The sequence below is a fragment of the Mycobacterium sp. WUMAC-067 genome, assembly GCF_020217485.1.
Lineage (GTDB): Bacteria > Actinomycetota > Actinomycetes > Mycobacteriales > Mycobacteriaceae > Mycobacterium.
In genome coordinates this window covers 115,343-167,802 of record NZ_JAEKMI010000009.1, presented here as the reverse complement: position 1 = coordinate 167,802, position 52,460 = coordinate 115,343, and the positions used below count along the sequence as shown (strand labels likewise).

The 52,460-nt window shown below is 67.4% G+C and carries 39 protein-coding genes and 1 pseudogene (1 of these 40 cut by a window edge); 20 read left to right on the top strand and 20 right to left on the bottom strand.

Translation table 11 applies throughout. The annotated features are described in order from the left end of the window. The first annotated feature begins 1,275 nt into the window (after positions 1 to 1,275). The 5 genes from JF781_RS09105 to JF781_RS09085 are packed head-to-tail and all read left to right on the top strand — an operon-like array spanning position 1,276 to position 6,512. Positions 1,276 to 2,286 (top strand): alpha/beta hydrolase, encoded by a 1,011-nt coding sequence (locus JF781_RS09105; RefSeq protein ID WP_225327163.1) that lies wholly within the window; start codon positions 1,276 to 1,278, stop codon positions 2,284 to 2,286. Between the two features lie 2 nt (positions 2,287 to 2,288). Further along, a complete protein-coding gene (locus JF781_RS09100) occupies positions 2,289 to 3,134 on the top strand; it encodes an SDR family NAD(P)-dependent oxidoreductase (RefSeq protein ID WP_225327162.1) in 846 nt (281 codons plus the stop codon). 26 nt (positions 3,135 to 3,160) lie between these two features. After that, complete coding sequence (locus JF781_RS09095; protein ID WP_225327161.1) at positions 3,161 to 4,081, top strand: ferritin-like domain-containing protein; 921 nt, start codon at positions 3,161 to 3,163, stop codon at positions 4,079 to 4,081. After that, entirely contained in the window at positions 4,078 to 5,580 is a 1,503-nt protein-coding gene (locus JF781_RS09090; protein ID WP_225327160.1) for an NAD(P)/FAD-dependent oxidoreductase, read from the top strand. Before JF781_RS09095 ends, JF781_RS09090 begins: the two co-directional genes overlap by 4 nt. Before the next feature lie 14 nt (positions 5,581 to 5,594). Further along, complete coding sequence (locus JF781_RS09085) at positions 5,595 to 6,512, top strand: MerR family transcriptional regulator (RefSeq protein ID WP_225327159.1); 918 nt, start codon at positions 5,595 to 5,597, stop codon at positions 6,510 to 6,512. A 461-nt stretch (positions 6,513 to 6,973) separates the two neighbouring features. Here JF781_RS09085 and JF781_RS09080 read toward each other — a convergent pair whose 3' ends face one another. Next, positions 6,974 to 8,326 carry a salicylate synthase gene (locus tag JF781_RS09080; protein WP_225327158.1) on the bottom strand — a complete coding sequence of 451 codons (1,353 nt, stop codon included), beginning with the start codon at positions 8,324 to 8,326 and terminating at the stop codon, positions 6,974 to 6,976. A 355-nt stretch (positions 8,327 to 8,681) separates the two neighbouring features. On the opposite strand from JF781_RS09080, the gene JF781_RS09075 reads away from it, so the two are divergent. Together JF781_RS09075 and JF781_RS09070 are read left to right on the top strand one after the other, a co-directional pair. Next, on the top strand, positions 8,682 to 8,894 hold the full coding sequence (locus JF781_RS09075) for a hypothetical protein (protein WP_225327176.1): 213 nt from the start codon (positions 8,682 to 8,684) through the stop codon (positions 8,892 to 8,894). 278 nt (positions 8,895 to 9,172) lie between these two features. Then, the gene (locus JF781_RS09070) at positions 9,173 to 10,384 is read left to right on the top strand and encodes a sodium-dependent bicarbonate transport family permease (protein WP_225327157.1); all 1,212 of its coding nucleotides are present in this window, start codon (positions 9,173 to 9,175) and stop codon (positions 10,382 to 10,384) included. 17 nt (positions 10,385 to 10,401) lie between these two features. Here JF781_RS09070 and hemW read toward each other — a convergent pair whose 3' ends face one another. Continuing rightward, a complete protein-coding gene (gene hemW, locus JF781_RS09065) occupies positions 10,402 to 11,574 on the bottom strand; it encodes a radical SAM family heme chaperone HemW (protein ID WP_225327156.1) in 1,173 nt (390 codons plus the stop codon). A gap of 241 nt (positions 11,575 to 11,815) precedes the next feature. Between hemW and JF781_RS28710 the strand changes: the two genes are divergently transcribed. The 3 genes from JF781_RS28710 to JF781_RS09055 all read left to right on the top strand — a co-directional run bounded on the left by JF781_RS28710 (position 11,816) and on the right by JF781_RS09055 (position 14,428). Continuing rightward, complete coding sequence (locus JF781_RS28710; protein ID WP_350494745.1) at positions 11,816 to 11,908, top strand: Ms4527A family Cys-rich leader peptide; 93 nt, start codon at positions 11,816 to 11,818, stop codon at positions 11,906 to 11,908. Positions 11,909 to 12,020: 112 nt separating this feature from the next. Beyond that, positions 12,021 to 13,688, top strand: coding sequence for a nitrite/sulfite reductase (locus JF781_RS09060; RefSeq protein WP_225327155.1), 1,668 nt, complete (start codon positions 12,021 to 12,023; stop codon positions 13,686 to 13,688). Further along, entirely contained in the window at positions 13,685 to 14,428 is a 744-nt protein-coding gene (locus tag JF781_RS09055; RefSeq protein WP_225327154.1) for a phosphoadenylyl-sulfate reductase, read from the top strand. The genes JF781_RS09060 and JF781_RS09055 overlap by 4 nt, the downstream gene beginning before the upstream one ends. A gap of 4 nt (positions 14,429 to 14,432) precedes the next feature. Here JF781_RS09055 and JF781_RS09050 read toward each other — a convergent pair whose 3' ends face one another. From JF781_RS09050 to JF781_RS09030, 5 genes are all read right to left on the bottom strand, one after another. Next, complete coding sequence (locus JF781_RS09050; protein WP_225327153.1) at positions 14,433 to 15,521, bottom strand: sulfate/molybdate ABC transporter ATP-binding protein; 1,089 nt, start codon at positions 15,519 to 15,521, stop codon at positions 14,433 to 14,435. Between the two features lie 13 nt (positions 15,522 to 15,534). Further along, entirely contained in the window at positions 15,535 to 16,353 is an 819-nt protein-coding gene (gene cysW / locus JF781_RS09045; RefSeq protein ID WP_225327152.1) for a sulfate ABC transporter permease subunit CysW, read from the bottom strand. Further along, a complete protein-coding gene (gene cysT / locus JF781_RS09040) occupies positions 16,350 to 17,222 on the bottom strand; it encodes a sulfate ABC transporter permease subunit CysT (RefSeq protein WP_225327151.1) in 873 nt (290 codons plus the stop codon). Before cysT ends, cysW begins: the two co-directional genes overlap by 4 nt. Continuing rightward, on the bottom strand, positions 17,219 to 18,250 hold the full coding sequence (locus tag JF781_RS09035; RefSeq protein ID WP_225327150.1) for a sulfate ABC transporter substrate-binding protein: 1,032 nt from the start codon (positions 18,248 to 18,250) through the stop codon (positions 17,219 to 17,221). Before JF781_RS09035 ends, cysT begins: the two co-directional genes overlap by 4 nt. A gap of 336 nt (positions 18,251 to 18,586) precedes the next feature. Then, entirely contained in the window at positions 18,587 to 18,781 is a 195-nt protein-coding gene (locus JF781_RS09030) for a hypothetical protein (RefSeq protein WP_067171583.1), read from the bottom strand. 127 nt (positions 18,782 to 18,908) lie between these two features. Here JF781_RS09030 and JF781_RS09025 point away from each other — a divergent pair, with 127 nt between their 5' ends. Then, on the top strand, positions 18,909 to 20,948 hold the full coding sequence (locus tag JF781_RS09025; protein WP_374109682.1) for a glycoside hydrolase family 15 protein: 2,040 nt from the start codon (positions 18,909 to 18,911) through the stop codon (positions 20,946 to 20,948). A 9-nt stretch (positions 20,949 to 20,957) separates the two neighbouring features. On the opposite strand, the gene JF781_RS09020 is transcribed toward JF781_RS09025, so the two are convergent. From JF781_RS09020 to lepA, 3 genes and pseudogenes are all read right to left on the bottom strand, one after another. Then, positions 20,958 to 21,701: a sensor domain-containing protein gene (locus tag JF781_RS09020; protein ID WP_225327149.1), complete on the bottom strand. Its 744-nt coding sequence runs from the start codon at positions 21,699 to 21,701 to the stop codon at positions 20,958 to 20,960. Between the two features lie 28 nt (positions 21,702 to 21,729). Continuing rightward, complete coding sequence (locus tag JF781_RS09015) at positions 21,730 to 22,488, bottom strand: sensor domain-containing protein (protein ID WP_225327148.1); 759 nt, start codon at positions 22,486 to 22,488, stop codon at positions 21,730 to 21,732. 2 nt (positions 22,489 to 22,490) lie between these two features. Next, positions 22,491 to 24,498 (bottom strand): annotated as a pseudogene (gene lepA / locus JF781_RS09010) (translation elongation factor 4). Here lepA and JF781_RS09005 point away from each other — a divergent pair. Beyond that, positions 24,480 to 25,082, top strand: coding sequence for a type II toxin-antitoxin system PemK/MazF family toxin (locus JF781_RS09005; protein ID WP_225327146.1), 603 nt, complete (start codon positions 24,480 to 24,482; stop codon positions 25,080 to 25,082). The pseudogene lepA and the gene JF781_RS09005 overlap by 19 nt on opposite strands. Positions 25,083 to 25,177: 95 nt before the next feature. On the opposite strand, the gene JF781_RS09000 is transcribed toward JF781_RS09005, so the two are convergent. Beyond that, entirely contained in the window at positions 25,178 to 25,606 is a 429-nt protein-coding gene (locus JF781_RS09000; RefSeq protein ID WP_008255284.1) for a CBS domain-containing protein, read from the bottom strand. 168 nt (positions 25,607 to 25,774) lie between these two features. Here JF781_RS09000 and JF781_RS08995 point away from each other — a divergent pair, with 168 nt between their 5' ends. Further along, the gene (locus tag JF781_RS08995) at positions 25,775 to 26,617 is read left to right on the top strand and encodes a ribonuclease Z (RefSeq protein WP_225327145.1); all 843 of its coding nucleotides are present in this window, start codon (positions 25,775 to 25,777) and stop codon (positions 26,615 to 26,617) included. A gap of 12 nt (positions 26,618 to 26,629) precedes the next feature. On the opposite strand, the gene JF781_RS08990 is transcribed toward JF781_RS08995, so the two are convergent. Continuing rightward, a complete protein-coding gene (locus JF781_RS08990) occupies positions 26,630 to 27,337 on the bottom strand; it encodes a hypothetical protein (protein WP_225327144.1) in 708 nt (235 codons plus the stop codon). Positions 27,338 to 27,416: 79 nt separating this feature from the next. Further along, the gene (locus JF781_RS08985) at positions 27,417 to 27,785 is read right to left on the bottom strand and encodes a DoxX family protein (RefSeq protein WP_225327143.1); all 369 of its coding nucleotides are present in this window, start codon (positions 27,783 to 27,785) and stop codon (positions 27,417 to 27,419) included. Positions 27,786 to 27,890: 105 nt separating this feature from the next. Here JF781_RS08985 and JF781_RS08980 point away from each other — a divergent pair, with 105 nt between their 5' ends. Continuing rightward, positions 27,891 to 28,250 (top strand): helix-turn-helix domain-containing protein, encoded by a 360-nt coding sequence (locus JF781_RS08980; RefSeq protein WP_225327142.1) that lies wholly within the window; start codon positions 27,891 to 27,893, stop codon positions 28,248 to 28,250. A gap of 16 nt (positions 28,251 to 28,266) precedes the next feature. Here the strand turns inward: JF781_RS08980 and JF781_RS08975 are convergent, their stop codons facing one another. Genes JF781_RS08975 through JF781_RS08965 form a run of 3 tightly spaced genes read right to left on the bottom strand, consistent with a single transcriptional unit; the run spans position 28,267 to position 31,729 of the window. Next, entirely contained in the window at positions 28,267 to 29,106 is an 840-nt protein-coding gene (locus tag JF781_RS08975; RefSeq protein WP_225327141.1) for a transglutaminase family protein, read from the bottom strand. Further along, positions 29,106 to 30,083, bottom strand: a complete 978-nt coding sequence (locus JF781_RS08970; protein WP_225327175.1) for an alpha-E domain-containing protein — start codon at positions 30,081 to 30,083, stop codon at positions 29,106 to 29,108. Before JF781_RS08970 ends, JF781_RS08975 begins: the two co-directional genes overlap by 1 nt. Further along, positions 30,083 to 31,729, bottom strand: a complete 1,647-nt coding sequence (locus JF781_RS08965) for a circularly permuted type 2 ATP-grasp protein (protein WP_225327140.1) — start codon at positions 31,727 to 31,729, stop codon at positions 30,083 to 30,085. Before JF781_RS08965 ends, JF781_RS08970 begins: the two co-directional genes overlap by 1 nt. Positions 31,730 to 31,874: 145 nt before the next feature. On the opposite strand from JF781_RS08965, the gene rpsT reads away from it, so the two are divergent. Continuing rightward, on the top strand, positions 31,875 to 32,135 hold the full coding sequence (gene rpsT, locus JF781_RS08960; protein WP_067171559.1) for a 30S ribosomal protein S20: 261 nt from the start codon (positions 31,875 to 31,877) through the stop codon (positions 32,133 to 32,135). Positions 32,136 to 32,139: 4 nt separating this feature from the next. Here the strand turns inward: rpsT and holA are convergent, their stop codons facing one another. Genes holA through JF781_RS08945 form a run of 3 tightly spaced genes read right to left on the bottom strand, consistent with a single transcriptional unit; the run spans position 32,140 to position 35,528 of the window. Then, positions 32,140 to 33,093, bottom strand: a complete 954-nt coding sequence (gene holA, locus JF781_RS08955; RefSeq protein WP_225327174.1) for a DNA polymerase III subunit delta — start codon at positions 33,091 to 33,093, stop codon at positions 32,140 to 32,142. Between the two features lie 30 nt (positions 33,094 to 33,123). Next, entirely contained in the window at positions 33,124 to 34,626 is a 1,503-nt protein-coding gene (locus JF781_RS08950; RefSeq protein WP_225327173.1) for a ComEC/Rec2 family competence protein, read from the bottom strand. A gap of 50 nt (positions 34,627 to 34,676) precedes the next feature. Then, positions 34,677 to 35,528, bottom strand: coding sequence for a ComEA family DNA-binding protein (locus tag JF781_RS08945; RefSeq protein WP_225327139.1), 852 nt, complete (start codon positions 35,526 to 35,528; stop codon positions 34,677 to 34,679). A gap of 201 nt (positions 35,529 to 35,729) precedes the next feature. Here JF781_RS08945 and JF781_RS08940 point away from each other — a divergent pair, with 201 nt between their 5' ends. The 3 genes from JF781_RS08940 to JF781_RS08930 are packed head-to-tail and all read left to right on the top strand — an operon-like array spanning position 35,730 to position 38,426. Next, on the top strand, positions 35,730 to 36,890 hold the full coding sequence (locus JF781_RS08940) for an acyl-CoA dehydrogenase family protein (RefSeq protein WP_225327138.1): 1,161 nt from the start codon (positions 35,730 to 35,732) through the stop codon (positions 36,888 to 36,890). Between the two features lie 7 nt (positions 36,891 to 36,897). Further along, on the top strand, positions 36,898 to 38,001 hold the full coding sequence (locus JF781_RS08935) for an acyl-CoA dehydrogenase family protein (protein ID WP_225327137.1): 1,104 nt from the start codon (positions 36,898 to 36,900) through the stop codon (positions 37,999 to 38,001). Between the two features lie 2 nt (positions 38,002 to 38,003). After that, the gene (locus JF781_RS08930; protein WP_225327136.1) at positions 38,004 to 38,426 is read left to right on the top strand and encodes a PPOX class F420-dependent oxidoreductase; all 423 of its coding nucleotides are present in this window, start codon (positions 38,004 to 38,006) and stop codon (positions 38,424 to 38,426) included. Positions 38,427 to 38,517: 91 nt separating this feature from the next. On the opposite strand, the gene JF781_RS08925 is transcribed toward JF781_RS08930, so the two are convergent. Beyond that, positions 38,518 to 49,542 carry a type I polyketide synthase gene (locus JF781_RS08925; RefSeq protein WP_225327135.1) on the bottom strand — a complete coding sequence of 3,675 codons (11,025 nt, stop codon included), beginning with the start codon at positions 49,540 to 49,542 and terminating at the stop codon, positions 38,518 to 38,520. Between the two features lie 317 nt (positions 49,543 to 49,859). Between JF781_RS08925 and JF781_RS08920 the strand changes: the two genes are divergently transcribed. Together JF781_RS08920 and JF781_RS08915 are read left to right on the top strand one after the other, a co-directional pair. Then, positions 49,860 to 51,281 carry a condensation domain-containing protein gene (locus JF781_RS08920; RefSeq protein WP_225327172.1) on the top strand — a complete coding sequence of 474 codons (1,422 nt, stop codon included), beginning with the start codon at positions 49,860 to 49,862 and terminating at the stop codon, positions 51,279 to 51,281. 97 nt (positions 51,282 to 51,378) lie between these two features. Beyond that, positions 51,379 to 52,460, top strand: partial view of an RND family transporter gene (locus JF781_RS08915; protein WP_225327134.1) — the beginning only. 1,927 nt of this gene lie beyond the right edge of the window; 1,082 of the gene's 3,009 nt are visible here — the first part of the coding sequence; its start codon is at positions 51,379 to 51,381; its stop codon lies off the right edge, out of view.

Below are 52,460 nucleotides of genomic sequence, written 5' to 3'. Positions count from 1 at the left end.
CCATCAACCCGCCGGTAGCAATCAGTGCCGTCGCGGCTACCTGAGCCCGGGCGCCCAGAGGCTTTCCCGCTGCGTGGATGTGCATTGGTCGGCGAAGGCAAACCGGACGGGCGCTGGTCGGGCCCCACCACCTTGCAGTACCCGTCGGCACGAGATTGGAACGGGGGCCGTTGGGAGCCAACAAGGTTGGCCGTGGCCGGTTTTGTGGCGCTTCCGCGCTTTCGACGAGGCCGCCAGCCGAGAGTGGATTAGCCGTCCACCGCCCCGGCACGGCCCTGAGTTCGGCACGACGGTCTAAGTGGCGCGCGGCCGGAAGTATTGACCACGATACCCTACGGGGGTAGTGTCGACTACATCGAAAGATGTTGGTCTGACGCCACTGTATCCGTCGGCTACACGTGTGGTGCTTCTGCTCAACTCGACGGCCTTGAGGCACACCGAGTTGAGCATGCGGCGACAAATCACCGGTCGGCCAGGTTGACTCAAGTGATTATCCAGGTGCTGGTTTGCGCTGCTATCGCTATCGGCTCCGTCGGGGAAGCCGCACTGGCCAGTGCCGACCCGAGTCCGTTCGGCACCCTCAGCTGTAGCTGCCAAGACATAGCTCCAGCGGGCAGCCCAGCCCTAGGGGAAGAGACAGATCGGGGGATCCGGGAAGGTTTGTCTGCCTGGCTGCCAGGACATCGCGTCGAGCCAATGGAATAAGCGCCGCCTACGGTCGGCTTTCATGCTGCATTCTTTTCGTTGGTAACTGCTGTGATCCTCGATCAATCTCCTTGTCAACGAGCGGAGCTGTAGGTCAATACCCCTGATGCAGACCGCATCTCGCACGTGTAGCAGCGCAAAACGACGCGCGGTCGTATCAACCACGCTTTGCGCGCGGCCGCCAGGCGCCGATAAGACCACCTCCGTCAGCCACTAGTGACGGTGCTCCCGCCGTGATCAGAGGCGATGGCCCACCGACTTTTGTCGCGAAAGCCAATTGCACAGCGTCGTCATCAGCTACTAATGCCGGCAGCGCCAAAGAGTTAGTAGTCGAATAATGCTCTCGTGCAGGCGCTTCGCTTAGTCGCCGAACCATCGGACGACTCGTCGGGCCGAGCGCCAGCTACACGGGTCTTCGTCTCAGGTTCGTGTCATATATGACATCCATATGACATCTCAACTGAGAATGTGACACCGAAGCTGAGAACCTACACGGGCGATCAAGGATGCGGCGCACCCACCCCAAACCTGCCATTGACCAATGTCACCATTTGGTGTTGACTGCGTTGTATGACGGACGGCGTTCCGGCTCGCGGCTCGTTGCGATCCCGCGGCGCGGCGGCGGTAAGCGCGTACACCCTTCGGCCGATCACCAGCGTGATCCCGCCCGAGCGGGCATGGGGTCTGTGGCTCTCGCGCCAGATCATCGCCAGGATCATGGGAACCTTCGGCCCCTCGCTGGCGGGCACTCGTGTCGAACCGGTCGACACCAGGCTGCCCGACGGGCGCCGCATCAAGGGCGAATGGGTCTACGGGCCGCGCACGCCCACCAGCGAAACCGAGCGCTCATCGACAACCGCGGGAGCCATCTACTACGTGCACGGCAGCGGGTACGCCGTGTGTTCGCCAAAGACGCACCGGCGGTTGACATCCTGGCTTTCGTCCTTGACCGGACTTCCCGTGTTCTGCGTGGACTACCGACTGGCACCGCGTCACCGCTTCCCCACCGCGGCCGACGACGTCCGCGCGGGCTGGGACTGGCTGGTGAACACCTGCGGCGTGCCACCGAAACAGATTGTGATCGCCGGAGATTCGGCGGGCGGCCACCTGTCCGTCGACCTGCTGCTGCAACCCGACGTCTCCGCCAACCATCCTGCGGCACAAGTGTTGTTCTCTCCCCTGTATGACCTCACGTTCGAACTGGCGCTCGCCCGGGAACGGATACGCCCCGACCCCGCCACCAGCGCCGCGAACGCGGTGCGGTTGGTCGGCCTTTACCACAGCGGCGTCGAACTCACGCATCAGCGGCTGACACTCGACGTTGCGGGCGGCCCCGCGCTTCCGCCCACGCTGATCCAGGCCGGCGGCGCCGAGATGCTGCAAGAGGATGCGCGCCAACTCGCCGACGACATCCAAACGGCCGGGGGCCGATGCGAACTGCAGATTTGGCCCCACCAGGTGCACGTCTTCCAAGCGTTGCCACGCATGACCCCGGAGGCCGCCAAAGCCATGGCCTACGTAGCGCGATTCATCGCCCACGCCCTGCAGGATGCCCGCACCCCGGCCGAGGAGGCCCACTGACGATGTTGGACAGAATCCTCAACCGGTCGAAAATCAGCCACGCCGCCTCGGCGGTGGTGACGGGCGCCGGAAGCGGCATCGGCGCAGCCTTCGCCGTCGAACTCGGCCGTCGCGGTGGCGCGGTCGTGTGCAGTGACATCGACCAGACCGCGGCCCAACGCACGGCCGACACGATCGCCGAGCACGGCGGAAAAGCGATAGCAATCCGTTGCGACGTATCGCGATTCGACGAGGTGCAGGCGCTGGCCGAACAATCGCAGGACTGGTTCGCAGCGGCACCCACGTTGGTGATCAACAATGCCGGCGTCGGTGCCGGCGGCGCCGCGATCGGCGATGCGCCGCTGGATGATTGGTCATGGACGTTGGGGATCAACCTCTGGGGCCCCATTCACGGCTGCCATGTGTTCACCCCGATCCTGCGCGACGCCGAGTCCCGTGCGCCCCGGGGCATCATCAATGTCGCCTCCGCGGCGGCATTCGGCGCCGCCCCGGGTATGGCCGCCTATAACGTCAGCAAGGCCGGCGTCCTCTCGTTGTCCGAGACGCTGGCCGCCGAACTGGCCGGAACACCAGTGCGAGTCACCGTGCTGTGCCCGACCTTCGTCAAGACCAACATTCTCGAGTCCGGCCGCATCAGCGAACAATCCAGCGAACTCGCCGCGAAATTGATGCGCTGGACCGGATTGTCCGCGGAGAAGGTCGCGCGGACCTGCCTCGACGCACACGACCGCGGCGAGCTGTACTGCATGCCGCAGTTCGACGCCAAGGTCGGCTGGAACATCAAACGTTTGGCCCCGCAGGCCTATACGCGTACGGCCGGCCTGCTCTCCCGCATCAACTTGCCCTGAACGCCCGACTGGAAAGGACCTTCCCGGTGGCCATAGACATGGAAGCCATGCTCGCCAAGATCAAAGACCGGCAGTGGGCACTCGCCGACATCGATTGGGACGCGCCCGGCGCCGACATGATCAGTGACGAACAGCGGCCCCAGCTCAAGGCGTTCATGGCCGACCTGTGCTGGATCGAAAACATCGGCGCCAGGGGCTTCGCGGCGCTCGCGAAGAAGGCACCCACGGCGACCATCGCCGAGATCTACCGCTACTTCCACGCCGAGGAACAGCGCCACGCCAACGCCGAACTGGCGCTGATGAAGCGCTGGGGCATGCTCGAGGATGGTGAGATTCCCGAGCCGAACGTGAACATCCGGCTGGCCATCGACTGGCTGGACCGCTGGGCCGACGACATGCCGTTGTCTCTGCTCGGCACCGTCATCCCGATGCTCGAAGTCGCGCTGGACGGCGCCCTGTTGAAATTCCTCCTCGACGAGGTGCACGACCCCGTTTGTCACCAGGTTTTCGAGAAGATCAACAATGACGAATCACGCCATCTGGTCGTCGATTTCGAGGTTCTCGACATGATCGGGCACGCGAAGATCCGGCGGCTGCTGATCGACTTCATCGGTCACAATGCCACTCCGGGTCTCATCATCGGCGCGATCATGGGTGCACCGCTGATCAACAGGATCCGCAACGAGATCACCGCGATGGGTCTGGAGCCCGAGCGGCTTTACCGGGCCGTGAAGCGATTCAGGGAGCTTGGCGACCGCGGCGAACGCACCAAGCGGGTGCCGACTTATCGGTTCCTGAGGCGCTACGCCGGCGTGGTCACAAATCCCCGCCACCCGTACCACCTGCTGGCGAATTCGATGGTGTGGCTTTCCGACCGATATCCGCGGCCCCTGCTGCCGTCGGTACCGACTTGGGTCAGCGAACTCACCCACGAGCCGGCGGCATGAGCATGGCGAACAACAACGGTGCCCATGCGGCGCTGATCATCGGGGCCGGCTTCACCGGACTAGGCGCGGCGATTCGATTGGCCGAAGCCGGAGTCGACGACATCGTGATACTGGAGCGTGCGGACCGGGTCGGCGGAACCTGGCGCGACACAACGTATCCCGGTGCCAGTTGCGACGTCCCCTCACTGCTGTACTCGTACTCGTTCGTCAAGAACCCGACCTGGTCGCGGACCTACTCCCCCGCCCCGGAAATCTATCGCCACCTCGAGGACATGGCGGACCGATTCAACATTCGCGGCCGCATAAAGTTCGGCCACGAGGTGAAGGACCTGTCCTTCGACGAGGAAGCCGGCGTCTGGACCGCCACCACCAAGAACCGCAAGAAGTTTCGCGCACGCACCGTGGTGCTGGCCTCCGGCCCCCTGTCCGACGTCAGCTTCCCCGACATCCGCGGCCTGGACAGCTACCGCGGGCACAAGATCCACAGCGCCCGCTGGGATCATGACTACGACTTCGCGGGCAAGCGCGTCGCGGTCATCGGCACCGGCGCCAGCGCCATCCAGATCATCCCCGAGCTGGTCAAGAAGGCCGAATTCGTCAAGGTCTTCCAGCGCACGCCGTGCTGGGTGCTGCCGCGCTTGGACGTCGCCACCCCACCGTCCGTGCAAGCCTTGTTCGCCAAAGTCCCTGCCACCCAACAGCTTGCGCGCCAGGCCCTCTACTGGGGCCACGAAGCCAGCGCGACGGCGCTGGTGTGGGACACGCCGCTGACGTCGCTGGTGGCCCGGCTCGGGCGGGCGCACCTGCGCGCTCAGGTGAAGGATCCGTGGCTGCGCCGCCAGCTGACACCCGACTTCCGGCCGGGGTGTAAGCGCATGCTGGTCTCCAGCGATTACTACCCCGCGCTGCAGCGCGACAACTGCAAGCTCATCGACTGGCCGATCGCCACGTTGAGCCCGGCCGGCATCCGCACCAGTGACGGCATCGAGCACCACCTGGATTGCATCGTGTTCGCCACCGGCTACGACGTGCATCTGACCGGTCCGCCGTTTCCGGTCACCGGGCTCGGCGGGCGCTCGCTGGCCGCCGAATGGGCCGATGGCGCACAGGCTTACAAGAGCATCAACGTGCACGGCTATCCAAACCTGTTCGTGATGACCGGCCCCAACTCCGGGCCGGGGCACAACTCGCTGCTGGTCTACATCGAGGGCCAGCTGGACTACGTGGTCCGCGGCATCACCACCATCCTCAACGACGACCTGCGCTACCTCGATGTGCGCGAACACGTCCAACGTCGCCACAACGAGGATCTCCAGCGCCGGCTGACCAAGACGACCTGGATGTCAGGTTGCCGCAGTTGGTACCTCACCAAGGACGGATTCAACGGGTCGATGTATCCCGGCTTCGCCACGCAGTATCTTCGCCAGATGAGGGATTTCCGGTACGAGGACTATCAGGCGGTGGCGCACGCCCGGGCACACGCGACCCGGTCCGCCTGAGATGCAGGACTGACATGGCAACCGAGCGCGCGTCGCGGCCCGAGCCCGGCACCATCGCGGGCGTGCTGCACAACGTGCGGCGCGCGCCGAAACGCGTGCGGCGCCAATCGCGGGAATATCGCCAGCTCATCGAGGGCGCGGTGTCGCAGCTCTTCGACGCGGCGGTCCGTCACCCGCACGGCGGCGCGAACTCCGGTGAGTACCGAATCGACGACCTGGCGCGGTTGGCGGGCACCACGACTCGCAATATCCGCGTCTACCGCGACCGCGGGCTGCTGCCCCCGCCGCTGCGCGTCGGGCGGATCGCGTTGTTCAACGACACCCACCTGACGCGGTTGCGGCTGATCACCTCGATGCTTGACCGCGGCTACACCATTGCGCACGTACGAGAAATGCTCAGCGCGTGGGAGGAAGGCAAAAACCTCGGCGACGTGCTGGGCCTCGAAACCGCCATCGCGGGCCCGTGGACCACCGAGAAGCCGGAAACCCTGCCGCTGGCCGACGCCCAGCGACTCGTCGACGACCCGCACGCGTTCGAGCGCCTGGTCGCCCTTCAGCTGATCCGGATCGACGGGCCGCAAGCCACCCTCACCCGGCCGAAGCTCATCGAAGCGTTCAACGAGATCCGCGGCTACGGCGTCGAATTCGACAAGCTCATTGACCTGCACGAGCAGATCGTGCCCGAGATCGACAAGATCAGCGACATGCTGGTGCGCGCCGGGGCCGAGCACGTGCTGGACCGCATCAAGCCCGGCGAGCCGCTGCCGGCCGATGCCGAGATCGCCGAGCTGATCACCATGCTGGTGCGCTTCCGGACTCAAGCGGTGGCGACGGTCACCGCCACGCTCGCGTCCTCGATCGAATCCAATATCGAGTCGCTCGTGAGCCGCATTTTGGCGGACTATCTCGCCGAATCGAGCTCTTCGGCCTGAGCGGCGGTGGCTTTCGGGAATGTCCTCGGCCGCCTCATGCCGTGAGCGCGCGACCTAACAGTGGAGCGCTAAAAAGGGACGACAGTGCAGGTTGGGCACGTGAAAGTGCCCGTGCAGGCCGCTGCCGTGGGGAAAGTGAGCGCCAGCATGACGGCAAGAATGACTTTCGACTTGAGACCAGACACGAATACTCCATCCCGTTGAAGTTGGGACAGATGTTAAACGCAACACCGCGAAAAAACTTGAGAATGACGGATATTCGCTGTCAACCCTTTAGTGGACATTGAGATTTGGTGGGCCACGGGGCGGGAATTACCCACTGAACTGTGCATAACCGTATTCAGGGCCCACTCGGTGTCAGCGTTCCTTTCGTTTGAAGCACTTTGCTGGCGTTGATCTACTCGGTCCTTCGCGTTCTCGCGCTCGAGGTAAACGCCGCTTGGGCTCGTCGAATTCCTCGCCTATGGACGCGCAACCAGATAGGGCGCGAGCGTGGACAACTTCTCGCATGTCTCCTCGAATTCGCGCTCGGGAGTGGACTCTTCGATGATGCCGGCTCCGGCCCGTAGCCAGGTCCTACCGTCACGCTCGTAGGCCGCGCGCAGCGTCAGCGCCGCGTCGAGCGCACCGTCGGCTGAAATCATCACGACCGCACCCGAATACAGACCGCGAGGTCCTTCGTCGAGGCGCATGATCGCTTCGACACCGCCGGCTTTCGGGATGCCCGAGGCGGTGACCGCCGGGAACAGCGCTTCGAGCGCGTCCATCCGGTCGTTCGACGTGCCCAGGCGCCCGCTGACCGTGGACCCGAGGTGCTGCACGCTCCCCCGTTCCCGCACCGTCATGAAATCGGTGACGACCGCGGTGCCGGGTTCGGCGATCTCGGTCATCTCCTGCAACGAACTTCGCACCGAAATCGCATGCTCGACAATCTCTTTGGAGTTCGACTCCAGGTCATCGCGCGCCTCGCGGTCACGCGCCTCGCCGCGACCGAGCGCGCGGGTTCCCGCCAGTGGCTCGGTCACCACGACGCCGTCGCGACGGACCGCCGCGACCAGTTCAGGGCTGTAGCCGACGGCACGAATTCCACCCAGCCGCAACAGAAACGACCGCACCGGGGTGTTGTGCCGGCGCGCCAGCCGGTAGGTGGACGGGAAGTCGAGCGCGAAGGGCACTTCGAGAGAACGGGAAAGGATCACCTTGTGGTAGCGGCCCGCCGCGATCTCCGCCACGGCCGACGCCACCCGATCGCGGTAGTCCGAGGGGTCGGCGATGACGTCGACCGCCGAGGCGTCACGCAGACCGGGCACGCCGTCGCCGATCACACCCAGCACGTCGTCGCGGTGGTCGGCCGACGCGTCGAACAGACGGATTGCCTCCCGGGACACCGCGATGCGGCCCCGCGGCCAAAACACCCGGGCCAGCGGGGTTCCCGGCGCCAGGCGCTGCTGCAGCCCGTAGCGATAGACCCCGAATTCGAAGGCGATCCAACCGAAGAGTTGGTCTGTTTCCAGCAACAGCCGGTCGATGGCCTCGCCCAGCACCGGCCCGGGCCTACCCGACCACTGTTGGCGCTGCGTCACGCCGTCGCGGATCACCCGCAGCTCGTCGCTGTCCAGCTCGACCATGGCGTGCACACCGGTGGCCAGCACCCATTCCCCGCCGCGCTCGTAGAGTAGGTATTCTTCCCCGACGCGCTCAGACAACACCACGGCCAGCTCGGCCGCCAGGTCCGCCGGATCGATATGGGCGGGAAGCGGGATCGATGGCGACGCAGAACCGGCGGAACTTGTCTCGACGCTGACCTCGGTCACGGTTAGTAAATGTAGCCTAACCTATGTAGCTGTGCGCAACCGATCCCATCGAGTTGCCCCGGATGGGCGCGTTCGGCTAAAACTCTCTCGGAGTTGAAGCCCCGTCCGGCCCGAGACTACCCGCGGGAATGCGTCGAGCCGTCGCCGTGGCCGCTCCGTTCGCGCAGCTAGGCGACGGTGGCGCCGACTTCCGAGCCGGGCCCCGCCGACCAGTTGTGAGGCTCGCCACTTCGAACGTTTCCCCACCGTTTACGTCGTTGTCGCGCAACACACGGCTCTGGCCGCGAGACTCGTCCTAGTGCCGCTGCCCGTCCGCCTGACTTGGCTGGATTGGAGGCTGGATTGGAGGAACAACGTGTTCAGCATTCGCCTCTTCAGCGGCGAGGAAGTCCAGGCAAGCGAAGGCGACGAACTCGAAATCAACCAACAGACCGGTGTGCTCTCGGTTTCCCGCGTCGACGGCTTCGAAGAAATCACGACGCACTACTCGCCATCGGCCTGGGCGTCGGTGACCCACCGGAAAAAGGGCGCCGCGATCAGACCCTCGCTCAAGTCGTCGACCGGCTGACCCCAATTTGACTGCACAGTAAACGCACAGCACTTTCACACCAATCTCACGGTAGATGGGACGCCGGCGCGCGGAAGGTGTGGCGTCCCCAAAACCGCTCTGAGCAGCGTGTTTTCGGTGCGGCCCCGTCTGGCGGGCCCGCGGTTCCCGCTGAGCTTTCGAGTGGCAGGCCCGCGGCCTCGGGGATAAGTTTTTGGCGGTCGTCGGGATGTTTCGTGGTTGCCCCGCGTTGCGGACGGTGCTTCCCCTGATCACGGGTCTACTCAACGGAGGCATCGATGCTGCACGAGTTTTGGCACAACTTCACCCACAACCTGTTCAAACCGCTCCTGCTGTTCTTCTACTTCGGCTTTCTGATCCCGATCCTGAAGGTGCGCTTCGAATTCCCGTACGTCATCTATCAGGGGTTGACCATGTACCTGCTGCTGGCCATCGGATGGCACGGCGGCGAAGAGCTCGCGAAGATCAGCGCCTCCAGCGTCGGCGCCATCGTCGGATTCATGGTCCTGGGCTTCGTATTGAACTGTGCCATCGGCGGTTTGGCCTACGTGGGGCTCGGCCGCCTGCGATCACTTCGGAAGGTCGACCGCGCGACGATCGCGGGGTATTACGGGTCGGACTCGGCCGGGACCTTCGCCACCTGTGTGGCCGTGCTGGCCGCCGTGAACATCGCCTTCAACGCTTACATGCCGGTGATGCTCGCCGTGATGGAGATTCCGGGCTGCCTGGTCGCGCTGTACTTCGTGGCCCGACTGCGCCACCGAGGCATGGACTCCGCCGGGTACATGCCCGACGAGCCCGGCTACACACCGCCCGTCAAGGTCGGGGTCGGTCCCGGCAGCGCCGCGCGACCCCAGCTGGGCCAGAGCCTCGAGACGCAGGAAGCGGGCCTCGAGCACCAGCTGGAGGATTGGGAGCCCGAGCAGAGCCCGGTCGGCATCAAGACCAAGCGGATGCCGATCTTGTCCCGCGAGCTGTTTCAGGAAGTGTTCCTCAATCCGGGGCTGGTCCTGCTGATGGGCGGCATCATCATCGGTCTGGTCAGCGGGCTGCAGGGCCAGAAGGTCGTCGCCGACGACGACAAGTTCTTCGTGCTGGCGTTCCAGGGCGTGCTGTGCCTGTTCCTGCTCGAGATGGGCATGACCGCGTCGCGCAAACTGAAAGACCTGCGCACGGCGGGCCCCGGATTCATCGTCTTCGGTCTCGTGGCGCCGAATATCTTTGCGACACTGGGCATCTTCGTCGCCTGCAGCTACGCCTCGCTGACCCACACCGACTTCAAGACGGGTACCTATGTGCTGTTCGCGGTCCTGTGCGGCGCGGCGTCCTACATCGCGGTCCCGGCGGTGCAGCGCCTCGCCATCCCCGAGGCGAGCCCGACGTTGCCGTTGGCCGCCTCACTGGGTCTGACGTTCTCCTACAACGTCACCGTCGGAATCCCGCTCTACATCGAGATCGCCCGGGTCTTCGAGCAGTGGTTCGGGGTCTGATCGCGTCGGCCGGGCCGCTACCCCAATAGCGTCCGCACGACGGCGTCTGCCAACAGCCGCCCCCGATCGGTGAGGACGAGCCTGTCCCCGGCCGGCACCAGCAACCCGTCGGCAACGACAGCCTCGGCGCGTTCACGCTCTTCGGAACTCAACACTTCAACCGGAAGGCCTTGGCGTAGACGGACTTTCAACAGCACGTCTTCGGTGTGCAACGTGTCGGCGCCGAGTTCCTCGAATCCCGCGACCGGCAGCGCGTTCGCCGACAACCTTTCGGCATACGCGTTGGGATGCTTGACATTCCACCAGCGCGTGGTGCCGACGTAGCCGTGCGCACCGGGTCCCGCGCCCCACCACTGCCCGCCATCCCAGTAGCCCAGGTTGTGCCGGCATTCACCACCCGGCCGCGACCAGTTGGAAACCTCGTACCAAGACATCCCCGCCTCGGACAGTCGCGCGTCGACCAATTCGTAGCGGTGGGCCAGCACGTCGTCGTCGGGCGCCGCCAGCTCACCGCGCCGCACTCGCCGGGCCAGGGCGGTGCCTTCCTCGACCACCAATGCATAGGCCGAGACGTGATCGACGCCGGTGTCGATGGCCGTGTCGACCGACCGCAGCAGGTCGTCGTCGGACTCCCCCGGAGTTCCATAGATCAAATCGAGGCTGACGTGTTCGAATCCCGCGGCCAGCGCCTCGCGGGCGGCGGCCGCCGATCGGTTCGGCGTGTGAATGCGGTCGAGGACACCCAGCACCCGTGGCGCCACCGATTGCATCCCCAGCGACACCCGGGTGTAGCCGGCCGCTCGGATGGCGTCGAAGAGGTCCGGCCACGCCGACTCCGGGTTGGCCTCGGTGGTGACCTCGGCATCTGTCGCCAGCGGAAAGTGCTCGCGCACCATGTCCAGCAGCGTCACCAGGCGCGCACCGCCCAGCAGCGAGGGCGTCCCCCCACCGACGAACACGGTGTTCACCGGCGGCGCTTGCAGCCGCGCGGCCGCCAATTCGAGTTCCGTCCGCAGCGCGCCCAGCCAGGCATCGGGATTGACACCCCCCAGCTCGGCCGGGGTGTAGGTGTTGAAATCGCAGTAGCCGCAACGTGTTACGCAGAACGGGACATGCACGTAGATGCCAAACGGGCGCCCGGCGACCGCCCGCACGTCGGGCAGGTCGACCGGCTGCTCACGAATGGCCATGCCAAATGATCCCACGGCAGACGGGTGGCCCCGGGGCCCTCGATGCCGCCGACGCCTGACGCTGAGCACCCGTGCCGAACGTGCCATCGCGGCGAAATTCTGGCCGCTGTTCCGCGCTGAGTACCCGCTCGGCGTTGCCATGCGGCTCCACCACCCCCGGCTTGGCCGGGACTTTTAATCATCGTGAGCCCAGATTTGACCTGCTCGCGCGGCCCCTCGGCATCCATGGCACAATGGTGGCGTGACTGTCGCCCAGCCCAGCCCGCACATTGTGCTCGTGGCGCGACGGCACATCGATCTCAAGCGCGTTTGCAGCTGTATCTGTCTGCCTTGACTTGGTAGACCCAGCCCACTGTGTCTCCAGCAGGCCGACGGTTTCGTGCCGCCCATAAGTACCGCTGAACTGTGCTGGCCGCGCTGGCGATCTTTTTGAAGGAGAACTTCCGATGACCACCGCCCGACCCGCGAAGGCCCGTAACGAGGGCCAATGGGCACTGGGGAATCGTGAGCCGCTGAACCCGAACGAAGAGATGAAGCAGGCCGGCGCCCCCCTGGACGTGCGCGAGCGCATCGAGACCATCTACGCCAAGAACGGCTTCGACAGCATCGACAAGAGCGACCTGCGTGGGCGCTTCCGCTGGTGGGGCCTCTACACCCAGCGTGAGCAGGGCTACGACGGCTCCTTCACCGGCGACGACAATGCCGAGTTGCTCGAAGCCAGGTACTTCATGATGCGGGTGCGCTGCGACGGCGGCGCGCTGTCCGCGGCCGCATTGCGCACCGTAGGCCAGATTTCCACCGAATTCGGCCGCGACACCGCCGACATCACCGACCGGGAAAACATCCAGTACCACTGGATCGAGGTGGAGAACGTCCCCGAGATCTGGCGGCGGCTGACCGAGGTCGGATTGCAGACCGCCGAGGCGTGCGGCGACTGCCCCCGTGTGATCTTGGGCTCACCGCTGGCCGGTGAGTCGCTCGACGAGGTGCTCGACCCGAGCTGGGCGATCGACGAGATCGCGCGCCGGTACATCGGCCAGCCCGAGTTCGCCGACCTGCCGCGCAAGTACAAGACCGCCATCTCGGGCCTGCAAGACGTGGTGCACGAGGTCAATGACATCGCGTTCATCGGTGTCAACCACCCCGAGCACGGCCCCGGCCTGGACCTATGGGTCGGCGGGGGGTTGTCGACCAACCCGATGCTGGCCCAGCGCGTCGGCGCCTGGGTGCCGCTCGAGGAAGTGCCCGAGGTGTGGCACGCGGTGACCTCGATCTTCCGCGATTACGGCTACCGGCGGCTGCGCTCCAAGGCGCGGCTGAAGTTCCTGATCAAGGACTGGGGCGTCGAAAAGTTCCGCGAGGTGCTGGAAACCGAGTACCTCAAGCGTCCACTCATCGACGGCCCGGCCCCCGAGCCGGTCCCGCATCCGATCGACCACGTCGGCGTGCAACGGCTCAAGAACGGGCTCAACGCGGTGGGCGTCGCCTCGATCGCGGGACGGGTGTCGGGGACGATCCTGACCGCTGTGGCCGACCTCACCGAGCGGGTCGGCTCCGACCGGATCCGGCTGACCCCCTACCAGAAGCTGGTGATCCTCGACGTACCCGACGACAAGCTCGACGAGCTGATCGCCGGCCTCGAGTCGCTCGGCCTGCAGTCACAGCCGTCACAGTGGCGCCGGAACGTGATGGCGTGCACGGGGATTGAGTTCTGCAAGTTGTCGTTCGCCGAAACCCGGGTCAAGGCGCAGTCTTTGGTGCCCGAGCTGGAGAGCCGGCTCGCGGACATCAACCTGCAACTCGATGTTCCGATCACCGTCAACATCAACGGCTGCCCCAATTCGTGCGCGCGCATTCAGGTCGCCGACATCGGGTTGAAAGGCCAGATGGTCGACGACGGCGAAGGCGGCTCAGTCGAGGGTTTCCAGGTACACCTGGGCGGCAGCCTGGGCCAAGACAGCGGCTTTGGCCGAAAACTGCGTCAGCACAAGGTCACCAGCGACGAGCTCGGCGACTACATCGAGCGGGTCGCGCGCAACTTCCTGAAATATCGCGGCGAGGGTGAACGTTTCGCACAGTGGGCCATGAGGGCAGACGAGGACGATTTGCGATGAGCGAACGAACAACCAGACATTCCGAGGCCGAGCTGCGCGAGCTCGCTGCCCGGGGCGCGGCCGAGCTCGAGGGCGCCAGCGCCAGCGACGTATTGCGTTGGACCGACGAGACGTTCGGCGGCATCAACGGGCCGCGCGGATGGGCGACCTGCAACTACGTCGTGGCCTCCAGCATGCAAGAGGCCGTGTTGATCGATCTCGCCGCCAAGGTGCGCCCGGGTGTGCCTGTGGTGTTCTTGGACACCGGCTACCACTTCGTGGAGACCATCGGCACGCGGGACGCCATCGAGTCCGTTTACGACATCCGGGTGCTCAACGTCACTCCCGAGCAGACCGTCGAAGAGCAGGACAAACTCCTGGGCAAGGACCTGTTCGCGCGTGATCCCGGTGAATGCTGCCGGCTGCGCAAGGTCGCTCCGCTCGGCAAGACGCTGCGGGGATACTCGGCGTGGGTGACCGGGCTGCGGCGGGGCGAAACCGCCGCGCGCGCCAACGCCCCAGTGGTCGGTTTCGACGAGGGCTTCAAGCTGGTGAAGGTCAACCCGATGGCGGCCTGGTCCGACGAGGACGTGCAGAATTACATCGACGAGCACAGCGTGCTGGTCAATCCGCTTATGTACGAAGGCTATTCGTCGATCGGTTGCGCCCCGTGCACGGCCAAGCCGCTGGCGGGCGCCGACCCGCGCAGCGGGCGCTGGCAGGGGCTGTCCAAGACGGAATGCGGGTTGCACGCCTCGTGAGAGATCACGCGGACGTCAGCGTGTTCTCATCCTCGTCGGCCTCATCGGTGCGGCTGGGGTCCGCCGCGGCGGGGGCGATCGGCGGGACCCGGGTGGCACGCACGTAGACGGTGTCGCCGTCGCGCAATGCCAGGGCCTCGGCGTCGCCGCGGGTGATCTGCGCCGTGAAGAAGCCGCCGGTGGCGGCGCTGGTCAACTCGACCCGCACCTCGAAACCCAACGCGACCACCCGGTCCACGGTGGCCCGCACCACCCCGATGGACTCCGCGGTGCCGTCCCCGCCGGCGATCGCCATCTCGGGGTTGCGACCCACCCGGATGTCGTGCGGCCGTACCAGGGCACCGTTCAGCGTGGACACCGCGCCGAGGAACGACATCACGAACGCGTTTGCCGGCGCGTCATAGACGTCGGTCGGGGATCCGATCTGCTCGATACGGCCGTGATTGAGCACCGCGATCCGATCGGCGACATCCAATGCCTCGGCCTGATCGTGGGTGACCAGCACCGTGGTCACGTGCACCTCGTCGTGCAGGCGGCGCAACCACGCCCGCAAATCCTCACGCACCTTGGCGTCCAGCGCACCGAACGGCTCGTCGAGCAGCAGCACTTGCGGGTCGACCGCCAGCGCCCGCGCCAGCGCCATCCGCTGTCGCTGACCACCCGAGAGCTGATTGGGATAGCGGTTCTGAAAACCGCTGAGCCCCACCACTTCAAGCAGGTTGTCGACCTTGGCCTTGATCTCGGCTTTGGGCCGCTTGCGAACCTTGAGCCCGTAGGCCACGTTGTCGCGGACCGTCAGATGCTTGAACGCCGCGTAGTGCTGAAAGACGAACCCGATGCCGCGGCGCTGCGGTGGCACCCGCGTCACGTCGCGACCGTAGATCGTGACGGTTCCGCTGTCGGGTTGGTCGAGACCGGCGATGGCACGCAGCAGGGTCGATTTACCCGAACCGCTGGGACCCAACAACGCCGTCAGCGACCCGGTCGGCACGACGAAGTCGACGTGGTCCAACGCGACGAAATCGCCATAGTGCTTGTAGGCGTCGCGCACGATGATGGCGAGGTCATCCCGGCCGGCACGGGTGTCTGTCACGTCATCCTCCTCGTCAGGCCTGCTTCGCCGCTCGGGCGCGGCGGGCGTCGAGAACCACCTGGAAAATCAGCACCAGCACCGCAACACCCATCAGCAAGGTCGACAGCGCATAGGCGCCGTACTCGACGCCCCGGTTGTATCGGTCCGAAACAAGCAATGTCAGCGTTTGCGACTTCCCCGGCAGGTTCGACGACACGATGAGCACCGCACCGTATTCCCCCAGGGTACGTGCGATTGTCAACACGATGCCGTAGGTCAGGCCCCACCGGATGGAGGGCAGCGTGATCCGCCAAAACGTCTGCCACCAGCCCGAACCCAGCGTCGCGGCCGCCTCCTCCTGGTCGGTGCCCAGCTCGTGCAGCACCGGCTCCACCTCACGCACGACGAACGGCAGGGTGACGAAGATGCTGGCGAGCACGATGCCCGGCAGACCGAAGATGACCTTGAACCCGAGATCCTTTTCGACGAACCCCAACGCGCCGGCCGAGCCCCACAACACGATCAACGCCACACCCACGATGACGGGCGAAACCGCGAACGGCAGGTCGATGATCGCCTGGAGCACGCCCTTACCGCGAAACCTGTTGCGCGCGAGCACCAATGCCGTCGGAATGCCGAAAACCACGTTGAGCGGCACCACGATGGCCACCACCAGCAGGGTCAAGTTCAGCGCCGATATCGCCGCGGGGGTGCTGACCCAGGCGTAGAACTGGCCGAATCCGGGTCGAAATGTCCTCCACAGGATTAACGACACCGGCACGACCAGCAACACGAAGATGTATCCGAGCGCCACGAATCGCAGGGAATAGCGGACTCCCGCCGACGACGTCATCCGGCGAGCTCCTCGCGTTTGGCCGCGCGCCCGCCCACGACCCGCAGGACGAGCAGGACCACGAACGAAATCGCCAACAGCACAACGGATATCGCGGCCGCGCCGGTGCGGTCGTCGTTCTCGATAAGGGTCCGTATCCACTGCGATGACACTTCGGTCTTGCCCGGCACCGCGCCGCCGATCAGCACCACCGACCCGAACTCTCCGATGGCGCGTGAGAACGCCAGGCCCGCGCCCGATAACAGCGCGGGCAGCAGCGCCGGCAGCACCACCGAGGTGAAGATCTTCGGGCCGCTGGCGCCCAGCGACGCGGCCGCCTCCTCGGCGTCACGGTCCAACTCCAGCAGCACCGGCTGGACCGCGCGGACCACGAACGGCAGCGTGACGAAGGCCAACGCCACCACCACGCCCCACGCGGTGTGCTGCAGGTGCAGACCCACCGGGCTGTTGTTGCCGTACAAGGCCAGCATGACCAGGCTGGCGACGATGGTGGGCAGCGCGAACGGCAGGTCGATGATCGCGTCGACGAGCCGCTTCCCGACGAAGTCGTCGCGCACCAGCACCCACGCGATCACCAGGCCAAAAATCAGGTTGAGCACAGTCACCCCGGCCGAGATCGTCAGGGTGACCCGAAACGACTCCAAGGCGGCGTTCGAGGTGACCGCGAGCCAGAACGCGTGCCAGCCGCCGCCGGCGGACTGCCAGACGATCGCCGCCAGCGGCAGCAACACGATCACGGACAACCACACGGTGGCCGCCCCGACCCGCAGGGCGGTGGTGCCGCGGCCCCGCCCGGGCAGCGGCCCGTGCTCGGGCTCGCCGCTGAGTTCGGGCCGGACCGCCGCCGGGTCCGGCGTGATGGCCGTCATCCGGTGGCCTGCGTGTAGATCTTGGTGATGCTGCCGGTGCTCTTGTCGAACAGCTGCGGATCGACCGTGCTCCACCCGCCGAGGTCGGCGATGGTCCACAGTTTCGTCGGCACCGGATACTGGGCGCGGAAGTCGGCGGCGACGGACGGATCGACCGGCCGGAAACCTGCCTGCGCCCAAACCTTTTGGGCCGCCGCGGTGTACTGGAAGTTCTTGAAGGCGACGGCGGCCTGCAGGTGGGGGCTGGTGTTGACGACGGCGACCGGATTGTCGATCTTGAAGGTCTGCGGCACGTTGACGTGGTCGACCGGCTTGCCCGCCCGCTCGGTAGCGATGGCCTCGTTCTCGTAGCTGATCAGCACGTCACCGCTGCCCTGGATGAAGACGTCGGTGGCTTCCCGCCCTGATCCGGGACGGAGTTTGACGTGCTCGGTCACCAGCTTCTTGATGAAATCCACACCGGCCGCGCTGTTGGCGCCCCCTTCGCTCTTGACGGCGTACGGTGCGAGCAGGTTCCACTTGGCCGACCCCGAACTGAGCGGGCTGGGCGTGATGACCTCGATGCCGGGCCGCAACAGGTCATCCCAATCCTTGATGTGCTTCGGGTTGCCCTTGCGCACCACCAGCGTGACCACCGACCCGAACGGGATTCCCTTGGTGGCGTCGGTGTTCCAGTCTTTGGAAACCTTGCCGGCCTTGACCAATCGAGCGATGTCGGGCTCGACGGAGAAGTTCACGACGTCGGCCGGCTTGCCGTCGACGACGCCGCGGGATTGGTCACCGGAGGCCCCATAGGAGGTCACCACCTGCACGCCCTTGCCCTCCTCGGACGCATTGAACGCCGGAATTATCTTGCTCCATCCGGGTTCTGGGACCGAGTAGGCGACCAGCGTGATGGAAGTGTGCGCGCCGGCCAGCCCGCCGCCGCCGACGGCATCGCTGGCACCCCCGTGGCAGCCGGCGACGATGCCGGCTATCGCAATCAGGGCGAAGACAGGCCGCCAACGCAACGCGGTCCTGATGTCCATCGAAGGCCTTCCGGTGGGGAACGTAACGGATCTCGGTCCCGTATCAGCGGAAAGGCAACCAGAACTTCAGGAGGATTCGAGAACTCCAGAACCAGACCGCACACGGGTTTGGGAGTCAGCGACAACAGTGCACGAAGGCATAGCACCCGGGAATGCCAAACGCCACGCGCATGGCGGGAAGCCTAACAGGAATTGACGGTGCCGCCACCGGAGCCGGCGCCGAGCGAATGCGGCGAGCGACTCAACGGTGCATCAAGTGCGTGACCAGCCACATGCCGATCACCAGCGCCACCAAGATCAGGAGAACCAGCGTCACGTGCGACCGAGGCATGCGCGTCACCCGGAGGTCTCACCGGCATGGCGGGCACGGCGCATCAACTCGATGCCCTTGCCGAGCAGCCCGTCGAGCAGGGCCGCCGTCACGTAGGCCACCGCCAGCACGACCGGCATCACCACCATGGCCTGCAGCACGAAAGGGAGCCCCGAAAGCCACAGCTCGTTGCCGTCCCACCAGTTGAGGAACGCGTTCACGGAGCTCACCCTATGCGGCGCTGCCGCACAAAACCAATGCGTGAACGCCGGCGCCCGGGTAGGTGCGCGCCACGCCGCCTCGGCGAAACGTTGGACGCCGGGCCGCCGCGCGGTCGATGATGTCCAGATGGTTCTGCATGTTCAGCCCGACGACCAACCGGCCGACACCATGCCCGAGGAAGCGCCGCAGACGGCGGCCGCAACGTCGATGTCTTCGTCGATCGACCTGCGCACCCCCGGGCCCCTCGCTCCCAGTGCAGCCCTGCGCAATCCCTTTCCGCCGATCGCCGATTACGCGTTCCTGTCGGACTGGGAAACCACCTGCCTGATCTCTCCGGCCGGGTCGGTGGAGTGGCTGTGTGTGCCGCGGCCGGACTCGCCGAGCGTGTTCGGGGCGATCCTGGACCGCAGCGCCGGCCATTTCCGGCTGGGCCCCTACGGCGTCTCGGTGCCGTCGGCCCGCCGGTATCTGCCGGGCAGCCTCATCATGGAGACCACCTGGCAGACGCACACCGGGTGGCTGATCGTGCGTGACGCGCTGGTGATGGGCCCCTGGCACGACCTCGACCGCCGGTCGCGCACGCACCGCCGCACCCCGATGGACTGGGACGCCGAGCACATCCTGCTGCGCACGGTGCGCTGCGTCAGCGGCACCGTCGAACTGATGATGAGCTGCGAGCCGGCGTTCGACTACCACCGGGTGGGGGCCACCTGGGAATACTCCGCCAACGCGTACGGCGAGGCCATCGCGCGCGCCACCAGGCAGCCCGACGCCCACCCGACACTGCGGCTGACGACCAACCTGCGGATCGGGCTGGAAGGCCGGGAGGCACGGGCACGCACCCGGATGAAAGAGGGCGACGACGTGTTCGTGGCCCTGAGCTGGACCAAACACCCGGCGCCGCAGACCTACCAAGAGGCCGCCGACAAGATGTGGCAGACCACCGAGTGCTGGCGGCAGTGGATCAACATCGGCAACTTCCCCGACCACCCGTGGCGGGCCTACCTGCAGCGCAGCGCGCTCACGCTGAAGGGGTTGACCTACTCGCCCACCGGCGCGCTACTGGCGGCCAGCACCACGTCGCTGCCGGAAACACCGCAGGGCGAACGCAACTGGGACTACCGCTACGCCTGGGTGCGCGACTCCACGTTCGCGTTATGGGGCCTGTACACGCTCGGACTGGACCGCGAGGCCGACGACTTCTTCGCCTTCATCGCCGACGTGTCGGGGGCCAACAACAACGAGCGGCACCCGCTGCAGGTGATGTACGGCGTGGGCGGCGAGCGCAGCCTGGTGGAAGAGGAACTGCATCACCTGTCCGGCTACGACCAGGCCCGGCCGGTGCGCATCGGCAACGGCGCCTTCGACCAGGTCCAGCATGACATCTGGGGCTCCATCCTGGACTCCTTCTACCTGCACGCCAAGTCGCGCGAGCAGGTCCCAGAGACGTTGTGGCCGGTGCTGAAGAAGCAGGTGGAAGAGGCGATCAAGCACTGGCGCGAGCCCGACCGCGGAATCTGGGAGGTGCGCGGGGAGCCGCAGCACTTCACGTCGTCGAAGGTGATGTGCTGGGTGGCGCTCGACCGCGGGGCGAAGCTGGCCGAGCGGCAGGGCGAGAAGAGCTACGCCCAACAGTGGCGGGCCATCGCCGAGGAGATCAAGGCCGACATCCTGGCGCACGGCGTGGATTCCCGCGGGGTCTTTACCCAGCGCTACGGCAGCGACGCGCTGGACGCCTCGCTGCTGTTGGTGGTGCTGACGCGGTTCCTGCCGCCGGATGACCCGCGGGTACGCAACACCGTGCTGGCGATCGCCGACGAACTCACCCAGGAAGGCCTGGTGCTGCGCTACCGGGTCGAGGAGACCGACGACGGCCTGTCCGGCGAGGAGGGCACCTTCACGATCTGCTCGTTCTGGCTGGTGTCGGCGCTGGTCGAGATCGGCGAGGTGCGCCGCGCCAAACGCCTGTGCGAGCGGCTGCTGTCCTACGCCAGCCCGCTGCACCTCTACGCCGAGGAGATCGAGCCGCGCACCGGTCGCCAGCTCGGCAACTTCCCGCAGGCGTTCACCCACCTGGCGCTGATCAACGCCGTGGTGCACGTCATTCGGGCCGAGGAGGAGGCCGACGGCTCCGGGATGTTCCAGCCCGCCAACGCGCCGATGTAGCTGGATCCGTCAGCTGCGGGCGCCGAGTTTGTCCATGAGTGCGCGGGCGAGGTCGATGGCGGTGGTGTTGATGTCGCCGTTGCCCTGATCGCCCGGACCATAAATGGGAATGAAGTCGACGGTCACCTCGACCACGTAAGGTCCCTTGACGCCGAGGGCCCGAGCCGATGGGATTGCGTTCAATCCCCCGCGTGGGCCGGATCGCATCGAAACCGTAGCCGCCACAACCGAATCCAGGACGCGCACGTCGGCGATGGCGTCGAAACCCCATACATCGATGGGCTCCACGGTCAGCGTGGTCCCGTCGCACTTCTGCCACTGCGCGACGAACCTGGCGAATAACGCGTCGGCGTCCGCGGCCGTCCGCAACGCGACGATGCCCTGCAGGACGCTGTCGATCTTCACGGAATCGCCTTTGTGCACCCACATTTCGCCGGCCGTTTCCTGTATCGGCGCCGAGCCGTACGTGACGCGCTGCATCAGGTGAACGACCCCGATGCACTCGGTCGGCCGGTCGTTCTCCCAATTGGTCCCCAATTTGTCGCCGCCGCCGAATTCCGAATAGTGCGGGTAGGGCTGGAACGGCTGGTCGAGCAGTTTTGCCAGCGCGGTCCCGTCGAACAAGACCCGTTTGATGGCCGGCACCCGACCCGCGTTCGGCGCCAGACCTCCTGTGCCGGCCGTGGTTTCGGTGCACCCGCTCACCAGCAGCACCGCGATCACAGCGGCCAGCGAACGCCAGGTGCTTTTCACTTCACCCCTCCCGGCCGCCCGGCCCGCGTCAGCTCAGCGCGTTGACCCTGTCCATCATGGCGTGCGCGATGTCGAGCGCGCTGGTGTTGATGTCGGCCGATCCCGGGTCGGTGGATCGCCGCCCGCCGAAGAAGACCACCTCGACTTCCACGAGGCAGTTCGACCGGATACCGATGGCACGCGCCTGCGGGGTGGGCCGCAGGGCCGGCATGTTGGGTAGCACCGAGGTGGCGGTTTTGGTCGCCGCGATGGTCGTCGCGGTGCCGCGGACATCGCTGATGACGTTCGTGGTGCTGATCGGGCCGGACTGTTCCGAGGTCGTCATGCCGTTGCATTGCTGCCACTGCTGGGAGAACTGCGCGAACAGCGCCTGAGCCTGCGCGGCCGACGGCAGCGTGACCACGCCCTCCATCACGGTGATCACCTGCGCCGGTTCGCCGTTGTTCCACCACGACTCCGAGGCGACGTCCTGCACTTGGCCGGACCGGTACACGCTCTTCTGCAGCATCGCCGTCACGCCCAGGCAACCGGCCTGCGACGTCGACCGCTTGACCTGGTAGAGCTTCTCGGGGCCGCCGACTTGGGCCGGATCGCGGGAGACCAGGGTCTGGTCGAGCATCCGCGACAGCGCCGCGCCGTCGAGAAGCACCTTGCTGACCGCCGCACCATTCAGCGGCCGCAGCTTCAGGTTCGGCGCCGGCTTCGCGGTACCCTCCACGACCCCGCCGCAGCCCGTCACCAGCGTGGCCAGCGCCGCGAACGTCGCCGCCGCCTTGAGTATCCGCATGGCTACTTCTTGCCCTTGTCGCCCGCCGCGTCCGCGGACAACGCCGCCACGAACGCTTCCTGCGGCACGTCGACCCGCCCGATGGTCTTCATCCGCTTCTTGCCTTCCTTCTGCTTTTCCAGAAGTTTGCGCTTGCGGGTGATGTCACCGCCGTAACACTTGGACAGCACGTCCTTGCGGATGGCTCGGATGTTTTCGCGCGCAATGATTTTCGATCCGATCGCCGCCTGGACCGGCACCTCGAACTGCTGTCGCGGGATCAGCTCTTTGAGCTTGGTGGTCATCTTGTTGCCGTAGGCCGAGGCGCCGTCCTTGTGCACGATCGCGCTGAACGCGTCGACGGCCTCGCCCTGCAACAGGATGTCGACCTTGACCAGCTGGGCCTCTTGCTCGCCGGCCTCCTCGTAGTCGAGGCTGGCGTAGCCTCGGGTGCGCGACTTCAGGGAATCGAAGAAGTCGAAGATGATCTCGCCCAGCGGCATGGTGTAGCGCAGCTCCACCCGTTCGGGCGACAGGTAGTCCATCCCGCCGAGTTCGCCGCGGCGCGACTGGCACAGTTCCATGATGGTGCCGATGAATTCGCTGGGCGCGATGATCGTCGTCTTGACCACCGGCTCGTACACCGCGCGGACCTTGCCCTCCGGCCAGTCCGACGGGTTGGTCACGACGATTTCGGTGTCATCTTCCTTGATGACCCGGTAGACGACGTTGGGTGACGTCGAGATCAGATCCAGGTCGAATTCCCGCTCCAGACGCTCCCGGGTGATCTCCATGTGCAGCAAACCCAGGAAGCCACAACGGAATCCGAAGCCCAGCGCCACCGACGTCTCGGGCTCGTACGTCAGCGCCGCGTCGTTGAGTTGCAGCCTGTCCAGCGCGTCGCGCAGGTCCGGGTAGTCCGAACCGTCGACGGGATACAGGCCCGAGTAGACCATCGGCTTGGGTTCGCGGTACCCGGTCAGCGCGTCGGCCGCGCCGCGCCGTGCCGTCGTCACGGTGTCACCCACCTTGGACTGGCGGACGTCCTTGACCCCGGTGATCAGGTAGCCCACCTCGCCCACCCCCAGGCCGTCGCTGGCCTTCGGCTCGGGCGAGACGATGCCGACCTCGAGCAGCTCGTGCGTGGCGCCGGTGGACATCATCGCGATGCGCTCGCGCGGGGTGATCTTGCCGTCGACCACCCGGACGTAGGTCACCACGCCGCGGTAGATGTCGTAGACGGAGTCGAAGATCATCGCCCGCAGCGGCGCGTCGGCCTTGCCCTGCGGGGGCGGCACCTGGCGCACCACCTCGTCGAGCAGTTCCGCGACTCCCTCGCCGGTCTTGCCCGACACCCGCAGCACGTCGTCGGGCTCGCAGCCGATGATGTGGGCCAGTTCTCCGGCGTAGCGGTCCGGGTCGGCGGCCGGCAGGTCGATCTTGTTGAGCACCGGGATGATGGTCAGGTCGCGGTCCAGCGCCAGGTAGAGGTTGGCCAGGGTCTGGGCCTCGATGCCCTGGGCTGCGTCCACCAGCAGCACCGCGCCCTCGCAGGCCTCCAGCGCGCGCGAGACCTCGTAGGTGAAGTCGACGTGGCCCGGGGTGTCGATCAGGTGCAGGACGTGGTCTTCGTCGTCGACTTTCCAGGGGAGCCGGACGTTCTGCGCCTTGATGGTGATGCCGCGCTCGCGCTCGATGTCCATCCGGTCCAGGTACTGGGCGCGCATCGAGCGCTCGTCGACGACGCCGGTGAGCTGCAGCATCCGGTCGGCCAGCGTCGACTTGCCGTGATCGATGTGGGCGATGATGCAGAAATTCCGAATCTGCGCCGGCGCGGTGAAGGTCTTGTCGGCGAAACTGCTGATGGGAATCTCCTGGTCTACGTCAAACGTGATGGGCGCTGCGCGGCCGTTGTGCTGGCCGTTCGCGGGCAAGTCCAGCGTATCTATGCAGCGTCGTCCGGACCTACTTGGACACAGTCGCGCCCGGTTGCTCGCGTCTATGCTGCGAATATGGCGTCTGCCCGGAAATCGCAGTGGAAGACGTTCCAGCGGTTCGCCGAGAATCTGGTGTTCAACGGGGCCCCGCGGCTGGCGCGGCACGTGCAGAATTCCCAGACCGTCCTGCGCGAGTTGCAGCAGGCCGTGCGGATCACCGCGAACGTCATCGCGGCCGCGACACCGCCACCGTCCGACACGACGGTCACGGGCCGGCCGGTGACCAGCAGCAGCCTGCCCACCGCGCAGCGGGCCCGCAAACTCGTGTACGCGCCGAGCCTGGACGGCCGGGCCGATCCCGGCGAGATCGTCTGGACGTGGGTGGTCTACGAGGACGACCCCAGCCGGGGCAAGGACCGGCCCGTGCTGGTGGTGGGACGCGATCGCGGCACCCTGCTGGGATTGATGGTCTCCAGCCAGGAGCGCCACGCCGCCGATCCCGACTGGATTGGAATCGGTTCTGGCAGTTGGGATTACGAGGGAAGATCCAGCTGGGTCCGGCTGGACCGCGTGCTCGACGTGCCCGAGGAGGGCATCCGCCGCGAGGGCGCCATCCTGGATCGCGAGATCTTCGACGTCGTGGCGGCCCGGCTGCGCGCCGACTACTCCTGGCGTTGAGTCGGCCAAGTCGCCGAGCGTGTAACCACGGCGATAAAACGGCCGATTTTTCGCCCTGAATGCACGCTCGGCGAGCGGGCGGGCAGGCCGGGCAATCAGCCCTGGGTGATGTAGGACTGCAACTGCTGCTGCTCGGCCTCGAGTTCTTCCATCCGGGTCTTCACCACGTCACCGATGCTGACGATGCCGATCAGCTTCTTCCCGTCCAGCACCGGGACGTGGCGCACCCGGTTCTTGGTCATCAGCACGCTGATCGCGTCGACGGTGTCGGCCTTCGTGCACGTGGCCAGCATGCTGGTCATGATCTTGGACACCGGGCGAGAGAGCACGCTGGCGCCATGAGTGTGCAGCTGGCGCACGACGTCGCGCTCCGACACAATGCCGACGACCCCCTCGTCGCCGACCACGACCATGGCGCCGATGTTCTGCTCGGTCAGACCCGCGAGCAGCTCGCGAACCGTCGCGTCCGGGTTGATGGTCACCACCGCCGCGCCCTTATTCCGCAAGACGTCCGCAATCCGCATCAAGGCCTCCAGCCGGGTTTGTGATCCGCTTCACATCAGGCTACGGCTAACTCGCGCGGCGGAAAAGCCACCCACGGAACCCGCAAACAGATCGTGTCCAAGCGCCGACGGCCGGCCGGATCGTTCGATTGGGCCACTGCTCACGGCGGGGACCTGCAAGATGGGGCCATGATCGAGGTCACCCTGCTGGGCACCGGTAGTCCGATCCCCGACCCGAACCGCGCCGGGCCGTCGACCCTGGTGCGGGCCGGCGGGCAGGTGTTCCTGGTGGACTGCGGGCGCGGGGTGCTCCAGCGCGCGGCGGCGGTCGGGGTGGGCGCGGCCGGGTTGTCGGCCCTGCTGCTCACCCACCTGCACAGCGATCACGTCGGCGACCTCGGCGACGTCCTCATCACGCGGTGGATCAGCACCTTCACCCCCGATCCCGCGCCGCTGCCCATCATCGGGCCGCCCGGCACCGCCGAACTGGTGGAGGCGACGCTGGGGGCGTTTCGCCACGACATCGGCTACCGGATCGCCCACCACGCCGATCTGAATGCGCCGCCGGCCGTCGAGGTCCACGAACACACCGACGGTCCGGTCTGGGACCGCGACGGCGTATCGATCCGGGTGGGCGCCACCGATCACCGGCCGGTGGCCCCGACCATCGGGTTCCGCATCGACTACGACGGGGCGTCGGTGGTGCTCGCGGGCGACACCGTGCCGTGCGCGAGCCTGGACGAGCTGGCGGCCGGTGCCGGCGCCCTGGTGCACACCGTGATCCGCAAGGACATCGTCGCCACCATCCCGCAGCAGCGGCTCGTCGACATCTGCGACTACCACTCGTCGGTGGAACAGGCGGCGGCGACCGCGGCCCGCGCGGGCGTGGACACCCTCGTCATGACGCACTACGTGCCGGCGCTGGTGCCCGGCCAGGAAGAGCAGTGGCGGGCGCTGGCCGCCGGGGAGTTCGGTGGGCGCATCGAGCTCGGCGACGACCTGCACCGGGTCCAGATCGACGCGCCGTCCTGACGAACGTCGCGCTCACCGGGATGGCGAATCCCGTTGCACCGCACGGACAATGGCCGCACCGGCCACCACCAGCCAGATCAGCGCCAGGACCCGCGCGACCGGCAACAGGACGCCCAGCGCGGGCCAGATCAACACCCCGGCCGCCGATTCGGCGAGGACGGCAGTCGCCAGACCGATCCGGGCCAGCGGCCGGGGCAGCGCTCCCCCGGTCGGCCCGGACGCCGCCATCGCGGCGACCAACAGGCCCAACGCCACGATGTGACCCGGGCCGCCGGTGAGAAAGACCAGCAAGTACAGCGCCCTCACCAAGGCGGTGTCGGTACTGACGTCCGGCCACGACATCGCCCACCCCAGCAGTCCGGCCAGCCCCAGCGCCCCGGCGGCCAAAACACCGCCCGCGAACGCGATCGACGCGGCGGCACCGGCTCCGAGTTGCCTCAGCCGCGCGGCGGCCATCGCCGCATAGACCGCCAGCGGGACCGACGACGCGAACGTCGCAACGGCCATGATCCGCACGGCCACCGGCTGGGCACGCACGTACGCCGCCACCGCGCCGACCGGGCCGTACGGCAAGGGCATGACGCCGCCCATCCCGACGCCGATCGCGATCCCACCGAAGAGCAGCCCGATGCAGAGCAGGGCCAGCGCCGTCAGGGCCGGCCCGCCGCAACGGGGACGGTTCGCCTCGAGGCGGGCCGCGGCTTCGCGGTTACCGTTCATTGCTGAACGGTAACCCTGCGGCGCCTCGGCGTCGGCTACCCAGCGCGTCGGGCGCGAGGACAGCGGCCTCGTCGAGGGCTCAGCCTACGGATCGGCCGATCGTGACGAAGGCCGCGAGCAACAGGAGAATTACGTTGATTGGCAACGGTTGTCGCTCGTTGCGAGTCAGGTGCACGCGCATCGCCCCGATCTGCACGATGACTAGGCCCACCGCAGCGGCTGGGGTCAGGACGCGGGCGATGCCGGTTGCCTCGGGCAGGATCACGCCGAGCGCGCCGAGGATCTCGACCGCGCCGACGGCCTTGACCGCAGCGTCCGAGTGGTCCTTCATCCAGTCGAGTCGGCCCGATGCTACGAGTTGTTCGCGCGGCCGAACGACTTTGAGCCCACCCGCGACGAGATAGACGAAGGCGAGCAGACTCTGCGCGGCCCACAGTGCGATGTTCACGGTGTTCCCCAATCCTTACCATTTGTGCGTAGCCACATCGTGTGTCAGCGCTGGGGCCGCCGCATAAGGCACATCGATGTATGTATCCAGGACGGAGACTTCGATATGACGAACGTCACACGGAAGACGCCACGGATACCCAAGGGCGGCGCGGTCCGGGAGGTCCTCGATCGCATCGGCGACAAGTGGAGCCTGCTGGTAATCGGCACGCTGCGTGACGGGCCAATGCGGTTCGGCGAGTTGGAGGCGACCGTGGAAGGCATCTCGCAGCGGATGCTCACCCTGACGCTCAAGCATCTGGTCGAGGATGGCCTGGTCGACCGCACGGCCTACGCCGAGGTGCCACCGCGAGTCGAGTACGAATTGACCGGACTCGGACGGACATTGCTGCCGCTGGTGATCTCCCTGGCCCAGTGGGCCATGGCGCACCACGAGGAGATCAACGCCAACCGCACGTCACGGTAACGCCGCATATCGGCCCTTAGGCGAGCCGGGTCACCTCCACGATCACGTCGAGGTCGGTGGCGCCCTCCCCGGAATAGATGCCCTTCAACGGGGAAACATCGGCATAGTCGCGGCCGGCACCCACGCCGACGTACTGCTCGGTGATCTCGGCGTCGTTGGTGGGGTCATAGCTCCACCACGCGCCCGTCCACGCCTCGATCCAGGCGTGGCTTCGCCCGTCCACGGTGTCCCCGACGACGGCGTCACGTTTGGGATGCAAGTAGCCCGAAACGTAGTGCGAGGGAATCCCCATGCCGCGCAACAACATCAGCGACAGGTGCACGAAGTCTTGACAGACGCCCTTGCCCGCTTTCAGGGCGTCGAGCCCGGACGAGTGCACGCTGGTGGTCCCCGGAAGGTAGTCCAGCTCCTCGCGCACCCAATTGGCCGCCGCAACAACGGCTTCGGCGGGGCTGTGGTTCTTGCGGATCTTTTTGCCCACCGCAGCCACCCGCTTGCTGGCCGGGGTGTGTTCGGTGGGGCGAAGCAGGTCGTCGAAGCGATCGATCACCGCATCCGAATGCAGCTCCCCCCAGTCCACCTCGGTGGCCGGCGCCTCGGCGCGTTCGGTCTCCACGACCGACGAGGACATCACCGTGAGGTCGGTATGCGGCGCGTGCAAGTCGAACGCCGTCACCGCGGTGCCCCAATAGTCGATGTAGCGGTAGGACCGGGTTGCCGGGATGGTCTCCACGCGGTTGAGGATGACGTTCTGCCGGTTGTTCGACCGCGGGGTCAGCCGGGCTTCGTTGTAGGAGGCGGTCACCGGCGACTGGTAGGCGTACCCCGTGGTGTGCACCACCCGCAGCCGCCACATCAGCCGTCCCCTTTCGTGCTGACCAGTCCGGCGCGCTGACCGGCGTTCGACCACGCCACCCACGGTGTGATGTGAAAGTACTGCAGCGCCAAGGCTTCTCCGACATCGCGGCAGGTGCGCTGCAGGCCCGCCAACCGGCTTTCCAGCGTCTCCAGCAGCACACCGGGCTGGACGAACTCCAATTCGCTGCGTGCCTGCCCGAGCAACCGCTGGGCCTCGGCGGTGGCCCCGATCCGGCTCTGCCGATTGCGCACCAGTTCGTCGAGGTTGTGTTCGGCCAGCCGCAGCGAGTAGAACACCGAACGCGGAAACAACCGGTCCAGCAACATGAATTCGACCACGCGGCCCGCGTCGAGCACACCGCGATAGGTGCGCAGATACGTGTCGTGCGCGCCCGCCGAGCGCAGCAGCGTCACCCACGCCGGGGACGAGGCGCTGTCCCCGACCCGCGACAGCAACAGCCGCACCGTCATGTCGACGCGCTCGATCGCCCGGCCCAGGACCATGAAGCGATATCCGTCGTCGCGCGACAGCGTCGAGTCCGCCAAGCCGGCGAACATCGCCGCCCGCCGCTCGACGAACGACAGAAAGTCATGGGGCCCAAGGCGTTTGGCGGCGCGTTCGCGTTCGGGCAGGGCGTGGTAGGTGGTGTTGAGGCACTCCCAGATCTCGCTGGACGTCACCTCCCGCGCCGACTTGGCGTTTTCCCGCGCCGCGGTGATCGCGTCGACGATCGAAGAGCCGCCCTGGGTGTTGGTGCTGTAGGCCACCAAATCTGTCAACGACCACACGTCCAGGTCATGATCGGGCGGATCGATGCCGAGCACCCGCAGCAGCAGGCGCGAGGCCTGATCCGGGTCAACGCTGGAATCCTCGAGCAATTGGTGCAGCGCCACGTCCAGGATCCGCGCGGTGTCGTCGGCGCGTTCGACGTAGCGGCCGATCCAGTAGAGCGCCTCGGCGTTACGTGCCAGCATCACCGGATCACGATCTGCCGCTGCTTCTGCTGGGGTTGGTCGTCCTGCCGCTCGTCGGCCTGGCCGTCGCTGCCCGGCTCCGCCATGGAATCCGGCAGGGAGCGCACCACTTCGGCGGCACCGAGTTCGTGATCGCCGGTCGAGGTCCGCGACGCCAACACCCAGGTGTCCTTCGAGCCACCGCCCTGGCTGGAGTTGACCACCCGTGACCCCTCGACCAGGGCCACCCGCGTCAGGCCGCCGGGCAACACCCACACGTCGTTGCCGTCGTTGACCGCGAACGGCCGCAAGTCGACGTAGCGGGGCGCCAGCGCGCTGCCGACCTGCGTCGGCACGGTCGACAGTTCCATCATCGGCTGGGCGATCCAGCTCCGCGGATCGTCGCGGATCTTCTTGGCGACGGCGGCGAGCTCCTTATGGGAGGCCTCCGGGCCGAACACGATCCCGTAGCCGCCGGACCCCTCGACCGGCTTGAGGACCAGCTCGTCGATCCGGTCGAGCACCTCTTCGCGTTCCTCGTCGAGCCAGCAGCGCAGCGTCTCCACGTTGGCCAGCAGCGGCTTCTCGCCCAGGTAGTACTCGATCATGGCGGGCACGTAGGTGTAGACGAGTTTGTCGTCGCCGACGCCGTTGCCGATCGCGCTGGAGATCACGACGTTTCCGGCGCGGGCGGCGTTGACCAGGCCGGCCACCCCCAGCACCGAGTCGGCCCGGAATTGCAGCGGGTCCAGGAAGGCGTCGTCGATGCGCCGATAGATGACGTCGACCTGGCGCTCGCCTTCGGTGGTGCGCATGTACACCTGGTTGTCGCGGCAGAACAGGTCGCGCCCTTCGACCAGCTCGACCCCCATCTGGCGGGCCAGCAGCGAGTGCTCGAAATACGCGGAGTTGTAGACGCCCGGGGTGAGCACCACCACCGTTGGGTCGGCCTCGTTGGTGGCCGCGGAGTTGCGCAGCGCCCGCAGCAGGTGGCCGGCGTAGTCGTCGACCGAACGCACGCGATGCGTGGCGAACAGGTTCGGGAAGACGCGCGCCATGGTGCGCCGGTTCTCCATGACGTAGGAGACGCCCGAGGGCGACCGCAGGTTGTCCTCGAGGACCCGGAAATCGCCCTTTTCGTCGCGGATCAGGTCGATGCCGGCGACGTGGATCCGCACGCCGTTGGGCGGGACGATGCCCATCGCCTGCCGGTGAAAGTGCTCGCAAGAGGTGATCAGGCGGCGCGGGATCACCCCGTCGTTGAGGATTTCCTGGTCGCCGTAGATGTCGTCGAGGTACCTCTCGAGCGCCTTGACCCGCTGCGTGATGCCGCGCTCCAGCCGGGCCCACTCGGCGGCCGAGATGACCCGCGGCACCAGGTCCAGCGGGAAGGGCCGCTCCTGCCCCGACAAGGAGAAGGTGATGCCCTGGTCGAGGAAGGCGCGGGAGAGCGCTTCCGCGCGAGCCTTGAGATCGGAGGCGTCCGACGGCGCGAGTTCGGCATAGATGCCCTTGTAGGGGCCGCGAACGGCGCCCTGCGTGTCGAACATCTCATCGAAGGCCATCTCGTAGGCGTCCGAGGATGTGTTGTATCCGCCGAAAATTCGCTCCGAACGCGCAGCGCGAAAACCCCGCCTGGTCTCCTCAAGCTGGTTCGTCAGACTCACTGTTCAGATGCTGCCTCAGATCGACGTTATGGCAGCCCACGTGTTCCCGTTTTGGGGGAAAACGTAACTCACTGATAACCTGGGCAATCGCTGTGGTGATTTCCGGCGCCCCAACCAAACGTCTGATCGAAGAAGGAACTCGAGCGTGGCCAACATCAAGTCGCAGCAGAAGCGCAACAAGACGAACGAGCGCGCCCGCCTGCGCAACAAGTCGGTGAAGTCGTCGCTGCGCACCGCCGTCCGCGCCTTCCGCGAGGCCACCCACGCCGGCGACAAGGAGAAGGCCGCCGAGCTGCTGGTTTCGACCAACCGGAAGCTGGACAAGGCTGCCAGCAAGGGCGTGATCCACAAGAACCAGGCCGCCAACAAGAAGTCGGCCCTGGCGCAGGCCCTCAACAAGCTCTGAGTTCTCAGCGGCCGCGCTGGGCGGCCAGCTCGGCAACCTGTCTGACCGCGGATTCCAGGGCGTAGTCGGCGTCGGCCACCGCGCCCTTGACGTTCGCGTTGAGCGCGGCGACAACCTTCATCGCCGTGGCCACCGTGTCCCGCGACCAATGCCTGGCCTGTTTCTGGGCCTTTTGCACCCGCCAGGGCGGCATCCCCAGCTGGGAGGCCATCCGGTAGGGATCGCCCGACAGCGGGCCGACCCGGCCGATGGTGTGGATCGCCTCGGCAAGCGCGTCCGCCAGCACCACCAGGGGCTCCCCCCGCATCATCGCCCACCGCAGCGCCTCGGCGGCCCCCTCGATGTCGCCGGCCACCGCCTTGTCGGCGATGTCGAAGCCCTTCACCTCGGCCTTGCCGCTGTGATAGCGGCGCACCGCGGCGGCGTCGACCGCCCCGCCGGTGTCGGCGACCAGTTGGGAGCAGGCGGACGCCAACTCGCGCAGGTCGGAGCCGACCGCGTCCAACATCGCGGTCACCGTCGCCTCGTCGGCCTTCACCCGCAAAGCGCGGAACTCCTTGCGGACGAAGTCGATGCGCTCGCTGAGTTTGGTGATCCGCGCGCACGGGTGCAGTTGGGCGCCGAGCTTCTGCAGGTCGGTGGCCAGCGCCTTGGCCCGGCCGCCGCCCGAGTGCACGACCACCAGCACGACGCCCGCCGGCATGTCGGCCGCGGCCGAAACGATCATTGCGGCAGCGTCTTTGCCCGCTTCACCGGCCGACTCGAGCACCACGATGCGCTCGTCGGCGAACAGCGAGGGACTCAGCAGCTCGGCGAGCTCGTAGGTGCTGACGTCACCGGCCCGCATCCGGTTGACCGGGATGTCCGCGTCCTTGCCGGCCCGTTTCCGCGCCGACCGCAGCACGTCGGCCACCGCCCGCTCGACCAGTAGTTCCTCGTCTCCCAGCACCAGGTGCAACGGCGAAACCTCGCTCACCCCATGATGGTGTCACGACCGACCGACGATCCCGGACAGCGCCCAGGCCAGCCCGGCCAGCGCGGCCACCCCCGAGACGACGCGGAACGGGCTCCACCGCCACAGCACGATCGCCAGCACCGTCACACCGCCGACGAGCAGCGTGCCGGGCATGCCCTGCGGGACCGGCACCGTCGCGCCGGGCAGGCCGGCCGCCCAGCGGGCCACGCCGCCCACCCACCACAACTCGGGGCCGGTGAACCGGATGAGCAGCCGCGCGGCGGCCGGCCACACCGGGCAGAGCGCGGCCGCGGCGGTGCCCAGCACCGTGATCGGCGCGATCCCGCCCGCCACGACGAGGTTGGCGGCGGCGGCGACCACGCTGAAGCGGCCGGAGATCGCGGCGACCAGCGGCGCGGTCACGATCTGCGCGGCCCAGGCGACGGCCAGCGCATCGGCCAACGGCTTAGGGATCCCCCTTCCCGTCAGCCGCCGCGACCACTCCGGTGCGATGACGACCAGCGCGGCGGTGGCGAGCGCCGACAGCGCGAAGCCGACGTCGACGGCCAGGTGCGGGGCGAGCGCCAATAACAGCAGCACCGTGGCGGCGAGCGCCGGAATGGCTTGCCGCCGACGCGAACTCAGCATTCCCGTCAACGCGATGGCGCCCATCGCCGCGGCCCGCAACACGCTCGCCGTCGGCTGCACGACGATGACGAAGGCCACCAGTGCCAGTGCGGCCAGTACGACCGCCGTCCGGGGGCCGATCAATCGGGCCGAGAACAGCACGGCGGCGCACACGATCGTCACGTTGGCCCCCGACACGGCCATCAGGTGCGTCATGCCGGCCGCGCGGAAGTCGCGGCCCGTGTCGCCGGGCACCGCCGAGGTGTCGCCGAGCACCAGCGCGGGCAGCAGCGCCGCCTCCTCGCCGGGCAGTGTGTCGCGGACGGTTGCGGAGAATCGACCGCGCACGGCGTGCGCCGCCCGTTGCACGACGCCCGCGGTGCCCATCGTCGGCCGGCCCGACGCGTTGAGCACCGCGACCGTCAGGTCGCGCCGCGTCGGGCGGCCGATGCGGGCGCTGAATCGCAGTGGCTGGCCCACCATCAGCCCACCGAAATCCGCGGCGCGCGCGAAAACGACGACGCGCCCGGATATTTCGTCGGCGCGCAGGCGTTGCAGAGTGGCCCGAAACATCAACCGGCCGCTGCCCAACGACACCGGGCTCTCGGTGGGGGTGACCGTGACCGCGGCGGTCACGCCGTATGCCGCGGTGATCGGGTGGCGATCGACGGCGTCGGCGCGCAGCGCGATGGCGAACCCGAATCCCGCCCCCACGACACCGATCGCCGCGAGCCCGGCGCTGATCGCCCGCAACCGCGCACCCCCGCGGCCGCGCAGCGCCCGCCACGCCAGCGCTCCGGAGGCGCCGATCAACGCGACGCAGCACCAGGCGAGGATGCGCCCGATCGGCCACCAGATGCCGCCGGCGGTCACCGCCCAACAGGTCAGCGCCGCCGGCACCAGGCGCACATCGACCCGCACCGCGGGCGAGGCGGCCGACCCGGGGTGATGCACCCGGGTCAGACACGGACCAGGGCGCGCAGCTTCTCCAGCCGCGCCGGCCCGATCCCCTCGACGTCGGCGAGCTGGTCAACGCTGGTGAACTTGCCGTTGGCCTGGCGCCACGCCACGATCGCGGCGGCGGTGACCGGCCCGACCCCGGGCAACGCGTCGAGTTCCTGCACCGTCGCGGTGTTGAGGTTGACCGCCTCGCCCGGTTTCGGCTTGACCGTCCCCGACCGCGGTGGCGGCGCCTTCGACGTGGATGTCGATCCGGAGGCCACCGAACTGCCCAGGGCCGTCGGCTGTCCCGAGACGGGCGCGAGGCCGACCACGATCTGCTCACCGTCGCCGAGCGGTCGGGCCATGTTGAGTCCGATGGTGTCGGCGCCGTTGACCGCGCCGCCGGCGGCCTGCAGCGCGTCGGCGACGCGGGCGCCGGGTGCGAGCGTCACCAGGCCGGGCGTGTGTACCAGGCCGACCACGCTGACGACCACCGGCTGATCGGGTCCGGGCGTCGGGCTCGCCGAGGAGCGTGGGCTCGCCGTCGACACCTTCTCCACCGGCGGCAGCTTGGCCGACATCACCGGCGCCGGCCGGTCGCGCACCAACGTGAAAACCGTGACCAGCACCGCCAGCGCCGCCACGATCGCCAATCCGATGGCGCCCGCGCGTCCCGGGTCGGCGCGCACCTTCGCCACCCAGCCCCGGTCCTGGGACGAGTCGGGCAGCCACCGCGGCAGCAGCGAATTCTGGTCGTCGTTCGGGGCGTCCCCGTCCGGGTCCGCCCCGGAGTCCTCGCCGTGCGGGTCGGTATCCGGTTCGGCGCGCAGCCGTCGCTGCAGGCGCTCGGCCGGAAGTTCTGTTCGCATGGGCCGACCGTAAATCCGCCCACCGCCGCAACCGCCCCGGCGAAGGGCGCCTCCGACCCGTTCTGTGGATTAACCCGAGGCTGTGCACAGGCCCCGCACGGGATGAGCCAAGATGGAGGTTGAGCGAACGACCAGCATCGCCAGAAACCAGCTCTGGGCGATGGGCCGCCACGCTCACCGGAGCAACGACAGGAGGCTGCCATGCAACTGGCGCTCACACCCGAGGAAGCCGCGTTCCGCGACGAACTCCGCAGCGTCTACACGACCAAGATTCCCCAGGAGTTGCGCGACCGGGTGCGCCAGGGCTCGGCGGAAGTGAACCGCGACGACATCGTCACCAGCCACAAGATCTTGCACGAACACGGTTTGGCGGTACCGAACTGGCCGGTCGAGTGGGGCGGCAAGGACTGGACGCCGACCCAGCACCAGATCTGGGCCGACGAAATGCAGCTGGCGTGCGTCCCGGAGCCGCTGAACTTCAACACCAAGATGGTGGGCCCGGTGATCGCCGAATTCGGTTCGGAGGACGTCAAACAACGCTTCCTGCCCCCGACGGCCAGCCTCGACATCTGGTGGTGCCAGGGGTTCTCCGAGCCGGAGGCCGGGTCCGACCTGGCGTCGCTGCGCACCACCGCGGTCCGCGACGGCGACAGCTACGTCGTCAACGGGCAGAAGACCTGGACCACCCTCGGCCAATACGCGGACTGGATCTTCTGCCTGGTCCGCACCGACCCGCAGGCGCCCAAGCGTCAGGCCGGCATCTCGTTCCTGCTCTTCGACATGAACACGCCGGGCATCACGCTGCGGCCCATCAAGACGATCGACGGCGGCCACGAGATCAACGAGGTCTTTTTCGAAGACGTCCGCGTGCCGGCCAATCAGCTTGTGGGAGAAGAGAACAAGGGCTGGACGTACGCGAAATTCCTGTTGGGTAACGAGCGCACCGGCATCGCCGGCGTGGGCCGGACCAAGGTGCGCCTCGCCGAGGTGAAGAAGCACGCGGCGGCCACCGGGGTGCTCGAGGATCCGTTGTTCGCGGCGCGGCTGGCCGAGGCCGAAAACGAGCTGCTCGCACTGGAACTCACGCAGTCACGGGTGGTCACCGACTCCGCTAACGGACAGCCCAACCCGGCCTCGTCGGTGCTCAAGCTGCGCGGCAGCCAGTTGCAACAGATCGCCACCGAACTGCTCGTCGAGGTCGCCGGGCCGGATGCGTTGCCGGCCAACGGCGAAGACATCTCGTCGCCGTCCTGGGCGCAGCACAGCGCGCCGCACTACCTCAACTACCGCAAGACGTCGATCTACGGCGGCAGCAGCGAAGTGCAACGCAACATCATCGCGTCCACCATTCTGGGATTGTGAGGCAGCCATGGACTTTCAGTTGAGCGACGAGCAGTCCCTGCTCCGCGACACCACACGCGACCTGCTGGCGCGCACCTATGACCCGGAAAGCCGCAACAAGGTCATCGGCTCCGAACTGGGCTGGAGCCGCGAGGTCTGGAGCCAGCTCGCCGACACCGGGATCCTCGGGCTGGGATTCGAGCCCGACGAGTCCGGCCAGATCGAGATCGCGGTGGTGCTCACCGAGATCGGGCGGCGGCTGGCCCCGGAACCGGTCCTGCACGCCGCGCTGGGACCCGGTGCGCTGATCGCCGAGCTGGGCAGCCAGGAGCAGAGGCAGCTGCTCGACGAGGTCGCGTCAGGGCAACGGCTGTTGGCCTTCGCCGACCTCGAACCGGGCCAGCGTAAACCGTCGGCCGAGGTGACCACGGCTGCGCGGCAAGGTGATTCGTGGACCGTGAGCGGCCGGAAGAACCCGGTGCTCGCCGGGGACTGCGCCGACACGTTGGTGGTCAGCGCCGCCCTGCCCGACGGCGGCACCGGCCTGTTCCTGGTCGACGCGGGCGCCGCCATTCGGCACCCGTACCGGACCTTCGACGGGCAACGCGGCGCCCAGGTCGATCTCGATTCCGCCCCCGCCGAACCCCTGGGTGAGGCGGCCGACGCGTCGGGCGCCATCCGCAACGCCGTCATCCGTATCCAGTCGGCGCTGTGCGCCGAAGCGCTCGGGGCGATGGAGGAATCGCTGCGCCTGACGACCGATTACCTCAAGACCCGCAAGCAGTTCGGTGTCACGCTGAACAAATTCCAGGCGCTGACACAGCGGGCCGCCGACATGTACGTGTCGCTGGAACTGGCCCGCAGCATGAGCCTGTACGCGGCGATGTCGATCGCCGACGGCAACCTCGACCCGGTGATCGCCTCGCGGGCCAAGCTGCAGATCGGCCGCTCGGGCCGGCACATCGCGCAGGAGTCGATCCAGATGCACGGCGGCATCGGTGTGACCGCGGAGTACCCGATCAGCCACTACGCCGCCCGGCTGACGGCGATCGAACACACGCTGGGCACCTCGGGTGAGCACCTGCACAACCTGATCGACCACCTCGGCGACTACGACCTGGCCCGCCTCTAAGGATGGCCGAGCTCTCCGAAAGGGTCGTCTCATTCCTCTCAGCCGGCACCCGTACGGGGATGCTCGGGTACGTCGCCGCCGACGGCCGGCCGCTGGTCACCCCGGTGTGGTTCGTCGTCGACGAGGGTCAGCTGGCCTTCAACACCGGGCGTGACACGTCGAAAGGGCGTGCGATAGCGCGTGATTCGCGTGTCGTGATCTGCGTCGACGATCCCCATCCGCCGTATTCCTTTGTCCAAGTCCAAGGTCTGGCGACGGTCAGCGAGGACCCCGCGGACGTGCTCGACATCGCCACCCGCACCGGCGCCCGGTACATGGGCGCCGAACGCGCCGAGGAGTTCGGCCGCCGCAACGCCGTTCCCGGCGAGTTGGTGGTGCGGGTGCGACCGACCAAGATCAACGCGGGGTTCGACATCAGCGACTGAGCGCTTAACGGGTCGAGCGTCGACTTGTTGGGCCGACACCGGTTTTCCGCGCCACAAGTCCACGTTCGTGCGGGCGCGCACGCGCCGGACGTTACGACGCCTCCTCGACCGGTTCCGGTTCCGCGTCGGGCAGCTGGGCCACCAGATATTCGGCGAGCCCCCCAATGGTCGGATAGTCGAAGACCGCCGTCGCGTTGATCGTGAACTTGCCGCCGAACTGGCTGTGCAGCCGGTTGCGGAGCTCGATCGCCATCAGCGAGTCCGTACCCAGGTCCAAGAACCGACTGCTCGCGGCGGGCGGCGACGCGAGCCGCAGGAAGTTCTGCACCTCCCGCTGCAGGAATTCGGTCACGAAGCCGGCGCGCTGGGGCACCGGAACCTCCATCAGCTGCTTGAGCAACTCACTGTCGCCGGTCACCTCTCCTGCGGCACTGGGCAACACCAGATCGAGGATCGGCGGACGCGAACTGCCCAGCACCTTCGCGGCACGCTGCCAGTTGGCCTTGAGGACGGTGGCCTGCCCGGTTCCATTCGCGACGACCTCGGCGAGCGCGCCGAGCGCGGCCGACGGCTCCAGCGGAATCAGGCCCTGCGCACTGATATTGGCGGTCGCGGCGTCCGAAGAGGCCATGCCCCCTTGGGCCCAGGGGCCGAAGTTGACACCGGTGGCCGGCAGGCCTTGCGCCCTGCGCTGCGCGACCAGGCCGTCGAGCAGCGCGTTGGCGGTCGCGTAGTTGGACTGGCCGGGCGAACCGAACAAGCTCGACACCGACGACGACACGATGAAGAAGTCCAGCTCGTCGGCCTTCGTCAGCCTGTCCAAGTGGTAGGCGCCGATCGCCTTGGGCGCCACCGTCGTTCGGAATCGCTCCACGGTCTGCTGAGACAGGAGCGCATCGTCGAGCACGCCCGCCAGATGCACCACACCGGCCAGCGGCGGCAACTCGGTGCGGATGCGCTCCAGCAGCCCCGCCACCTCGGACTCGTCGCCGACATCGGCGGCGAAGACATGGATGCGGCACTTGTAGCGCTCGGTGATCTCCTCGATCAGCCGTTGCGCGTCCGCACCGGGCTCGCGCCGGCTGGTCAGCACGATGTCACCGGCACCGAGTTGGGCCAGATGCGACGCCGTGTGCAGTCCGATCGCGCCGAGCCCGCCGGTGATCAGGTAGCTCCGATCATCGCGCGGCTGCAGCGGATTCGGCATCTGGACCACGATCTTCCCGATGTGCCGCGCCTGTTGCATGCGGCGGAACGCGGCCCTCGCCTCGGTGAGCGGATAGATCTCGGCGGGCAGCGGCGTCCACTCACCACCGGCCAAACCTTGCGAAACCTCGGTGAGCAAGTCGCGAATGCGATCGGGTTCGGTGAACATCACCGTGTCCAATGCCACGATCTCGTAGGCGATATCGGGACGCGCCTCGGCCATCTGCTCGGGTGTCCAGATGTCGCGCTTGGCGATCTCGGCGAAGCGGCCGTTCTTGGCGGTGGCCTTCAGCGTCGCCTCGATGAACCCTTCGCTGGTCAGGGAGTTGAGGACCACGTCCACGCCGGCACCGTCGGTGTCCGCCAGGATCTGATCGGCGAAATCCGTTGTACGCGAGTCGTAGACGTGCTTCACACCCAGCTTGCGCAGCGTCGCGCGCTTGAAGGTGCTGGCCGTGGCGAACACTTCGGCACCGCACCGCTGGGCCATCTGGACCGCCGCCAGACCCACACCGCCGCTGGCGGCGTGGATGAGAACCTTGTCACCAGGCTTCAGCTGCGCCCAGTCGAAGGACAGCCGCACCGTCAGCGCCGCGGCGGGAATCGTGGCCGCCTCGACCGCGCTCACCCCGTCCGGGATCGGCGCCAGGAACTGGGCGGGCACGTTGAACCGGCTGGAGAACGCCCCCTGCATCGAGCCGTAGACGCGTTGCCCCACTTCGACTCCGGTGACGCCGTCGCCCAATTGGGTGACGACGCCGGCGAAGTCGCCGCCGATCGGTCCGGGATCGCCCGGGTAGAGGCCGAGGACGTTGAGCACGTCGCGGAAGTTGAGGCCTGCGGCCTCGACCCGGACCTGCACGTAACCCTCGTCCGGCGCGGGGACGTCCTTCTCGGTCAGCCGCAGGTTGTCGATCGCGCCGCGTTCGGTGGGCGCCAGGACGTAGTCGCGCCCGCGCGGCACCGTGAGATGACCGCTACGCGCCCACGGCAACAGCCGCGAGGCCAGCAGCTTTCCTTGCCGCACGGCCAGTTCCGGTTCGTCCACCGGGGTGGCGAGCAGTGCGGCCAAAGCGTGCACGGCTTCGGGTGAGCCGTCGCAATCGACGAGTTTGGCGCGCAGCGCCGGCTCCTCGTTGATCGTGGTGCGGCCAAAGCCCCACAGCGCCGCCTGCACCGGGTCGACCGGCTCGCCGGATTCGGTGGCCACCGCACGCTCGGTGACGATCCACAATCCGCCGGGCAACTTCACATCGCCGTTTTGTGAGCCGCGTTGCACGGTGTGCACGACGCTGAGCAGATTGGCGATTTCGGTCTCGAGGCGCGCGGTGACGTCCGCGCTCGACTCTTCCCCGCTCGGCGCCTTGCCGCGCCAGACGACACCGGAGAACGGCAGCCCGCGCTCGTGGGCTTGAGTCAGCACCTGCCCCAAGAGCTCCTGGTCCGCGTTCCGGTCGAACGGGATGCAGCCCGGCACCTTGGCGGCCAGTTCGTCGAAGCCGGCGATCAGCCATGTGCCGCTTGGGTTCTCGGCCTCATCACCGGATGCGGGCGGCGGTACCTCGTGCCAGCCGAGGGTGTAGAGCAGACGGGTGGCGTCCCCACCGAGGCCGCGCAGCAGGGCCTCGCGCGGTGCGCGCTTGACCGTGAACTCGCGAATCCCGCCCAGGTGACGGCCATCCCGATCGACGAAATCGAGGTCGAAGACCTGGGTTTCGCTGTTGAGTTCGCTGCTGTGCCACCTCGCGCGGCAGTAGAACCGCCGAGGCATCTTCTCGCGCAACGACACTTGCCCGTATCGGAGCGGCAGGAACAGGTCGTTGACGCCCTGTTCGGCCGCGAGAAGCGCCGGGAAGGCCGGGAAGGCGACGCCGGTGCACAGATCCATCAGCACCGGATGCATCGGCTCGCTGCCGAGTTGTTCGGCGAGTTCTTCGCCGACGAGGACGTCGCCGATCGCCTCACCCTCGCCGAGCCAGAGTGACTTCAGCGAACCCGACCAGGTCGGCCCCCACGCCAGCTCCAGGTCGGCGAAGGTCTCAAACAACTCCTGCGGACGCATGCGGTTCAAGCGTTCGATCGCTTCGTCGACCGGGTCACCCTGGGATACCGGCTCGTCATCGGCGCCGGCGCTGACGGTCCCTTCGGCGTTCAACGACCATTCGGCGCCGCGTTCGCCGTACGGGCGGCTGTGCACTTGGAACGTGGACTCACCGCCGTCCTGCAACGGGTGCAAGGTCAGCTGCACCTCTCGAGAACTCTTCTCGGGCAAGATGATCGGCTCGTAGAAGAAGACGTCCTTCACTCGCGCCGGGGCGCCGACCGCGGCCAAGGCCATCGCCGCGTACGTCGCGCCGGGGACGACGACGGTCCCATAGATGACGTGATCGGACAGCCACGGCTGCGATTTGACGGACAACCTGCTGGTGTAGACCGAGTCGCCCGAGGCGAGGTCTTTCGCATTGCCGAGGATGCCCGAGGACGAACCGGCCCCTCCGTCGACGGCGATGCCGGACGTCTTGGGCCAGAAGCGGCGGCGCTGGAAGGGATAGGTGGGCAGCTCGAGCCTGCGACGCGGCTGACCCTGCAGCGCAGCGAAATCGGGGCGAAGCCCGCCGACGTAGGCCGCGGCCAGCGCGTCGGCGATCTGGCGCCGATCGCTCACGCCTTTGCGCAGCGAGACGATCGCCCGCGGCGCGGACAGGTGCTCCGGCCAGACCTGCACCGCGGCGCCGGACAGCACCGGTTGCGGCCCGATCTCCATCAACACCGAGCAGCCCAGCGCCGCCACGGTGCGCACACTTTCGGCGAACTGCACGGGCTGGCGGGAATGCCTCCGCCAGTACTGCGCGTCGAGCGGCGTCTGGGCCGTGAGCACAGCACCGGTGCGGTTGCAGACCAGCGGCATCGTCGGGGCGGCGAACCGGAATTGCGCTGCGTACGACTCGAATTCGTCGAGCACCGGATCCAGCAGTTCCGAGTGGAAGGCGTGGCTGGTCTGCAGCCACGTGCAACGGATCCCCTCGTCACCGCACTTGGCGACGATCTGCTCGAGATCCTCACCCGGCCCCGACAGCACAGTGTTGGGCCCGTTGTAGGCCCCGACCGACACTCGCGGGAATTCGCCGGCGGCCTGCTCGACGTGCTTGGCGTCGGCGAACACCGCCACCATGCGCCCACCTTCGGGCAGGCTGCCGAACATCCGGCCGCGCTCGGCCATCAGCCGGGCGCCGTCCTCGAGACTGAACACGCCTGCGACACATGCCGCCGCGTACTGGCCCACGCTGTGCCCCAGCACCACATCGGGTTGGATCCCCCACGACTGCCAAAGCCGGGCCAGGCCCATTTCGACGGCGAACAGCGCCGGCTGCGCAAACGACGTGTGCCGCAGCCTTTCCCCGGCTTCGCCACCGGTTTCGCGATCGGTGGCGAACAGCACCTCCAGCAAGGGGCGCGGCAATATGTCACTGACCGCGTCCGCACACCGCGTCACGGTTTCGGCGAAAACCGGCTCGCTGTCGAACAACTCACGCGCCATCCCCGGATACTGACTGCCCTGGCCGGTGAACAACCATGCCGTCGTCGGGTGATGTGTGTGCTCGCCGCGCACGACGCCGGGCCGCAGGCGGTTCTCCGCCAATTCGGCCAGCGCCTCGCGCGCACCCTCAACCGAGTCCACGACCAGTGCGGCGCGATGTTCGAAGTGCGAGCGGCCCGTTCCGGCGGTGAGGCACACCTCGGCGAGATCCACATCCGGGTGGGCGGTCAACCAGTCCTGGTAACGGCGGGTCAACGCCACCAGCGCCTCCGGAGACCGAGCGGACAGCGCCAGCACCCGCGCCTGTCCGGCCCGAGCCTCCGACGCCGACGCGTCGTCGTCGGCAACGCGCCGGTCGGTGGAGGCAGGCGCCTCCTCGACCAGAACGTGCGCGTTGGTGCCGGTGAACCCGAAGGAACTCACGCCGGCGCGCCGCGGTCTGCCGTTGGGCAGCCACGGCATCGCCGCGTCCACGACCCGCACCGGCAGCGAATCCCACGGGATGTGCGGCGACGGCTCCTCGAAGTGCAGGCTTTGCGGTAGGACCTCGTGCTGCAGCGACAACACGACCTTGATCAGACCTGCTGCGCCTGATGCCGATTCGGTGTGTCCGATGTTGGTCTTCACCGAGCCCATCAGCAGCGGCCGGTCCGCGTCGCGGGAGTCGCCGTAGGCGGCCGCGGCCGCCTGGACCTCGATCGGATCACCCAGCGGCGTGCCCGTCCCGTGCGCCTCGAGATAATCGACGTCCCCGCCCGTCAGACCGGCGCGGGCCAGCGCCGAGCCGATAAGCCGTTGCTGTGCACCACCATTGGGCACCGTCAAACCGCTGGACGCCCCGTCCTGGTTCACCGCGCTGCTGGGGATGACCGCGCAGATCCGATCACCGTCGCGCTCCGCGTCGCTCAGCCTCTTGAGCACGAGAATTCCGCAGCCTTCGCTGCGCACGTAACCGTCGGCGGAGGCGTCGAAGGTCTTGCATCGCCCGACGGGCGAAAGCATCCGCGCGCGGGAGGCCGCGACGACCGTCACCGGACTGAGCAGCACGTTCACGCCGCCGGCCAACGCCATGTCGCAGTCACCGGAATGCAATGCCTGGCAGGCCTGATGGACGGCGACCAACGCCGAGCTGCACGCGGTGTCGATCGCCACCGCCGGTCCTTCGAACCCCAGCGCGAAGGCGACCCGGCCGGAGATGGCGTTGAGGGCGTTACCGGTGATGAAGTGGGGTTCGATCTTGTCGATCGACTCCGAGGACAGCAGGTGCGCATATTCGTTGGCCGCCACACCCACGAAGACTCCGGTTCGGCTGCCGCGCAGGGCGGCCGGGGCGTACCCCGCCCTTTCGAGGCCCTCCCACACCGTTTCGAGCATCAGCCGCTGCTGCGGCTCGATCCAGACGGCCTCGCGGGGTGAGATGCCGAAGAATTCAGGATCGAAGCCGTCGATCCCTTCGAGGAAGCCGCCGAACCGCGTGTACGTCTTGCCCGCAGCGTCCGGATCCGGGTCGTAGAACTCGTCGATGTCGAATCGGTCCTCGGGGACCTCTCGGATCGCATCGACACCCCCGGACAGCACCTCCCAGAACGCTTCCGGGTCGGGCGCGCCGGGGAAGCGGCATGACACCGCGACGATCGCGATCGGTTCATCCGTGCGCGTCGTCACGACCGATGCCGGCTGCGGCCTTGGTTTTGAGGATGCCTGATCGCCGAGCTCGAGCACGTCGCTGAGCAGATAGTCGGCCACGTCGGACAGCCGCGGGTGATCCATCGCCAGGGTGGCCGGGATCTCCTTGCCCACCCCCTGTTCGATGCGGCGGCGCAACTCGACGGCCATCAACGAATCCATGCCGAGGTCGAAAAAGCCTGCGTCCTCCCGGATCTCCGCGGCATCGACGCGGGTCACCTCCGCCACCGCGTCTCGCAGGTAGTCGGTGAGAAGTTTCTTGCGCTGCTGCACCGGAGCGCCGGTAAGCCGCTCCACCAAAGCGGTCTTGCCCGAGGACGTTGCGGACGGCGCCGCGGCGGTCATCAGGCTGGGCACCTCGCGCTCGAGCTCCGCCAGGAACGACCGCCTACCCGCTTGCTGATAGAGCGGCAAGAAGCGGGCCCAGTCGATACGGGCCACGACACCCTGCGCCGGGCCCTGCGCCGAAGCGGCCGCCACGGCATCGGCCAGACCCGCGAGCGCATCGGCCGGAGACAACGTCTGGACACCGCGCCGATCCAGTCGCGCACGGGATTCCGCGTCGGCCATGCCCGCCGACCACGGCCCAAAGTTGACGCTGACCCCGAGGATGCCCTGCTCCCGCAGGCGCCACGCCAGCCCGTCGAGGAAAGCGTTCGCGGCGCCGTAGGCGGTCTGGCCGAATCCGCCCCACACCGAGGCGATCGAGGAAGTGCTGATGAAGAAGTCGAGTTTCAGGTCGACCGCCGCTTCGCTCAAATGCCAAGCGCCCCAGACCTTGCCGGCGAAGACGCGATCGACCTCGGCGTCCTGAAGCGCGCTCAGCGGGGTGGTGCCGATCTCGCCTGCGGCGTGCACGATGCCGGCCAACGGTGGCAGCTCGGCCTGCACGCTTGCCAGCAGGCGTGCGACGTCGTGCGCGTCGGCGACATCGCCGGCCACGGCCCGGATGGTGCAGCCGTGCTGTTCGCACAGTGCGTCGATGCGCTGTTGCGCGGCATCGCTGGGCGCGCGTCGGCTGGTCAGCACCAGATTCCGGGCGCCATTCGCGGCCAGGTATCCGGCGATCTCCAGTCCGATCGCTCCGAGTCCGCCGGTCACCAAATACGTTGCGTCGTCGCGCAGTTGCAGCGGTACACCGCTCGGCGGCGCAGAGCGCCGGGCCAACCGGGGCATGTAAACCGCCCGATCACGCAGCGCGAGCTGGTCGTCCCGAACGGCCGAGCCGTGCGACGCGGCGATCCGGTCGATGAGCGCAGACCATTCGTCGGCTGCGTTGTCGCCGCCTTCTGACAGGTCCGCGAGTCCGCCCCACACGTGCGGGAGCTCCAGCGAGGCGGCACGGCCGAATCCCCACAGGCAGCTCTGATGCGGCGCCACGGTGTCCGTGTCGGTGACGCGCTGCGCGCCACGGGTCACGATCCAGATGGGGCTGCGCAGTTCGGCGGCCACCGCCGCGCGGAAGAGCCGCCGCGTCCCGCCCAGGATCCGGTGTTGCATCCGCAACAGTGAGCGCATCGACGGTGCGGCCGCGGCCTCCAGCGCCGCGACATGCACGATGCGTAACGTCGAATCGTCGGTTGCCGCCGCGCGCAACGCGTCGGCGAGCGCTTCCTCGTCCGCGTCGGAGACCGGCAATCCGACGACCCGGTGCCGGCGGTTGCGCGCACTCAGCAGCTCGACCAACGGCCGGGCCGCGTCGGCATCGTCGGCGACGACGATCCAGCCGGAGCCCTCGTCCACCTCCGCGCGGGAGAGCGGGGAATTTGACTTTTCCCAGCGGATTTCGTAGCGGTCCTCACCGATGGAACGGCTCATGCGCTGTTGATTGTGTTGCGCCGCAAGCTTGGTGAGCATCTGCAGGGTTTGACGGTCGTCGCTCGCACCGCCGAGCAGGGCGGCGAGTTCCTCGATCCGGCCGTCCTCGAGGAGGCGGACGGTTTCGGTACGCGGTCCGCCGACGTCCTGGGGTCGGTCGGGGCGCTCGCGATCATCCCGGAACCAGTATTGGCGGCGCTCGAACGGATAGGTCGGCAGGTCGATCTTTCGCGCGGACGCTTGCCGGAAGGCGGCGAAGTCGGGCAGGTGGCCCAGCACGTACGCGTCGGCGACCGCTTCGGTGATCTGCCGGTGGTCGGCGGTGTTTCGGCGCAGCGACGTGATCACCCGTGGTGCGGTGGCCTGGTCGGGCCACGCGCCGAGGGCCGCGGCGGTGAGCACCGGTCGCGGGCCGATCTCGAGCAGCAATTTGCAGTTCAGCTCGGCAAGGGTGCGCACGCTCTTGGCGAATTCCACCGGCTGGCGGGCGTGCCGGCGCCAGTAGGCACCGTCGAGCTTCACACTGCGGCCGAGCGCGGCCCCGGTGCGGTTGTCGATCAAAATCCGTTGCGGCGTGGTGAAGTTGAATCGCCCCGCATACGATTCGAATTCGTCGAGGATCGGGTCCAGGAGCGCCGAGTGGAACGCGTGGCTGGTGTCCAGCCAGTCACATCGGACACCGTCGGCCGTCAATCCGGCCACTGCGTGCTCCAAATCGGCTGCCGGCCCAGACAATACGGTGTTGGCGCCGTTGTAGGCGGCGACAGACAGGCTGGGAGACTCGTCGGTCAACCGCTCGACCCGCTCGGCGGCGGTGAACACCGCGACCATCCGGCCCCCCGCGGGCAGACTGCCGAAGAGGCGACCGCGTTCGGCCATCAACAGCGCGCCGTCCTCGAGACTGAGCACGCCCGCGACGCAGGCCGCCGAGTACTGGCCGACGCTGTGCCCCAGCACCACGTCCGGCTCGAAGCCCCACGACTGCCACAGCCGCGCCAGGCCCAGTTCCACCGCGAACAAGGCGGGCTGTGCGTAAGAGGTCTGCTGCAGCGTCGCTTCGCTGTCCGGGCTGTCCACATCGAAAATGACGTCCAGCAACGGCTTTTCGAGGACGTCGGCGACCGCGGCCGCGCAGCGGTTCAGCGTCTCGGCGAACACCGGCTCGGTGCCGAACAGCTCCCGGGCCATGCCCGGGTACTGGCTGCCCTGACCGGTGAACAGCCACGCCGTCTTCGGTCGGTCATGGGATTCTCCGCGAAACAGACCCGGCGCCGGGCGCTCCTCGGCGAGCGCGCCAAGCAGCTCCATGGCGGAGTCCCGCGAATTGACCACCAGCGCGGCGCGCTGCTCCAAGTGCGCTCGCCCCGCCCCGGCGGTAAAGCACACGTCCGCCAGGGTGGCCTCCGGGTGGGCGCCCAGCCAGGCACGGTAGTCCTCGGCGAGCCGCATCAACGCGGCGGGCGTTCGCGCCGACAGCGGAAGGATGCTGAACCGCCGGTCGCCGGACGGCTCGACCGGGAGCGGGGCCGCGGGGGCCGGTTCCGCTTGCTCCGGCGCTTCCTCCAGGATGACGTGAGCGTTCGTCCCGGCGAATCCGAATGAGCTGACTCCCGCAATGCGCCGCTGCCCGTTGCGTTTCCAGGGCGTGGCCTCCTTGACGACCTCGACCGCCAGCCGTTCCCAGGGGATGTGGGGCGACGGGTTCTGAAAGTGGAGGTGCTGCGGCAGCAGCTCGTTCTCGAGGGACAGGATCACCTTGATCACGCCCGCGATACCCGCGGCCGCCTCGAGGTGTCCGATGTTCGTCTTCACCGAGCCCATCAGCAGCGGCTGGTCAGGTTCGCGCCCGGCCCCCAGCGCCGCCCCCGCGGCCTGGGCCTCGATGGGGTCGCCCAGCGATGTCCCGGTGCCGTGCGCTTCCAGGTACCCGACATCGCGGGGCTCGAGGTCGGCACGCTTGAGCGCGTCAGCGATGACCCGTTGCTGGGCAACTCCGTTCGGGACCGTCAACCCGCCCGAAGCGCCGTCCTGGTTGATCGCGCTGCCCCGGATCACGGCCCGAATCCGGTCCCCGTCGCGCATCGCGTCCTCGAGACGCTTGATCACGATGACGCCGCACCCCTCGCCGCGCACGTAGCCGTCGGCGGCCGCATCGAAGGTCTTGCACCGACCGTCGGGCGCGAGCATGTGCGCGCTGGAGAACGTGATCATGGTGGCCGGGGTGAGCAGGACGTTCCCGCCGCCGGCCAGCGCGAGGTCGCATTCCCCCAAGCGCAGCGCTTGGCATGCCTGATGGATGGCCACCAGCGACGAGCTGCACGCCGTATCGACGGCAACCGCGGGACCCTGCAGCCCCAACCGGTAGCTGATCCGGCCCGCCGCGGCGGCGTTCGACGTCCCGATGGCCATGTAGGCCTCGATCTCGGGATAGGTCAGCTCGTCGGAGGCCATTCCCAGGTAGTCGTGCGTGGCCAATCCGACGAAGACACCGGTGTTGCTGTCAGCGAGATCCGTTGGCGCGTAGCCCGAATGCTCCACCGCGCGCCACGCCGTTTCCAGCAAGATCCGGTGCTGCGGGTCCATCAACCTGACCTCGCGCGTCGACAGACCGAAGAACGGGGCGTCGAACCCCGTCACGTCGTCGACGAAGCCCGCACGACGGGTGACGACCTTGCCCGGCGCACCCGGTTCCGGGTCGAAGAATTCGTCGGCGTCCCACCTGTCCTGCGGCACATCGGATATCGCATCCCGGCCGTCGCGCAAGACATCCCAGAACTCATCCGCATCAGCGGCTCCCGGAAACCGCGCCGCATAGCCGACGATCGCAAAACCCGATGCCGACTCCCCCAGACCTTCGACGGATGCCATGCGCTTGTCCTCTCTTGGCCGGTCAAGATCGATCCCGCGGGGGGCCAGCTGCGCTCGGAGCATCATTCCGGAGGCCAGCACCGCATGTGCAGCGCCGCACCGCGCAGCGGCAGCCAGCGTGGCCGCCACCCTGCGTCCCCGCCCGGCCGCTCGATCGACACAACTCGATCGCCGCAACTCGGTCGCCAAAGGCCGGTCGGATCCCTGAGCGAGTGTAGGCGGTGCCCGCGCACGGGTGCGACCGCGATCACGCGCAGGGTTATCTTGGTCTCGCCGCCAGCGTGGCGCAGCCGTTCAAACCGGGGAAGGACGAAGTTTTGCGCATCGGGAAGATTACGATCGGCTCACTCGATGATTGGACGCTGACACCAGGCTCGGTCACCTCTTGGCACCCGACCCCCGCGGCCACCGAAAAGGCCCGGCAGGCCCCGGTGAGTTCCGTGCCGGTCAGTTATATGCAGGGCCAACACCTTCGCAACTACCGGGAACGGACGGCTGCTGGGCTGAACTTCTCACGACAGATCATCGCCACCTGTGAGGTGGCCGGGACGTGCGACGTTCCTGCCATGAACCACGCCGTCAACACGTACCTGCGTCGGCACGACACGTTCCGCAGTTGGTTCGAGGACACCGGCGACGGAGAGTTCATCAGGCGGACCATCAGCGATCCTGCCGATATTGAATTCGCACCGATCGAGCACGGCGAGATGACGGCCGACGAAATACACGCTCACGTGGTGGCCATACCGAATCCGCTGGAATGGGGCTGCTTCACCTTCGGAATTATCCAAAGCGAGAACCATTTCACCTTCTTTGCCGCGATGGATCATGTCCACGGGGACGCGACTTTGATCGGCACCACGATGATGGAGGCCAACGGCATGTACACGGCGTTGAGCGGGGGTGGTGAGGCCCTCACTCTTCCCGATGCCGGCAGCTTCGACGATTTCTGCACCCGCGAACGCGAATACACGTCGACGTTGACCCTTGATTCGCCCGAGGTGCGCGCGTGGATTGACTTCGCCGAGAACAACAATGGGGGCTTTCCCGAATTTCCGCTGCCGCTGGGTAACCCGAAGGAATCCAGCAGCAGCACCATGACCTCCGAATTGCTGATGGACGTGGCGCAGACGGAGCGATTCGAATCGGCCTGCGCGGCGGCCGGCGCCCGCTTTGTCGGGGGCCTGTTCGCCTGCCTCGCCCTGGTCGAGCACGAATTTACCGGCGCCCTCACCTATTACGGCCTCACTCCCCGGGATTCACGCAAAGCCACCGACAATTTCATGACGCAGGGTTGGTTTACCGGGTTGATTCCGATCACCGTGCCGATAGCAGCGGCCTCGTTCGGCGATGCCGCGTGGGCGGCGCAGGCGTCTTTCGATAACAGCCTGGACATGGCGAAGGTGCCCTACTACCGCGTGTTGGAATTGGCGCCGTGGCTGCGCTGGCCGCAATCGAACTTTCCGGTGTCGAACTTCTTTCATGGCGGCGCCGCCCCCCTCAACGCCATTCTTGCTGCCGCCGACCTGGGGCTTGCGAACAATATCGGGATCTACCCCGACGGCCGGTATTCACATCAGCTGACCATTTATATATTCCGGTACGGCGAAGGCACGGTCATGGCGATCATGCATCCGGACAACCCGGTCGCCCGGAAGTCTGTCGTCCGCTACATGGAAGCGATGAAGTCGGTCTGCGTGCGGGTCGCCGGCAGCGGGAGTTGGGGACGCGTCGCGTAGCGTGGAGCACTTCGATGGCGCGTGATGCGAAATCGCGCGGTTTGACCGGGCCCGGTCGAGTGCGGCCGAGTTGCCGCCGGCCGGGGGTGAGGGCGGTATGCGACGGCTAGCCGATTTTGTGGTGCGGTGGCCCTGGGCAGTGATAGGCATCTGGGTCGCGATTGCGGTCGCGCTGCCGCTGACGTTCCCGTCGCTGGGCGAGATGGCCGAGAAGCATCCGCTCGCCATCCTGCCCAGCGATGCGCCATCGAGCGTCACCGCACGAAAGATGACCGAGGCGTTTCACGAATCGGGCTCCGAAAACCTCCTGCTGGTGGTCCTGACCAACGACAAGGGCCTGGGCCCCGCCGACGAAGCCACCTACCGCACACTGGTGGACACGCTGCGCCAGGACACGCGAGATGTCGTGATGCTGCAGGATTTCGTCAGCACACCGGCCCTGCGGTCGGTGGTGACCAGCAAAGACCACAAAGCCTGGGTGCTGCCTGTCGGCGTCGCGGGCGAATTGGGCACCCCCCACTCGTACGCCGCGTTCAACCGGATCGACGACGTCGTCAACCGCGTCGTCACCGGCACGCCGCTGACGGTGAACCTGACCGGCCCCGCGGCGACCGTCGCCGACCTCACGGTCGCGGGCGCCCGGGATCGAATGCCCATCGAGCTGGCGATCGCGATTCTGGTGCTCATCGTCCTGCTGGTGATCTACCGCAGCGCGGTCACCATGCTGCTGCCGTTGCTGACGATCGGCACATCCCTGGTTATCGCGCAGGCGGTGGTAGCGGGCTACTCCCAACTGACCGGCTCGGGCGTCTCAAACCAGTCCGTCGTCTTCCTGAGCGCCATAATGGCCGGCGCCGGAACGGATTACGCGGTCTTTCTCATCAGCCGGTATCACGACTATTTGCGGGCGGGCGCGACTTCCGACCCGGCCGTCAAACGCGCGATGTTCTCGATCGGCAAAGTGATCGCCGCATCCGCCGCCACCGTCGGGATCACGTTTCTGCTCATCAGCTTCGCCCGGATGGGGGTGTTCAAAACGGTCGGGGCGTCGGCGGCGATCGGGATCGGTGTGGCGTTCCTCGCCGCGGTGACGTTGCTGCCGGCCGTTCTGGTGCTTGCGGGGCGGCGCGGCTGGGTCAAACCCCGGCGCGAGCTGACCGCGCGCTTCTGGCGGCGTTC

Bases quoted from the DNA above. Each gene is read 5' to 3' on its own strand.
- JF781_RS09105 (WP_225327163.1), top strand. From the start codon at position 1,276: ATGACGGACGGCGTTCCGGCTCGCGGCTCGTTGCGATCCCGCGGCGCG.
- JF781_RS09100 (WP_225327162.1), top strand. From the start codon at position 2,289: ATGTTGGACAGAATCCTCAACCGGTCGAAAATCAGCCACGCCGCCTCG.
- JF781_RS09090 (WP_225327160.1), top strand. From the start codon at position 4,078: ATGAGCATGGCGAACAACAACGGTGCCCATGCGGCGCTGATCATCGGG.
- JF781_RS09085 (WP_225327159.1), top strand. From the start codon at position 5,595: ATGGCAACCGAGCGCGCGTCGCGGCCCGAGCCCGGCACCATCGCGGGC.
- JF781_RS09070 (WP_225327157.1), top strand. From the start codon at position 9,173: ATGCTGCACGAGTTTTGGCACAACTTCACCCACAACCTGTTCAAACCG.
- hemW (WP_225327156.1), bottom strand. From the start codon at position 11,574: ATGGCCATTCGTGAGCAGCCGGTCGACCTGCCCGACGTGCGGGCGGTC.
- JF781_RS09060 (WP_225327155.1), top strand. From the start codon at position 12,021: ATGACCACCGCCCGACCCGCGAAGGCCCGTAACGAGGGCCAATGGGCA.
- JF781_RS09055 (WP_225327154.1), top strand. From the start codon at position 13,685: ATGAGCGAACGAACAACCAGACATTCCGAGGCCGAGCTGCGCGAGCTC.
- cysW (WP_225327152.1), bottom strand. From the start codon at position 16,353: ATGACGTCGTCGGCGGGAGTCCGCTATTCCCTGCGATTCGTGGCGCTC.
- cysT (WP_225327151.1), bottom strand. From the start codon at position 17,222: ATGACGGCCATCACGCCGGACCCGGCGGCGGTCCGGCCCGAACTCAGC.
- JF781_RS09035 (WP_225327150.1), bottom strand. From the start codon at position 18,250: ATGGACATCAGGACCGCGTTGCGTTGGCGGCCTGTCTTCGCCCTGATT.
- JF781_RS09025 (WP_374109682.1), top strand. From the start codon at position 18,909: ATGGTTCTGCATGTTCAGCCCGACGACCAACCGGCCGACACCATGCCC.
- JF781_RS09015 (WP_225327148.1), bottom strand. From the start codon at position 22,488: ATGCGGATACTCAAGGCGGCGGCGACGTTCGCGGCGCTGGCCACGCTG.
- JF781_RS09005 (WP_225327146.1), top strand. From the start codon at position 24,480: ATGGCGTCTGCCCGGAAATCGCAGTGGAAGACGTTCCAGCGGTTCGCC.
- JF781_RS09000 (WP_008255284.1), bottom strand. From the start codon at position 25,606: ATGCGGATTGCGGACGTCTTGCGGAATAAGGGCGCGGCGGTGGTGACC.
- JF781_RS08995 (WP_225327145.1), top strand. From the start codon at position 25,775: ATGATCGAGGTCACCCTGCTGGGCACCGGTAGTCCGATCCCCGACCCG.
- JF781_RS08990 (WP_225327144.1), bottom strand. From the start codon at position 27,337: ATGAACGGTAACCGCGAAGCCGCGGCCCGCCTCGAGGCGAACCGTCCC.
- JF781_RS08980 (WP_225327142.1), top strand. From the start codon at position 27,891: ATGACGAACGTCACACGGAAGACGCCACGGATACCCAAGGGCGGCGCG.
- JF781_RS08975 (WP_225327141.1), bottom strand. From the start codon at position 29,106: ATGTGGCGGCTGCGGGTGGTGCACACCACGGGGTACGCCTACCAGTCG.
- JF781_RS08970 (WP_225327175.1), bottom strand. From the start codon at position 30,083: ATGCTGGCACGTAACGCCGAGGCGCTCTACTGGATCGGCCGCTACGTC.
- JF781_RS08945 (WP_225327139.1), bottom strand. From the start codon at position 35,528: ATGCGAACAGAACTTCCGGCCGAGCGCCTGCAGCGACGGCTGCGCGCC.
- JF781_RS08940 (WP_225327138.1), top strand. From the start codon at position 35,730: ATGCAACTGGCGCTCACACCCGAGGAAGCCGCGTTCCGCGACGAACTC.
- JF781_RS08935 (WP_225327137.1), top strand. From the start codon at position 36,898: ATGGACTTTCAGTTGAGCGACGAGCAGTCCCTGCTCCGCGACACCACA.
- JF781_RS08930 (WP_225327136.1), top strand. From the start codon at position 38,004: ATGGCCGAGCTCTCCGAAAGGGTCGTCTCATTCCTCTCAGCCGGCACC.
- JF781_RS08925 (WP_225327135.1), bottom strand. From the start codon at position 49,542: ATGGCATCCGTCGAAGGTCTGGGGGAGTCGGCATCGGGTTTTGCGATC.